Source organism: Shewanella sp. SR44-4 (assembly GCF_014163715.1).
In the GTDB taxonomy this organism is placed as follows: domain Bacteria; phylum Pseudomonadota; class Gammaproteobacteria; order Enterobacterales; family Shewanellaceae; genus Shewanella.
In genome coordinates this window covers 1-57671 of sequence record NZ_JACJDU010000002.1, presented here as the reverse complement: position 1 = coordinate 57671, position 57671 = coordinate 1, and the positions used below count along the sequence as shown (strand labels likewise).

The following is a 57671-nucleotide window of genomic DNA, read 5'->3' as shown; positions in this document are numbered from 1 at the left end:
AGTATCACCGCCGCGATAGCAGTATTGGTAATATCACAGCTCAGTTATGTTTTGCTAAAAGGTACTGAGTTGTTTGGCATTGTGGCTGCTGTGATTATGATGACAGTATCGGGGCTATTAGTTCAAAGCCAAATGGGCATGATTGAAATGCACTTTCATATCTTTGCTACCATGGGGATATTTCTTATTTACCTGCGCTGGCAGCCGTTAGTGGCGGCTTTGTTGACCGTGGCGATACATCACGTCTTAATGACTTATATCCAATTACAAGGTGTTGAACTATTTGATACGCCAGTGATGATTTTTGCTGGCGAGTGTAGCTGGAGTATCATGCTCGTTCATGCGCTGTTTGCCGTAACTGAAACCGGTATTTTAATTCGTATTGCCTTATTTATGCGTGCAGACTCAGTTGCCAATCAACGTATTGCTGGTGCAATTCAACATATTTCACAGCATAAAGATTTATCGATTCGGTTACCTTCAGCCGATACTCAGGCAGAAATGTCCTTTAATTTGATGCTGGAAGAGTTGTCGCAATTGTTTAACGACTATCGCGATATTGCTGTGAAAATGGCAAGTACTTCCGACAATTTAATGAGCCTGAGCGATCAAGCTCAACATGCGGTACAACAGCAAAATAACCAAGCGCGATTGATTGCCGAATCGACTCAACATGTTATTGACAGTTTTCAGCAAATGGCTCATGACAGCCAAATTTCAGCTGATCAAGCAAGAGAGGGGGCAACCTCAAGTCTTGGCGATCGCCAGAACGCATTAAGCATTATGAAAGACATGCAGGCGCTAGAAACTAATATGACTGAAGTAACTGAATCAATGACTGATTTAACCACTGATGTTAGTGCTATTACCACACAGTTGCAGGCCATTCGCAGTATTTCAGATCAAACTAACTTACTTGCGTTGAATGCGGCGATTGAAGCGGCTAGAGCGGGTGAGAGTGGCCGTGGTTTTGCCGTTGTGGCAGATGAAGTTCGCACTTTAGCAAAGCGTACCAGTCAGTCTACCGATGGTATTGAAAAAGTACTGAGTCGTTTAAATGTCAGCATGCTAAAAACCGTTGAGTCGATGGATCAAGGCAAGCAACGTACGACGCAAAATGTAGTCCACACCAGTAGCATTGCTCAAGGACTTGAGCAACGTTCTGCTCAAATAGGTCAAGTGGCTACCTTGAGCCACAATGTGGCAAATGGTACACAACAACAAGCAGATAGATTGACTCAAATAGGTGCGGAGATTTTGGATAACGCCCAAGCCGTTGTACTTTTATCGGCGCAAGTTCAAAAGCTGGCTGGTGGCGCGGTAGAAATGAAACGGATTACTCAAGACTATCAAGCCAAAGCTGCGGCTTACAAGGTGTAAAAACACAGGCGAAAGCATCGCTTTCGCCTGCATTATATGGCTGCAAAGGAGCTATACCCTTATATGATTAACGCCAACGTTTAAAAATCAATGAAGTATTAATGCCACCAAAAGCAAAGTTATTACTCATAATATAGTCGGTGTCGATATGACGAATATCGTCTTTAATGTAATCGAGCGCGGCGCATTCTGGGTCGACATGATTAAGATTGAGTGTTGGTGCAAACCAGCCTTCATTCATCATGTTAATACTAGTCCATGCTTCCAATGAACCACAGGCTCCTAGGGTATGACCGGTATAACTCTTTAATGACGATATTGGCGTTTCTGCGCCAAATACTGCATGAGTCGCGGCAGTCTCAGCTATATCACCGCGATCAGTAGCGGTGCCATGAGCACTGATATAACCGATGTCTTGTGCCGATAGTTGGGCATCTTTTAAGGCTAAACGAATCGCTACTTCCATGGTATTAGCATTGGGTTGAGTGACGTGTTGGCCATCTGAGTTGGTGCCAAAACCAACCAACTCAGCATAAATATTTGCACCACGGGCTTGAGCATGTTCAAGCTCTTCTAATATCAAAGTACAAGCTCCTTCACCGATAACCAAACCATCGCGGCTCTGGTCAAATGGGCGTGGCGTTAGCTCTGGAGTTTCATTTTGGGTGCTGGTGGCATACAAAGTATCAAATACCACCGCCTCAGTAGGACAAAGCTCTTCACCGCCGCCCGCGAGCATAATGGTTTGCATGCCATATTTAATCGCTTCATAAGCATAGCCAATGCCTTGACTGGCAGAGGTACAGGCACTGCTGGTGGTGTGAATACGGCCTTGCAGGCCAAAGAACACCCCAATATTAACCGCGGTAGTGTGGGCCATCATGCGGATATAACTGGTGGCGGTTAACCCCGACATTTCGCCCGTTTTTAACATGTCACCAAAGCCCATAATGGGATCGGTACTGCCTGTAGATGAACCGTAAGCAACGCCAACTTGACCGGAATTAAGGATGGGGTCGTTCAACAAACCTGCATCTTCAAGCGCTAATTCACTGGCTCGTGTCGCCATCATGGATACTCGCCCCATAGAGCGGATCTTTTTACGTGAATAATGGGCAGGTAAAGAAAAATCAGTCACTGGCGCTGCCAGTCGAGTATTTAGACCTGGGTAACGATCCCATTCATCCATACGAATAACGCAGTTGTGTTTGGCTAATAGGCTGGCTTTAATTTGTTGCCAGTCTTGGCCTAATGCGGAAATCCCGCCCATACCGGTAACGACTACACGCTTCATATCATGCCTCCGTTAACGGAGATCACTTGGCGAGTTATGTAGGCGGCATCGTCTGATAATAAAAAGTTAGCTAGCCCGGCTATTTCACTGGGTTTGCCCATGCGTTTCATCGGCACTATTTGGTTGACAATATCAGTTGAAATATCGGTGACCATGTCGGTTTCAATCAACCCTGGTGCGATACAATTGACGGTGATTTTTCGTTTAGCTAACTCAAGCGACAAGGCTTTAGTTGCGCCAATAATTCCCGCTTTTGATGCGCTGTAGTTCACTTGGCCACGATTACCCGCAATGCCTGACACTGAGGCTAGGGTGATAATACGTCCGCCTTTACGTGCTTGCACCATTGGCATCACTGTAGGATGGATAACATTATAAAAACCATCAAGGTTAGTGTGGATCACACTGTCCCATTCATCTTCGGTCATCGCAGGGAAGGCGGTGTCGCGATTAATACCCGCATTAAGAATAACGCCATAATAGGCACCATTTTCGGCAATGTCCGTTTCGATAGCAAGCTTGACCGCTTGGCGGTCGGCAATATCAAATTGCAGTAAACTAACCTGCACACCAAGATCTAATAAGGTTTTTTGTACTTGCGCTGCGGCAGCATGATTGCTGTGAAAGTGCAGCGCAATATCGAAACCATTCTCGGCTAATTTAATTGCGATGGCTTTGCCTATTCCTCGGCTTGAACCGGTAACTAATACTCTATTATTCAAAATGTCTCTCCGTGATTGATTCGAGGAACTCCAATGGGGTGTCAAAAGGTTTGTTGATCATGCTTAGCCGTCAGCTTGGCTTTCATCAATATAGGCTTGGGTGTCTTGTGGTTGGAATACATTGACATTAGCTGCCGCCACTAACGTTTGGTGATGATAAATTTGGCAGTCAAATACCGCTAATCCAGACTCTTCCTGGTACAGCCGAGTCACCTGGGTGCGATAAGACTCACCTAAGGTAAAGGTGTCTATATGCATTTGCAGTTTGCGGGTGCCGAGTAAAAAACCGACTCGGATAGTATCGTCGCACAGTAAGGCTTCAACACCCGCTAATGCAGCAATACTTTGGGCCATATACTCGATGCCAACGTAATTAGGCACGCCATTGAGTTGAGCGTCGAAATAGGCACTATTAGGGCTAATATGGGTTGCGGTGATTAAGCAGTCTGGGCGATGTTCTAAGACATTATCAATCAAGATCATCGGTGATCGATGCGGAATAAAAGTACTTATATCTTGCGCTAACATCGCCGGCGTTGCAGTGACTATTGACATGGAACTAGGCATCCTTTCGACAAAAAATCAGGCTGGCATTACTGCCGCCAAAGGCAAATGAATTGCTCATAATAAAGTTGAGTTGGCTAAGGCCAGTATTGTTGTTGGCACTAACGAGAGCGATATTCGGGTCATTAGTATCTTGCTGCCCATCCCAGATGTGCGGCGGCAAACGCTTATCATGGTTAAGTGGGCTTAATAATAAATAACAAAAGGCAGCTTCAATCGCGCCAGCTGCGCCTAAAGTATGGCCCGTGAGCGGCTTGGTTGAGCTGCAGGCTGGTGATGAATGGCTGAATACTGCAGTGACCGCACGCGATTCCATGGCATCATTTTTGGGAGTAGCGGTACCGTGGAGGTTGAGATAATCGATTTTTTCGGCAGCAATGTTGGCTTCTGCCAGGGCTTGTTGCATAGCGGCAATAGCACCTAATCCTTGCGGGTGTGGCGCTGAAATATGATGAGCATCGGCAGACTCGCCGATCCCCGCCAACATGACGTCACTTTGGCCACGCTCTAAAGTAAATAAAGCAGCCCCTTCACCAATATTAATTCCATCACGATGGCGACTAAACGGATTGCAATGGCCTTTGGATACCGATTCTAATGCGGCAAAGCCATTAACGGTTAACTGACACAAACTGTCTACACCCCCCACAATTACCATATCGCACATATTCGCATTGAGTAACCGCTGAGCACTGGCAAACACTTTTGCACTCGATGAACACGCTGTAGATACGGTATAACAAGGGCCTGACAGTTCAAACAACTGTTTTAAATAATCACTGGGGCTACCCAGTTCCTGCTGCGAGTAATGGTAACTCGGGGGGAAATGGCCATGTTCAAGCTGATACTTTAATGCCGCTTCGCCTTTGGAAATGCCAGAGGTGCTGGTGCCTAAAACCACTCCGATGCGATGGGAACCAAAACGCTGCTTAGCTTGCTCTATTGCGGGCACAAGTTGCTGGGCGGCAGTGTTTAATAAACGATTATTACGGCAAGCAAATAAACTGAGATGATCGGCAATTTCTATTAACCGTTTGTCATCGACGCAACCGACTAATGTAGGCGCATCGAACAATAAATTATCGCGCCATTGCATAGCACTGATATCACCGCTAATGAGACGCGGCAGCACCTCTTCTGGCGAGTTGCCCAGAGGTGTACACAATCCGATGTGAGTTATTGCTATGCGACTGTTCATGTTTAGTTTGATGGCCTATTTATCTCGGTTTATTGGATTATGCTGGAGCGCTTGTTTATCAATCTGTTATTCAATCAGTTAGTTAATTAGTTAGTCAATTGGGTTTATTTGCATATGAATATCGGCGGCATCGATGTTTACATTCACTTGCGCTAACCACGAGTCGATATCGCTATACGTTATCGTGATTAAGGCTCCACTGGCATCAATAAGTTGCTTACATAACGGCATATCACATGCCATAGTGACTAATTCACCGCCGGTTAAATGTTGATTAACTTGCTCCGTTGGCCAGTAAATCAACTGCATTATTGCCATTAAATACTCTGCTTTAAATTGCTCACCTAATAACAGGCTTTGCTGACTTTGCAGGGTTTGGCCATCGTACACTAACGTGAATAATGCTTGCCCAAGTGGCGCTAATCCCACTAACGTCATCTGTAGTGAATTAAGCTCCAGCTGGGTTAATAACTCATGATTTTCTTGCCCATGGGTAAAGCTGACCATTTGGCTTAAGCTGATATCTTGCTGCGGTGACGTTGTTAACAGCGCAGAGGCTGAGCTTAGGCAATATTGTGCTTCACTGGCGAGTGGGACACAAGTTTGCCGCTCGATTTGTTGGCTGCAAGCACTTAATAGGCTTAGCAGTAATAGCGCCACCACGCGAAGCAATATAATCCCCGCAGAACGCCCCAGCAGATTAAGCAACATTGGGCTTTGGCTCCTGACATAATTCAACAATGGTATTGAGGCGTCGTTCGGACTCTTTTACAAACGGGTTGCTCATGTCCCAAGCGTAGCCTGCTAAAATTGAGCAGATCATTTGTTTAATCTTGTTGTCAGCTTGCTGATAGAAAATGACATCTTGAAAGCGCCCGTCATACCAAGCTTGGACATAGGTTCTAAAGGTGTTAACCCCTTGCATTAATGGCGCAGCGTATTCGCTATTCCAATCAACCGTTTGGCCATTAAGTTGTTTATTCAAACTGGCAACCGCCATTGATGCTGACTGCATGGCAATTGTCACCCCAGATGAAAATACCGGGTCAAGGAACTCGCCAGCATTACCCAGTAAAGCAAACTTATTGGTTGCTAAGGTGGTGACATTAGCCGAATAACCTTTGAGCGTGGCACAAGGCTGAACAATATTGGCATTACTCAGCAACTGCTGTAGCTCAGGCTCTTCATTAATCACCGCTAACAATTGTTGTTCAAGGCTACCGGATAAATGCTCGAGTAAATGTGGTTCAGCCACCACGCCAATTGAGCAACGGTTATTGCTAAAAGGGATTAACCAGTACCAGATATCCTTATGTTGAGGATGAACACTGATTAAGATCTTATTACGATCAAAATGGGGATCGCTAATGTTGTCTTCAATATGGGTGAAAATGGCGCTGCGTGGCGGTAAATTTGATGGTTGTTCTAAATTCAGTAATCGCGGTAATACTCGGCCAAAACCACTAGCATCGAGCACAAATTTAGCATTCACTTGATATTGTGCACCTCGGTCATTCGTTACCGTTAAGCGAGGATTATGAGTCAAATCAATCGCATCAACTTGATGACCAAAATGGATCTCAACCCCTTGGCTGATAGCCGTGTCGGCTAGAAGTTTATCAAAATCTGCCCGTTGAACTTGAAACGTAGTCCCAGGGCCTGGGGTAAATTTATCGGTAAAGTCGAAGGTGGTGTAGCGTCCTTGGTGTTGAAATGCTGCGCCATTTTTAAATTGAAATCCAGCCTGATTAACGGCGTCAAGCATGCCTGCTTGTTCGAGAAACTGCATACAACAAGGCAGTAAACTTTCGCCAATCGAAAAACGTGGAAAATGCTGTTTTTCAATAACAACAACCTGATGCCCTTGTTGGCGTAATAGGCTTGCGGCAATGGCGCCAGAAGGGCCTGCACCAATGATGGCAACGTCAACGTCCATGTTGCTGACTGTATGTGAATGACTAGATGGCATTTACAGTTTTCCTAGTAATAAATGAAATAAACGGTGCCAGTAAAAATGAAAAACTGATCCCAAAAAGAAGCGTTAAACCAAAAAAGTGAATAGCATGGGTTTGACTCAGCGCCAGCAACCCAAAAGCCAATAGTGTTGAACAGGCTGACATAAAGATTGCCATCATCACTCCGCGACTGGTGTGCTTGGCTTCGGCAAAAAATAGGCTGTAATCGATACCAATGCCTAAGACTAAAATAAGCGCTAAGGCGTGAAACAAGCTAATGCTCGAGCCGACAAGCCCTAAACAAGCTAGCGTGAGCAGTACTGATAAAGCGGGGACAGCGACGATAGCGAATGCCAACTTAATACCGTATTTAATGCTAAACAGTAGGCTGGCTAAAGCAAATACCCACATCAATAGCTGTAATGTTAGTTGGCGATACTTGCCCATTAAATGGGATATATCACCGACCTTATCGATTAACCGCACTTGCCCTAAAGGCCATTTATGTTCAGTCAGCCGTTGCTCAAGAGAGGCTAACGAATGTATGCCACCGAGTAACACTATGGCGCCAAATTGCTGGGGTTTGTCTGTTGTTGTGATCGCACCAAGCCATAACGTCTGTAAATCATCATTAGCTTTGGCTAGCACCATGGTTGGGGTTAACCATTGTGATTCGGCGTGATTAAGTTGTGCCATCATACTGGTGCTTATGCTGTCATCAAGGCCCATTTCACTGATGATTTCGTCTAAATGTTGCCCATAAAGCTGTTGCTGTAACTGATAGTGTTGTTGTTGTTTGGCAATGCTGGGCATAAAGCGGCTGAGACTGATAGCTTGGTCTAACTCAGCATCAGTTATGGCTTTATCCAGTACTGGTGTCAGTTGCTCTAACGTTTGTAATAAAGCTTGTTCATTGGGACCACTGACTAAAATAAATTGGTTATCGGTGCCGCCGCTGAGCAGTTGCCGTAGTTGGTTCTCTTCGGTGGTGATGGCTTCAGGGCTTTGCTGTAGCTGACGAATATCATCGTTAGAATCCGTTTGTGACAAACCGAAAAACAATATTGTTGCCAAACCAATGAGCAAAGCCGCTATAGCTATTTTTTGCCACAATTTATTCGGTGTGAAAATACGTTGTAATAGCCCCAAATAACCTTGGGCAAGGGTTAATCCTGGCGTTGGTTTAAGCGCATGGTTACCCAGTAATGGAAACACCAATAATAACGTTAGGTATGCACCAATTAACCCAGCAGCACAAAAGACGGCCACTTGTTGCATTCCCGGAAATGGGGTAAAGCCAATGGCGATAAAGGCACTGGCACTGGTAGCAAGTGCGAGAGTGAGCGCCGGAAAAATCTGCTTTAAAGTGTCACTGGCGTTGTTATTAGGGTGAGCTTGTTTTTCACAATAAAAGTGAAAGCTGTAATCAATGGCGACGCCAATTAAGCTGGTGCCAAACACTAATGTGAGTAAGTGCAACTCACCGAAAATACTTAAGGTGGCGACAAACGCAAACACCACCCCAGTGGTTAACGTCAGTAGTGCGGCAAATAACGGCATAATCGACCGAAAGGCCAACCAGACTAATAAGATGATCCCCAACATGGAAATTAAGCCAATTCGGCTGATTTCTTGTTTGGCTGATTCGGTGGCGGCAATCGCATGAAAAAGCGCACCAGCTTTAAGGAAACTGACATCGGGGACATGCAGAGCCACTTGGCTAAATGCAGCATCTAATGCTTGAATTTGCTGTTGCTGAGCGGTCGGGCTAAAAGCACTGTCGCGCCCTTTGGCCATGACAATCGCAGCCACACCATTGGTAGTATCGGTGAGTAAAATGTCTTGTTGGCTACGCAGCGCACTATTAGGTGATAACGCCAGTAAGTTGGCTGGAAACATCAGTAACGGATCATTGCTGAGCAGCTGGCTGTTGGCAAAACCAAATGCGCTATAAAGTTGATTTTGGGCCGCGTTAAGCAGTTGGCGCCAATTATCTGTTTCAATCGCTTTAGCTTGCTCGGCGGTGAGTAGGGTAAAGCGATGTTCGAAATACACTTTAGCTAAGTCTTGCAGATGATCATCCGCGCCGCTACGAATGTGAATAAAGGGCTGTTGTGGCTGTTTATCTAGTGCATCCATCAGTTGCTGTGCGGCACTGATAGCTTGGTTGTCGTCATCGGCTTTTATTGCAATATACACTTGGTTAGCGAGTTGCTGTTCAACTCTGTTTAATGCTGTTTCAGTGAGTTTGTCTTGTTGTAAATGCGGCAACATCGCCAAAATATCAGTTTGAATATGCGCGCCCTGTTGCCATTGTATTAAGCCAGTGACTAACATTGTCAGTAGCAATAATACCCATAAGACAAAACGCCCAATAGGAGATAACAACGCGGTTAGCGATATTGGCTGCATTATTTAGCGGACTCATTGCCAAGACTAAAAAGTGCCAGCTCAGTTTCACTCAGCGGCCCTTGTTGGGGCTGAGTAAATTGAATTTGAGTATAGTCGCTAATATCCGCTTGGTTACTGGTCATGATTAATGAACGTATAAGGGTATCGCCGCTGAGGGTAATGTTACCCATAGACGATTGCACTTGTGGGTCTTTAGCTTGTAAGCCCAGTTGCCATGACCTATTTTCAGGCTTAGTTGCAGGCTGAATTACGGGCTGAATTACTGATTGAGCAGCAGGCATAAATAAGTTGAAATCGGCACTTAAGGCATCAATATCGCCCGCCATAATGGCTTGTAATAAACGCGGTAATTGCTGTGCAATCGGGTTGCCATTAGCCCCAGCACTAAAGTGTTGAATTTTGCCTTGGCTGTTTTGTTGGATCAACTGCTGATCTTTAAGCACCATCAAGGTGTTGAAAGGACGTTGCTGCTGCCATACCAATCCTTGCGTTGGACTAAATATAAACTGTCCTTGGCTGAGTAAGGGCTTTATAAGCACCTGTAAATGGCGTAGTTGAACAAACTGCCCACGAGTATCTAGTTGTAGATTCAGTTGCTGCGCTAGCGCGCTGAGGTCCTCTGTGGTGGCTGGTTGAGTATACAACGCCTGAATGTCAGCCAGTTGTGCTTGAGTAAGAGGTTCATTATTGCTTGCTGGTGGAGGTTCGCTAGCCGAGGTGGCCGCAATACACAGGCAACACAACATAATGATGCTGCTTACTCGCGCCAATACGCTAATAAATAGGCTAGTAAATAGTCTAACAATTACTCTGCTGCGGGCACTCATTACACTTGGCTCGCATCGAGTAATGGGCGAATTTTTTGCTGAAACACTTCAGGAGTAACAAAGCATAATTCTTGGGTAGCAATCTCAACTGCGGCTTGGATGGTATAGCCCTTGGTGATGCGCGAGTTGGTGTCGGCATCAACAATTTGATAGTTAATACGTAAGCGGTTTTCCCATTCAACAATGGTGGCGATAACCTTGATTTTTTGGTCAAAGGTGCTGCTTTTAACGTACTTAATTTGCACATCGACAATGGGCCATGCATAACCGGACTCTTGCATAGTGCGATAGTTATAACCGAGTTTATCCAGTAATTGACAACGCACAACCTCAAAATAGCGTAAGTAATTACCGTGCCAAGTAATGCCCATCGAGTCGACATCGTGAAACGGGATCACCATTTCCATTTCTGTGAGTAATAAACCTTTCATTTAACACACCTCCCATAGACCCAGTTGAATTTTGTCTACTGTTTGGCGTAGTACTGCTTCTAATGGACGGTCTTCGGTAAGCAGTTCAAAATCTTCACTGACTTGAGCCAGTGTGGTGGCAAGTGAAGGTGTTAGCGAATTAGGGTCTAATTCTTTCTGTATCACCCGCAGCTGAATACCTTGGCTCATGGCCAGTAATGCGGCGGCAGCGACTTGTTCAGTAAGTTGTAATATTCGCATGCAGTCGCGAGCGGCAATAGTGCCCATGCTCACTTTGTCTTGATTGTGGCATTCAGTTGAGCGTGAAAACACACTGGCAGGCATGGTATTTTTTAATGCTTCAGCAGTCCAAGCTGAAACACCGATTTGTACCGCTTTAAAACCATGGTTAATGGCGCGACGTTGGCCTTCTGCAGCAGATAAATTAGCCGGTAAGCCATTGTTGAATTTAGGGTCCATAACTAAAGCCATTTGACGATCAATTAAATCGGCGATATTGGCCACTGCATTTTTCATCGCATCCATGGCAAAGGCAATGTGGCCGCCATAAAAGTGACCGCCATGGAGGATATGTTCACCCTCGGCATCGACAATTGGGTTGTCGTTAGCGCTATTGAGTTCGGTTTCAATAAACTGACGCATAAAGGGCAAAGCATCTTGCAGTACGCCAATGATGTGCGGTGCACAGCGTATAGAATAGCGGTCTTGTAAGCGGTCAGAATTACGTGGATGCGCATGATGATTTAAGTCTTCGCGGATCCAACTGGCAATTTTGTTTTGTCCTGGGTGAGGTTTGGCGGCAAACAAAATTTCATCAAAATGATTTGCGTTGCCTTTAAGCGTTAACGATGCCATGGCAGTAATACGGCTTGATAAACGAGTTAAGTACTGCGATCGATCATAAGCTAAACAGGCCAGTGCGGTCATCACTGCTGTGCCATTCATTAACGCGAGGCCTTCTTTAGGGCGCAGGGTTAATGGCATCATGCCGAATTTCAGATAAACATCTTTGGTCGCTTGGCGTTTACCTTGGTATATCACCTCACGTTCGCCAACTAATACAGCGGCAAGATAAGATAGTGGGGTTAAATCGCCGCTAGCGCCAACCGAACCTTCTTGAGGAATAACCGGGGTGATATCGTTATTTAATAGCCATTCGATGCGCTGTAGCAGCAAATAGCTGACACCCGACTTACCCACCGCCAATGAGTTTAAGCGGCAAGCCATAATCGCGCGGGCTTGCATTGGGCTAAATACATCACCTAAACCACAACCATGAAAACGGGTTAAATGCAGCGGTAATTCATGGACTAAGTCTAAGCTGACATTGACTGTGCAGGAGTCGCCGTAACCTGTGGTGACGCCATATACTACGCCTTCTTCATGCAGCAAACTGTCGATGAAACGGGCGCCTTTTTGAATATATTCAACATAGTCTGCAGCATCCGCTAGTTTGACTGTTGCGCCTTTGGCGACAGCGACCACTTGTTCAAGGCTCAGGTAGCTTTGGCCTAAATGCACCGTGTTTTCGGCAGATGATGACGGTGAAGAAGTGTTGCTCATTGAATTAGTTATCCTGACTAGGTGAAGTGGTGCTGTTAGCGGGTGCAGTATTTGTATTTGACGCAGCACTTATATTAAGTGCACTTCCGGTATTAAGTGCACTACCAGTATTAGGTGCTGTACCCGTATTGACAGCAGTAGCGGGGCGCGAAAACGGACGATCAATCAATTCGTCTTTATGCCAAAAATCGTAAAAGTTAAACCACTGCAATGGTGCTTGTTTGGCAAAATACTCTAAGCGTTGACTATACAATTTCATTGCATCAGTTAAGCGTGCAATGCGCCCTGCCCGCGGGCCTTTTAAGCTATCGCTTAAGTGTTCAATATGTACTTTATAGCGGCCTTGTTGGCGAATGCAGAACATGGTGTAAACCGGACAATTTAACAAGCTTGCAAGAATAAATGGTCCTTGGGGAAACGGCGCTTCATGACCGAGAAAGGGTAGGTAAACCACCCGACCTTGGCTGTTTGATGAGGTGCGGTCGGCTGCAATAACCACTATTTCGCCCATATCAATTTTTTGCTGTAACAGCATAGAAGTACTAGGATCAAGTTCATTAACATGAATAAGGTTCAGACTACTTTGTGGGTTCAGCTGTTGTAATACTTTGTTAAAGTTTTCGGCGTGTTGAGTCAACACCATAACGTTGACTTTCACTTTCTGCTGGTGGATTGAAATCGCACGACATAGCTCTAAATTACCTAAATGCGACACAATCAGTACGGCTCCTCGACCAGAAGCCACTTGGTTTGCCAGAATATGACGATCGTTAAAATCGACTTGATTGAGTTTGATGCGGTCGCACCAGGCATCGATCCTATCTAGAGCAGCATTACCAAAAGCAATAAAGTGATTTAAACTGTCGCGCCAATGGGTGGGTTGATGTAAATCTGGATGCTCAGGAACTTGTTGCTGCACTCGGGCTAGAAAATTCATCGACGCTTGACGAGCTGAAGCACCGGTTAGAAAAAAGTAACCAATCACCGGATACATAATCGCTCGGCAAAGCCAGTGGCCGCCTAATCGATAGCTTTCTGCTAGTAACTTTATGCCCCAATAACTGCCACGCTCTCCCATTGATGACCAATGTTGATGCGGACTGTTTTTATTCAGAATTTGTGGTAAACGAGTCAACATACCAAAAAATAATTTAGTGTGCATCCAGCTAATGCGCACATTATCTTGCAAGCCTTGGAAGTGACTAATACCGTCATCAGGGTAGATTACTTTGGTCGGCACATGAACCACTGGAGTACCTTGCCAGTGCAGTTTGACCATGATTTCAATATCAAAGTCCATCCGCTCACCCAGTGCTTGCTGGCTTAATAACTGTTCGGTAGCCTCTAATGGATACACCCGAAAACCACACATAGAATCTTGAATGTCGAGACTTAAGGTTTCAACCCATACCCAAAAATGGGTGATGTAACGTCCGTATAAACGTCCTTTAGGCACCGAGTCATCATAAATGGGTTGGCCAGAGATCAATGCCTGTGGCTGTTGTTCTGCAGTCGATATCATTAACGGAATATCGTCTAAATTATGTTGTCCATCAGCATCAACCTGTAATACATGGCTAAAACCATCGCGGTATGCTTGGCGTAGGCCGCTGGTTACTGCCGCGCCTTTACCGCGATTAAACGGATGGTTAATGAGCGTTAGCCAGCTAAATTTATCTGCCATGGCTTGTAAAATATAACGGGTTTCATCCTGGCTACCATCATCAACCAAATAACAAGGCAGATTGAATTTTGCCAAGTCAGTTAAGGTTTGTTCAATGGCAATATGATGATTGTAATTGGGAATAACCAAGGCTAGCTTCATGAGGCAATCTCATTGGCAATCGGCGCAGGAGTGACTACTGCAGGCTTAAGCGCAATACGGCCAGAGGCAAACCGTTTATCTTGATCTCGATAACTAAAGATCAGTTTTGCTTTTTGAGGTTGATGTTCAATGATCAAATCAACATAGGTATCGGGCAAAATGAGTTGCTGAAATTTAAGCACTTCTAATGTGGCCACTTGGGCTGAATAACCAAATGCCTCACAGCCAAGTTTAACCGCCCAATCCAATTGGGTGACACCTGGTAATACGGCTTGCTGAGGAAAATGGCCATCGAAAAAGGCTAAATCTGCACTGACAAATAAACGCCATTGATAGAGATTATTATCGCCTTCATGGCTAACAATATGCGGTAATTCTGACTTAATCATGACTAAATAAGGCTATAATTTCTAATTGAGTACGCTTGCCTTGGCTATTGAGTGGCAAGTGTGCAGGATAACGCCAGCGTCGTGGTAGGGTGATACGTTCAAACTGGCTCAATAAATGGTTTTTTAAGGCATTATTAACGGCTAATTTTCCTTCCGCTTTGAGTGTTTTCTGGCCTAATTCACTTAAACAGACTGCAGCACCTAGCATGGTGCGCGGTTGCTCTAAAACTGTGACGGCCGCTTCGCTGACAAAAGGATGAGTTTGCAGTAAATGTTCCACTTGCGCTAACGACAAGCGTTTTTCTTCAATTTTGACAATGCGATCAAGGCGATGTAATAAACGGAACTGGCCATCATCTAACAGCTCAATTTTGTCATCACATTTTAACCATTGAGTTGGATTTTCTAAATAAACAGACTGCAACATCAGCGCACCATCTTTCGGGTCCATATCGACATTCACTTGGGTAAATGCTTGCCATGATTGCATGGGTTGCTGTTGGCGTCGATATCCAATACCGCCGGTTTCAGTGCTGCCAAATATTTCAATGGGCAATTGATTAAAGCATTGTTTAACTGCTTGGGCAGCATCAAAATTTAACGGACCACCAGAGCTGAAAATTAAGCTTGGGATACGTTGTTGTTTTTGATTTTCTAGAGCATCAGGCAAGCGGGTCAATTGAGCTGGACTACTGATTAAACACAAATTTGGCATGATGGCCAAGTAGTAACTTAAGGTTTCAGGAAAGTCGATTTGTTCACTTAAGAATGCTCGGCTCGCGGCTAAAGGCCACAAGATTTTAAACAATAAACCATAAATATGCTGATGTGAAACTGTCGATACCACGGAACAATGAGGCAAATGTTCGGCAAATGTTTGCTCAAGAATACTGACTTCGGCATCTAATTGTTGCAGTGTTTTTTTGATAGCTTTAGGCTGACCGCTACTGCCGGAGGTGAATAGTACTAATTCACCTAATAGCTTGGTTTTAGGCCAAGTTGCAGCGGGCAAACTAAGTTCTTTTTTGAGCGCGATATACTCACGCACTTCACATAATGGCGTGTCGGCAATAATGGCATCAAATTCATGGTTGAGCTCGCTCAAGGTGCCTCGTTGGGTGTTGGCAGGCAATATCACTTGTTTACCGGCTAGCAAGGCTGCACATAAACCAGCGGCAAATAAATCACTGTGCTTAGCTGCAAGCAGCCAACGCTGAGCATCACTTTGAATCAGCTGAGCATGTAAGTGGGCCACTTGCGCGCAAAACAACGATCCCGTCATGATGTCATGATGGTCAAAGCTGATTAGCTGCTGCGAGGCAGGCCCTGTAGATAACCAATTGAGTAAAAGCTTATTCATGTTTTTTCAACCAAAAGCGACGATAAATCCATTCACCACTGAGCAGTAACCCCATAAGCAGGTAGGCGATCAGTCCGTTGTAAAGCGTCCATATTTCAATACTTGTTGCTATGGCGGTATAGGTCGCCACAGCACCATTTACAATAAATAACCCACACCAAAGTTTAGTGACGGTTTGTAAGTAAGGTATAGCTGAGTCTGGTAAATCAGGCTCTTTTAAGCGTGCTAAGCGCTCAATCATGCTTGGACCATTAATCAGTGAATAACTGAATAACCCCAACATGCTCAGGTTTATCACCACCGGATAAAACAGTAACCAGTCGTTACGTTGAGTAATGAAACTGGCCGCGGTCAATCCTATGCCCACCAGTATTGGCAATGTCATGGATTTTACTTGCTGCTTAGTGACCATAAACCGTAGCAATAATAACAAACACAACAGCAAAGCGATGGAGCCTGGTGGTAAATACTGCAGACCAAAGTACACCGCAATAGGGTAAGCAATAATCATCAAGGTCGTAATAATCTGCAGGATTAACCGCATTAGCTTTTTATTAAGCCTTCTATGGCATCAACGACATCATTGACCGTGCGCACGGTTTTAAATGCTTCTGGCTGAATTTTTTTACCCGTCAGCTGTTGCAATTTAATCACTAAATCTACCGCATCAATGCTGTCTAAATCTAGATCTTCATACAAAGAAGCTTCAAGCGTGATATCTGCTGCCTCTATTTCAAATTCATCAATTAAAATGCCACTTAGCATCTCAAGGATTTGTTCACGATTTTGCATGCTGACTCCTAAACACGTTGAGATTCAATAAAGCTAGCTAAGCTAGCAACACTGAAAAAGTGTGCTTTAGTCGCATCAGAGTTGGCTTCAATTTTGACATCAAACTCTTTCTTAATTGCTAAGCCTAATTCAAGTGCGTCGATCGAGTCTAAGCCCAGACCTTCGCCAAATAAGGCCGCATCGGTTTCTATATCATCGACAGTGACATCTTCGAGATCTAAGCAATCAATGATCAGTTGTTTTATTTGATTGTGTAAGTTCATTTTTTGTCTTTCTTATAAGTATGGCTATCAATATGATTTGATAGGCTGTTTAAGTGTATCAAGGTAAAACTGCTGTAAGTCGCGCGTTAGCTGTCGAGCCATTTTGGCTTCATTACCTCGTTTAGCATCATACAGCAGGTATGACATGCTTGTGCCAATTTCTACTGACATATTGATGGTTTGCCGTGGAATTTGGTACCAAGATTGTTGCTTAGTTAAGCCTGCAACATCAGTACGTAACACCACGGGTAAAATATCTGTTTGGGTGCGCAAGGCAATATTGGCCGCGCCACGCGCAAAGGGGTTAACAATATTACCTGTTAATGTTCGGGTACCCTCGGGGAAAATAATCAAATTAGTATCGGTACGCAGCACTTGCTGGCAGTCATGTAAAAGCCAGTCTGCGCCGCGATTAGGGATATAACCAGCACTTGCGAGTACGCCGCGAATAAACGGATTACGCCATAAACCTTGTTTTACAATACAACCCGCATTAGGCATAAGGCTAATTAATACCACAACATCCACCAGGGTTGGGTGATTGGCGATGACAATGTGCCCCTTAGTTTGCCGTAGTGCTTCAATATTTTTGGTGCTGACAGTAATTACTCCAGCAAAACTGAGCATGGCAACGAATGCTTTAAACATCCAACTGACGGCTTTTTGGGCTCGAGCTACGCGCACTGTTTTCTCGCCAGGCCAAAATCGTAATAGCGGTAAAATAGTCAATGAACTCAACAAGCCGCCTAAACCAAAAGCAATATAACAACACACACCACCGATCCAGCGTGGAACATAACGTAAACCGCTGAGTTTTTGGGGGATGGCATTTTTTTGCTTAATAGCGTCAGCATGCAGAGTTGTATGAGGTTGCTTAGGCATGATGTTCAAGCGACCAGTACCAATGACACAATTTACCTTGAATATTTTTGGCAGTAGAAATATGGTGAATTAACTCGCTTAAACTGATGTTGTTTTTATTGTGGTGGTCAAGCGGATGATCGGACACGCTAAGGAGCATTCGTTGAGCAGAGCCGTATTGTAAAGCGGTGTCTTCGACCAGATTTTTGGCTTGTAGGGCACTACTATTGAATGGTGCTAGGTACAAACCTAACGCCAAAGGTAGTTCGACTTCGTGAGTAAACTCACTGTATACCGGTGGAACCGGGTCATCACCAAATACGACCAATAAAGGTTGTGGCGATTGTACTAATTGCGCGTACGCTTCAATAAGTGCCTGCGTGAGAGTTTGTTCACCAGCGGCAATTGATGTCGACGAAGCGGTATTGTTATTAACAATACCGAAAATGCCACTGGCCGTATTGTGCACTGATTGACTAAAAGCCATTGGCGATAACGCTTGTTTTTGGGTGATATCTTTGAGCAAGCCTAAGGTGCGCGTGAGCTCTCCATGGCGAGATGAAAAAATACTGCGGCAATTATTCTCTGGTTGGCATTGGTGTGCGGCAGTGAGCATCATTTTAGTTAAGCGACTAAAGCGACGACGTTGCATGGCAGGAATGTGCTTTAAAGCTGGCGAATCAGGCTTAGGCGACAGATTGCTATTAGGCTGCTGCCATTGCTGCCAACTCTCCGCTGTTTGAAAGTCAGGTGACCATGCGCCCCATGATAGAAGATCAAATACTAAATGCACTACATTCCCTCTATAACTGCCTCGCTATCCTTATCTAAGAGTTAACAATCATTATGCTAATGATTAAAATTCGTTAACCTTGCTAATTGTACACCTAAGTTAATACCGATAAGAAGTCGTGTCGACGAAAAAGGCTCATAGTTGGGGGTAAAATGAACAAAAAGGGATATTGAATAAAAAGCGCGACGATAATCGTCGCGCTGATTGCCTAATAAAATAGCTTTACCGTTTAATGTAAAGTTTATTTGTTAGGAAAGCTTTGCTGCAACTTTTTGACAGCTTCTTTAATTTTTCGAGTGTTGTCTGGCCCCATACGGATCAACAACTTTTGGGCATTAGGTAATGCTTCAAGGTTAGGATCGACATATTTATAGTTAACACTGATTGACGATAACTCAATAGGGTCTTCAATAATGGGCGCGCTAGCAATCATACTAAAAGCCTGTTGCATACGCTTATCAAAATCAATATCACTGTAACCGAGTTCAGTAAAGGCTTCGGCAAATAGTGGTTTTAACTCAGTGTAAGTCGCGACTAAATCTTTATCGCTCAAACCTGCTATAAAATTGGCATACAAATCATATCGATGATAACCATCTGGATTAAGATATGTTTTGTTGGTTATTTCACTCACGGTAAATTGCGTGTCAGGGCCTTTTAACGGGCTAGCTTTACGCACAATATCGCCTTGGGCTAGGTTATCGACAAACACCACAAATTGGCGGGCAATATCTTTTTTCAAGATCATCGGCGCTATTTTCATACCGTTGGCTATAGCTAATGTTTTTGCTTCAACAAAATCATCAGACTCAGCTAATGCAGGAAGTGGTTCTGCAACTACAGCTTCCGTAGATGTTTCAGAGTCTCCTGTGGGTACTACATCATCTGTGGTGGTAATGTTTTGCGGTTCTTCAATAGGCGTTTGTTCTATTGGTGTCTCTGGAACTGACTCTGGCAGCTCAACTGGAGTGATAACAACCGGTTCAAATTCTTCAGTGTCATCACTGGTAAAATAGAAATAACTGCTCGCGCCTAACAGGGCGATTACCGCGATAGCGATTAATAGCATGTTAGACCCTGGTTTCTCAGCGGCTTGTGGGGTAATTCGGTCTTCTTCATTAACTTGCATTTCAATTCCTTGGGGTTATTGCTAATCGATATAAATATCTTGGTGGAGTCGAAAAATACTGCATAATATCAATCACATCAGTTATCTTAACCGTTCAGAGCGTCTCAAGCTTTTCAATTCAAGGCGTATTAATATAGGAATGGTTGTTCCCTTTTAAGTTAATGCAACGCAGTACTTGAATGCTTGAAACGCTTCCGAAGGACGGGTTTCTAATTACTTAACTCTGCGTTGCAGCCTTTCAACGTAAAATGGCTATGCTTTCAAACCTTCGCCCTGATTACAGCCATTTGAATTCCCGCTGCACGACCAGATAACGAATACGATTAGTATACCATTCTGCAATATTCAGCAGACTTGTCTAGTGATAACTGATGATAATGAACAATATATTAAGATCTATTTAAGCTTGGACATATTGCTGTCTATCACCTATCCAGCGTTGAATGATAGCATCTACGTTTTGAGGCACTTGCTGGTAAACGTGTGATGCCAATTTTTGGGTTGGGGCAATTAAATGTTGATCACGTATTAGATCAGCTATTTTAAGATCTGCCAAACCGGTTTGTTTGGTGCCAAGCACTTCACCTGGCCCTCGGATTTCTAAGTCTTTTTGAGCAATTACAAAGCCATCATTACTGCTGCGCAGCACACCTAAACGTTTAGTGGCGGTTTGTGACAGTGGCGCTTTATAAAGTAATACACAATGGCTAGCAACAGCACCTCGGCCTACTCGGCCTCTTAACTGGTGCAACTGTGCTAGGCCTAATCGTTCAGGGTTTTCGATAATCATTAAACTGGCATTGGCTACATCTACACCGACTTCTATGACGGTAGTCGCGACTAATAAGTTCAACTCACCCGCTTTAAATTGCGCCATAATCGCCTGCTTTTCAGCACTTTTCATTCGGCCATGGATTAAGCCAATTTTGAGCTCAGGTAGTGCAATGGTGAGTTCAGCTGCGGTGTCTTCTGCAGCTTGGCATTCAAGCACCTCAGATTCTTCAATTAACGTACATACCCAATAAGCTTGGCGATTATCGTGTAATGCAGCTTGTTTGACTCGCTCAATCACTTGCTCACGGCGGCTATCGGCAATCGCAACGGTTGTCACTGGGGTGCGTCCTAGAGGAAGCTCGTCAATTACTGAGGTGTCTAAATCTGCATAAGCTGTCATGGCTAAAGTTCGTGGGATCGGAGTGGCCGTCATGATTAGCTGGTGTGGATGAAAACCTTGGCTGACGCCTTTTTCTCGTAATCCTAAGCGTTGATGAACCCCAAAACGATGTTGTTCGTCAATAATGATCAATGCCAGCTTGTTAAACACCACCGCTTGTTGAAATATCGCATGAGTACCGATGACCATTTGTGCCGCACCAGAGGCAATATCTTCAAGGGATTGGGTTCTGGCTTTACCTTTGAGTTTACCCGCCAGCCAGCCGATTTTTAGCCCAAGTGGTTCAAACCAAGTTGCAAAATTAGCTGCGTGCTGTTCAGCCAATAACTCAGTAGGTGCCATCATGGCCACTTGGTAACCGTTTTCTATTGCTTGTAATGCCGCCAGTGCTGCCACTAAAGTTTTACCTGAACCCACGTCGCCTTGAACTAAACGCATCATGGGTGTTGGATGTTGAAGATCTTGGTTTATTTCGGCGACAACTCTTTGTTGTGCTCCCGTTGGCTTAAAGGGCAGTTGCGCTAAAAAAGGGCTTAACAATTGCCCGGTAGCAGGCATTGGCACCGCGGCATCTTGATTACTGCGCTGGCGTATTTGCAACATGCTCAGATTATGCGCCAGCAGTTCTTCTTGGATTAATCTTTGTTGTGCCGGATGTTGACCTTGTTCTAATTCAAAAGGGGACACAGAGCTATGGGGACGGTGCAAAATATGCAGTGCATCACGCAGGCTAATATTGTTTGGTTGTAATCCACTGGGAAGTAATTCGGGTAATCCACCCTGGTCTAACATCGCCAAGGCTTGCTCTGTTAGCTTTATCCAACTGGCTTGTTTTACCCCTTCAGTTGTCGGGTAAATAGGCGTCAGCGTGTCGCTTAATGTGACCGATTCACCAGGATGAATAATTTGATATTCTGGGTGAACAATTTCTTTATGATGATTGCCGCGGCGTATTTCACCGTAAGCCCGAATGCTGGCACCATTTTCCATGGCGTTACGTTGCGCCATCGAGAAATTAAAAAACCGCAGGCTCATCATTCCGCTGTGATCACGGACATTACACACTAACATGCGCCGCCGACCTTGCATGATTTGAGTCGACTGAATTTCTGCTTCGATGGTGCCATAACTGCCAGGAGGTAATGCGGCAATAGGATGGATTTGCGTACGGTCTTCATAACGCAGCGGTAAATGAAACAGTACATCTTGTACTGTTTTAATACCTAACTTAGCCAGTTTTTCCGCAACCTTTTTAGCAACGCCTTTAAGGTCGGTGATCGGAACAAGATCCAGTCGTAGCAAATTGTGCTTACCTAAATTGATTATCAAAGATGTAAAAACCATAGCGATTTCAAGCTATCAATCTCGAATCACTGTAATTATATACAGATGTTTAAGGTATCTTAGCAGACTTTGAATACAAGGCAATATTAAGCCGTTAATTACAACCAACCCTTTTGCTTGGCGATTCTGGCAGCATCAATTCGGTTACTGGCATTGAGTTTGCTGATGGCTTCCGATAAATAGTTTCGTACTGTGCCTTCTGCAATAAACAACTGACTGGCAATATCGCTGGTTGATAAGCCTTCGCTTGCCAGGCGCAATGCACGTCTTTCTTTGTCGTTGAGAGGGTCTATTTCACCTATGGCGGTAAAAGCTAATTCTGGATCGATAACCCGTTTACCCGCCATCACTTGTTTAATCGCATTAATTAAGTCATCAGACGGAGCGTCTTTTAATAAAAAACCACCGACACCGTATTCTAATGCGCGTTTAATATAACCTGCTCGGCCAAAGGTGGTCAAAATAATCACTTTGGTCTGGCTGCGCTGTTGTTGTAACCATTGGCTCAGCTCTAAACCTGATTTTCCAGGCATTTCAATGTCGGTGAGTAACAGGTCAAATGAATCTGTTTTAAGTTGTTGCATCGCTTTATCGCCGTCTTCGACTTCGACAATCTCTATTTCATTTAAGCTATCACACGCTAATGTGAGCAACGCGGCGAGGGCGCCTCTTACCATCGCTTGATCTTCGGCTAATAGAATTTTCATCTAACGGGCTCACTTAGTGGCAATTGGATACTCACTTTATAATGGGGAATTAATTGATAGTCGATTGTGCCATGTAGCAAGCTTACTCGCTCTTGAATGCCTGTTAATCCGTTGCCTTTGGTGATGATTTTAACCGGCACATTCTCGATAAAGTTGAGTTTGAGCCAGTCTTGGCTTGTTTCAATACACAAGGTGCAATGTGTCGCTTGGCTGTGTTTTATGGTGTTATTAATCAACTCAGTTAGTAGCAAGCTGATTTGCGATTCCATGAGTTCACTGAGTTTAGGGAATGTGCCTTCTATGCTGACAGCAATAGCGTTATCTCTTAACGTGCTGGCTAAGGTGTTTAACGTTTGGGTTAACCCTTGATGTTTATAACCCGATACCGTGTGGCGAATTTGGCTTAAACAGTCTCGAGTTATCACGCTAACTTGATGAATTTGCAGTTGCGCTTGGTCGATTTTACCTGAGGTAATGAGCTTGTCTGCCAGTTCTGCTTTTAAGGCGATGGCGGCTAAGTGATGTCCCATAACATCATGTAAATCGCGGCCAATACGTTCGCGCTCTAATGCGGTGGCTAAATTGGCGACTTCATCTTTTGATTGTTGTTGCTGGCGTTTTATTCGTTGGCGATTTTGTTCAATCACACCAAACACTCCGACACCTAAGCAAATTCCCATACCATAAAAAGTAAAAAAGTAGCCTGAGTAACCCATGCTGATATCGATGACTAAAAGCAAAATACTCAGTCCGATAAAACTCAATATAGCAGTGCGAAGTGAGTAGAAAAAACCAACAAAGAAGCAGCAAAAACTGAATAGTGATATGGCGCCACTACTAACAAATGACGACGCTATTGCTGTGAAAAACATTAACCCAATGGGTTTGAGGGCTTGCTCTTTGCTACTGTTATAAGCCCAGAAATAACCAATAATAAAGGGCACTAATAATCCGATCGCAATCGTAATCTTTAACCATTGACCGTCCATGAAATACAAGGGAATAAAGTAAAAACCTAAGTTTATGAGGTAAACCCAAGCGGTTTTTTGCTCGTAACTTTTTTCATTATTAGATGATAAACATGATGTCATTGTGCCTCCTAGCGCAGTTAATCATAGAGTAACTGCGCGCTAACTAAAACCTATGCGAGTAATAATTAACTGGTCGATTACTGCTTTACTGTTTGTTGGTTTAACAGATATGTTGCCCATCCATACTGAGGGTCAACCTCAGTGGCGGTTTGCCAATCTTGTAAAGCACCTTTTAAGTCGCCTTGTTCCTGTTTCGCTAGTCCGCGCCAAGTATAGGCTTCTGCATGTCCCCAACAGATTTCGTTACAAGGCTGCTCAAATTGACTAATTGCTTGGGTTGCTAATGTTTGTGACTTATCGAGGCCGCCACCAAATACGCTTGGGGTATAAAATGCATTAATTGCTCGCACTAGGCTGACTCGCGGATTGTTAGGTTCGAGATCGTTTGCTTGTTGTAATAATTGCGCTGTTTTCATTCCTAATACGGCACCTTTGCTATTATCAAACGAGATTTGCATTCCGTATACCGCAGCAAGTAGAGCTTGTTGGTCTGCAGATGGATCTTGGACTAAAAGGGATTCTAATGTGTGCTGGGCATTGTTTAATGAATCTGTAGCGAGTTGACGTTGGCCGATGATGTTGGCTGTAATGGCTAGGCGATAATCAGCATAGGCTTTTTCATAATCAATAGCTTGTTCACTGTATTGACTCAGTTCAGTGATATTCATGGTGTTAGCTGCAGCATCAATATCGCTAATATTAGCAAAGCTAGTGTGGCTGACTAAGGTTAAGCTGGTGATCAGTAGTAAGGTTTTCATGGCTATCTCCATTTACGTTTCCCCAATCAAGATGTTGTTGGGATAGGTGTAGTATGGCGATAGACGAAGGATATTCTTAGACACAAAGGTCATCAATTGAAGATGACAAATGTCATTTATTTTCAGTAGAGCTTGTTAAATATGAGTGAATATTTAGCATTTGTTATGAAAAGACCGAATCAATATTCGGTCTTTATTGTGAGTAATATTTCCGCTAACTTAAACCACTTGCATCACTAAATAACTGGTGTAGCCAAGGTAACCTGCTAACAGAACACTACCTTCACGACGACCAATACGTAAGCCACTCCAAGCAAACGGTAATACCATGAACGCGAAGATCAACATGGCGATAAAATCGATTTCGTTAAATCCGGCCGCGGAAACTGGGTGGATTAATGCTGTTGCGCCTAAAATACCGAGTACGTTGAAAATATTTGATCCAACAACATTACCGATGGCAATGTCACTTTGACCTTTAAGAGCTGCCATCACCGAGGTGACAAGCTCTGGCATACTGGTACCAATAGCCACAATGGTTAAGCCAATGATGACTTCGCTAATGCCAAACTGTTTGGCTAAATCGACGGCACCATCAACAAATAATATGCCACCACCAACTAACATCGCGATACCAACAATGATTAATGCGATAGATAAGCCAGGGTGTTGCGGGCTGGCATCAACATCCAGATCTTCTGGGTTATTTTTTGCACTAACATAACTAAAAACTAAATAGCCAACAAGCGCGCTGAATAAAATGGCACCGTCGATAAAGCTCACTTCACCATCAAGCAGCAAAAACCACATTAATACTGAAGCGGCAATCATGATAGGGATGTCGCGCTTCACCATTTGAGATTGCACTGTAATAGGGCGAATAAGAGCGGTGATAGCTAGAATTAAACCAATGTTGACAATGTTGGAGCCGACGACATTACCTAAGGCTATACCTGGATTACCTGCTAATGCTGATTTAACACTAACGGCTAATTCAGGGGCGCTGGTACCAAATGCCACAATGGTTAAGCCAATAATAAGTGGGGCAATGCCCAAACGCAGCGCTACGGCACTGGCTCCGCGCACAAGTGCTTCAGCGCCAATGGTTAAAATAATAAAACCGCCGATAATGGATAACGCAATGAACATTCGAGTTTCTGCCTAATAAATGGTGTACAACGATATTGTTAACGCTGCATAGTTAATGGCGGGTATATTGACAGAATATGTCAAAAAAATACACGCATATTGCGTGTATTTTTTGAAGATAGATAATCGTTAGCTGATTATTACAACTCGTCTTCCCAACGTACTTTGGCGCCGCGAACACCGTCTACTTTGGCGGTAAACGCTTTTTCAAGTACGTGACGTTTAATTTTTAACGTCGGGGTTAACACGTCATTCTCAATGGTCCACTCATCATTAACAACGATAATGGCATCAACATGTTCGTGTGACTCTAAATGTGGATTAACACCATCGAGAGTCTCTTTTAACGATGTTCTTACTTCTTCGCGAGGCTGAAGTTTTGAACCTTCTGAAAGCTGCACTAACGCGACCGGATGTGGTAAGCCTGAACCGATAACACAAATTAAATCTACATGAGTGTCCTGAGCTAATTTACGTTCAATCGGCACTGGAGCAACATACTTACCTTTTGAGGTTTTGAAATTGTCTTTAACGCGGCCGGTAATGTCGATGTAACCGTCTGCGTCAATTTCGCACAAATCGCCAGTGTGGAAAAAGCCATCTTCAGTAAATGCTGCGGCGGTGGCTTCTTCTTGTAAGTAATAGCCGTTCATCAAGCCTGGGCTTTTAACTAATAACTCACCTTCTTCAGTTTGACGTACTAAGCAGCCTTCAACTGGCCGGCCAACCGTGCCGATCTTCTTGGCGTTGAATGGGAAGTTAATTATCGAGTAAGCACAGTTTTCGGTCATTCCCCACGCTTCACAAATATCGATGCCAATGCTGTAATACCATTGAATCAATGATGGTGGGATGGGTGCTGAGCCTGAGCCGTTCAAGCGAGATTGGTCGAGTCCCAAACCTTTCTTAATTTTACGCTTAACAATACTGCTAATGATGGGCAGTTTGAGTAAGGTTTTGAGTTTTTTCTCACCAATCTTGTTGATGATATTTAATTGGAATACTGTCCATAAACGCGGTACCGAGAAAAACACCGTTGGGCGACAGCGTTGAATGTCATCAACAAATGAGTCGAGGCTTTCTACAAAAGAAACCGTTGCCCCTGAATAAAATGACGAGCCTTCAATAGCCACACGTTCGGTAATGTGTGCTAGCGGTAAGTACGATAATAGTCGGTCAGTAGTATTGGTTTGTAAATCACGAATCACCGCTTCGCACGCCCAGCCATAACTGGTAAAGCTTTGAATCGCGCCTTTGGGTTTGCCGGTTGAACCTGAGGTGTAAATCAGTGTCATGACTTGATCTGCAGTTGGGAACGGCTCGTCAACGAGCGGCTGACCCAGCTTTAACAAGTGATCCCAATGATATTGTGCTGGCATGGTGTCATATGGCATGGCTAAACGGAGAATTTCACCGCCAACAGCAGCTTCTTGTTCAGCCCAATGATCGAGTTTACCGGTAAAAATGGCTTTAGCGCCGCTATGTTCAAGTACATAGCGAATAGTTTCTGCATTAGCGGTTGGATAAACAGGCACACTAATGTAACCACCGTACATTAATGCTAAATCGACAATAAACCACTCGGCACAGTTTTTCGACAATACAGCAATTTTATCGCCACGTTCTAAACCTAAATGACGCAGTGAACCTGCAATTTGTTGCATCTTTTGCTGAACTTCACGCCATGTGAAATCAACATATTTACCGTCAATCGGCTGGCGAAGGTAAACTTTGTCACCTTGCGTATCTACCCAATGAGACAACATCTCAACAGGAGTTTTAATTAAATTTTCCATCGACGCTTCCATGTTCTTTATTGTTATTGTGGGTCTCTATAAATTTAGTATGGCCATTTTTGTGCGCTGGCGCAAACAATTGCACAGTATGTGTGCAAGATAACACTATAAACACGTTAGCAGAATCTACTGAATAAACAATAGATATTGAGCAAATACTCTACTTTGAAAAAGTCATAGGTAATAAAAAAGGCGCCCTAGGCGCCTTAAGAAAATATCATACAGTTGTACTTATATTTCCATTATTCCATCCATTTCTACCAATGATCCCTTTGGTAACTCTTTGACGCCAATAGCGGCACGAGCTGGATAAGGTTGTTGGAAGTAACGACTCATAATTTCGTTTACAGTGGAAAAATGAGATAAATCGGTTAAGAAGATATTGAGCTTAACGATGTCACTCATTCTTCCACCTGCTGCTTCACATACAGCGGTCAAATTTTCGAACACTTGTACGACTTGTTCTGCAAAATCATCGCTTACCATGGTCATGGTTTTTGGATCTAACGGAATTTGACCTGAAAGATAAACGGTACTGCCGACTTTAACTGCTTGTGAGTAAGTGCCAATAGCTTGTGGAGCTTTGTCGGTTGCGATGATAATTTTTTCGGCCATGTTGTGCGTGCTCTCTTTAATGGTTATCAGTGACTAGCGGTTACGCGAGGTGCGTAATACTTCAGGTAAAACACGTATTCTGCGCATAACGTTTGCAAGGTGAACACGATCTTTAACTGAAATACGTAAATTAATCAAATACACTCGGCCATCACGTTCTTCGGTACTGAGATTATGAATATTAGATCCAGCAGATGCGATGATAGAAGTAATTTTTGCTAATGCACCTTGATGGTTAACAATTTCAACGCGTAGATTTGCTTGGTATTCTGCGCCTTCTACGTTATCCCAATGTACTGAAATATACTTATCAGGTTCGCCTTGATAGCCGCGAATATTGGCACAACTTTCCATGTGCACTACCAGACCTTTGCCTGGGCTTACATGGGCGATGACGGCATCACCAGGAATTGGGCGACAACAATTGGCGTAAGTGACCAACATACCTTCAGCACCACGAATTGGCATTTGTGGTTTTTCTTTATTGCTATCTTGCGAATCAAACTGCTCACCTACCAAGCGCTGGGCAATCACAATGCTCATGGCATTGCCTAAGCCAATATCTGCTAGCAGCGAGTCTAAAGATGTGTGTTTGGTTTCTTTGATCACTTTCTCAAGTAATTCGGCAGGAATGGTTTCAAGCTTTGTATCACCTAAGGCATGGTTTAATAAACGCTTACCTAATGCGATAGCGTTATCGCCTTTAAGACTCTTTAATACCTGACGAATTTTACCACGAGCTTTACCCGTTACGACAAAGTTTAACCATGCTGCATTAGGACGAGCACCTTTGGCGGTAATAATTTCAACTGTTTGCCCAGAAATTAATGGTTGGCTCAACGGGTATGCTTGACGATTAACGCGTGCGCCAACACAGGTATTGCCCACATCAGTATGTACTTCGTAGGCAAAATCGACGGCAGTTGCATTGACCGGTAATTCTAAGATGCGACCTTCTGGCGTAAATACGTAGATTTCTTCAGGGAATAATTCAGTTTTAACGTTTTCAACAAATTCAAATGAGCTGCTTGCACTTTGCTGTAACTCAAGCAAACTTTGCATCCATTTATGAGCACGAACTTGAGAAGTGCTTTGTTGAGCCGTATCGGTATTGTTTTTATACATCCAATGCGCAGCAACACCTTTGTCGGCCATTTGATCCATTTCTTCAGTGCGAATTTGCACTTCAACAGGAACCGCATGAGGGCCAAATAATGATGTGTGTAATGATTGATAACCGTTGGCTTTGGGAATAGCGATATAATCTTTAAAACGTCCTGGTCGCGGCTTGTATAATCCGTGCATAGCGCCGAGCACGCGATAGCAGGTATCAATAGAGTCAACGATAACTCGGAACGCATAGATATCCATGACCTCTTGAAATTGCAGTTCTTTACTGCGCATTTTTCGATAAATCGAATAGAGGTTTTTTTCACGACCTTTGACTTTAGTGGGGATCCCAGCTTCTTCAAGGCGTGTTTCAATGGCCACTTCAATACTGTTAATTAATTCTTTACGATTCCCACGAGCTGCTTTGACAACATCACGTATCACTCTATGTCGCATAGGGTAATAGGCTTGAAAACCTAAGTCTTCAAGTTCGATTTTGATATTGTGAATACCTAATCGGTTAGCTATTGGGGCGTAGATTTCTAGGGTTTCGCGAGCAATACGACGACGTTTATCAGGGCGAAGTGAGCCCAGTGTGCGCATATTGTGAGTTCGGTCAGCCAACTTGATGAGGATAACTCGAATATCTTGAGTCATTGCCATCATCATTTTACGGAAATTTTCCGCTTGGGCTTCTTTTCTATCACGAAACTTGATTTTATCAAGTTTTGAAACACCTTCCACCAGTTCTGCAACCGCCACACCAAATAACTCTGTGAGTTCTTCTTTGGTGACAGGAGTATCTTCGATGGTGTCATGAAGCAAGGCAGCCATAAGCGACTCGTGATCGAGACGCATGTCTGCCAAGATGCGGCTAACCGCAACAGGATGGGTAATGTAAGGCTCGCCACTTGTGCGCATTTGCCCTTCGTGGGCATCACGCGCAACCAAATAGGCCTGCTTGAGTAATTCTACTTGATCCGGCTCTAAATAGCTGGATGCTGACTCTTTTAGACCTTCAAACAGATACAAGTGGCGCTACTCCTTATAAAACGCGGCCTTCTGCAATGGCTGCGACAGCGGCAATTTCAGCTGCTTCACGTTCACGAACAGTTTGGCGCTCATCAGCATCTAAAGTGTTTGAGGTGACTAAACCTAATTCGATTTCACGTAAAGCGACAACCGTTGGTTTATCATTCATCTCATCAACCATAGGTTCTTTACCTTGGACGGCGATTTGGCGTGCACGACGCGCTGCAACCAGGATCATATCAAAACGGTTGCCGATTTTATTTACGGCGTCTTCTACAGTTACGCGAGCCATGTGTTGAAACTCCAGTGTTATCTATGGGAAAAAATGACGCAAAATTGTACACTATGACAATTAATCTGCCAAGAGATCAACAATCATATCATTTTGCGCATGCTGCTGACTAGCACAGGTTAGCCTTTGACTGCGAATAATGGCGCTTAAATCGGCTAGCGCGTTATCGAAATCGTCATTTACAATTATAAATTCGTATTGCGCATAATGTGACATTTCCGAAACGGCTTGTGCCATGCGCGAATCAATCACTTGCTGACTATCCTGACCTCGGCCAGTTAAACGACGTTCAAGCTCAGCTTTAGACGGCGGTAAAATAAACACTCCAATCGCCGTTGTCATTAATTTTTTTACTTGTTCTGCGCCCTGCCAATCAATATCAAGAAATACATCGATGCCTTTATCTAATGTTTGTTCGATGACGAGCTTGGAAGTGCCATAAAAATTGCCAAAAACTTCGGCCCATTCAATAAAGGCATTTTGGGTAATTAGTGCTTTAAATTGTTCCACAGTAATAAAATGATAATGTTGGCCATCGACTTCGCCTGGACGAGGTTTGCGGGTCGTATGTGACACTGAAACCTGTTTATCGCTGGGTTTATCTTTTAATAGTGCTGATATAAGTGATGATTTACCTGCGCCACTAGGGGCTGACACAATAAAAAGATTTCCACGAGTGCTCATAAAAAGGGTTTCTCATCCGATTATTCATTAAGAAAGCTTAATATTATACTCGTTAACTGTAGGGTTATGCTAGCGCAATGATAGATATTGGTATTGTGTCTAAAATGCTCAAATAGCTATTAGATTAATGAAATCAACTCTTGGATTGCTTAAAAGTGACTTACGCGATAGTGAATAAAAAAGTAACGCAAAATCTAGGTTGGGTATGGCTTTATAAGATAAATTCTGTAGGCTTTGCGCTATTAATAGCGGGTGTCGATTTTGATGATGAGAACAATCCATTTGTGTTGTAATAACGCACGATAATCACCGACTCATTCTGTTATGTAGCCAGCTGTTTTTTGATTTTTTTGTAAATGAATAGGAATGATTGATGTCTGTAAAAACCCTACTGTGCCGAGATGGTCGTGACACAGGCTTAAGGTTAATGGGAGTTATTTTAGCTGCATTTTTGTTGCTAATAATCTCTGCTGTTGTATTTCCGGCAAGTGTAATTAATTGGATTGTGACGCTAGCAGTAATGCCTATTGTTGGTTTATCGGCTGTTCGTCGCTTAAATGATGCCAATAAGTCGATTAAATTGGCAATGGTATGTGTTGTTCCGGTATTGGTTTTTGGCATATTAACCTACTTAATGGCGCCTTTAGGCGCACTAGCAGGAGTGTTTTTGTTTGGCCTGGCTTGTGGTGGCTACCTAGCATTCTTACCGGCTAAAAATTCAATTAACTATGTGCAAGGATATTATGGACCAAGCATGGTATCAGTATCCATTTCGGGCTCGGTTTTTCATCGACAAGAACCGGTAATGAAAGGGCAGGTTATGCCTGTTCATGAGCAGCCTGATAACACTTTTTCATCAAGAGAGCCAGCTGATGAAGTAGCGTTTACGGGTGTAACTCATCCAGATTCTGCCGATAGAGACAAACATCCATTTAATGATGATGCTGTGCCGCAAACAAGTTTCGAGCAAGCTGGCACACACATGGATCAACATTTCGATACAGCAACAGAAGATGATCCGGTCAATTCGTTTTCGACGTCGCCAGAACGTAGTCATCAGCCGCTTTATGTTGATCAAGATGCGTTGCAGTCAGGGTCGATTACTGAACTTGCAAAATCTTGGTTGAATGTGGCTAAGTTACACCAGACAAAGTTGATTTTAATCGGTAAAATTGCTGTGGCTATTATTGCTGTTAGTGTGGTTGTGTATTTGGTTTTCACTTTAATCAGTGTATTTTCTGGCGACGGCACAGAGCAAACTGAGCATGTTGATGATATGAGTAATCAACAACAAGCCAGCATTCGACAAATGATCAAACTGCCTGATGGGTTTTGGCTCGCTTTAGAGGGCGAAATCCTTATCGTACGTTGGTTAGGTGAAAGTGGTGATAAACAAAATTTATGGCGTTTAGCGACTGCAATAGGTGATAAAACCTGTACCAACCTTGAATTTAATGACGGTAGCCGTTACCGACCAATAACGGTTGATCTACTAGATGATGGTGCCAGTGAAGCTCGATTTACGCCACTGGATAAAGATGCCATTGTTAATCATGTTGCGCTTAGAGGTAGCTTTAAGTTGTGTGGTTATGAATTTAGTTTAAAGGGCAGCCAAGCAACATTAATGCAAAACCCTCAATTTGAAATGATACTAAGCCAGTAACCATTATTAAGGTAACCAAACAGAAGAAATGTGTTGGTTATCTTTGGCTTTGATGAACATGATTTGGAGTTTTTGATTGGTCAATTTTATCCGTAAAAATGTATTGCCTCAGTTTGGTTTTAGTAGTGAGCATAGTACGCTTTATCCATTGGGTAATGGCCATATTAATCAAACCTTCTTGGTGAGTGATAAATCAAAATCGTTGGTGTTGCAGCGCATTAATACCCAAGTATTTATTGAACCTAAGGTGGTCATTCAAAATGCTGCCAATATCAGCCAGCACTTACTGATTAAACGCCAACAGCAGCATTATCCATTACAAGTGGTTAGTCCAATAGCCACTATAGCAGGTGCACTATATTTGGATTTAGGCGAACAAGGTTTTTGGCGAGCAATAGATTACTTACCTCATAGCAACACGATTGAAGTGGTTGATACACCAGCTCAAGCTAAGTTGGCAGCTGAGGCTTTTGGGCATTTTGCCGCAGCATTAAGTGATTTGAACCCTAGTTACATTGTCGATGTTATCCCTGATTTTTTGAATTTACCTCAGCGTATTGCTCAATTGCGTGATGCAAAGGCAGCTGACACTCACAATCGATTAAGTCATTGTAAAGATTGGGTCGTTTTGTGTTTGTCACAGACAAATTTACTGGCAACATTGGTACAATACGAAGCCGAATTACCGGTTCGAATATGTCATAATGATACTAAAATCAATAATATGCTGTTTGATGGGCGAGATATGTCCAGCATGGCCATTATTGATTTAGATACCTGCATGAAAGGATATTTGATGTATGACTTTGGTGATATGGTGCGCGCTTTTTGCTCTCCAGAGCCAGAAGACTCAACTAATTTAACCAATGTATATGCCCGACCTGAGATTATTATTGCAGCCACAAAATCGTACATGGAATCTCTAGCTGACATTATTACTCCGCTCGAAAAACGTAGTTTATGGCTCGGCACTAAAGTGATGCCATTAATGCTTGGAGTACGGTTTTTAACGGATTATTTAAATGGCGATACATATTTTGGGATCAAGTATCAAACTCACAATCTTGATCGCGCTATAAATCAGTTAACTATTTATCAAAGTCTACTGCAGCAAGAAGCGCAGTTAATGTCATTATTTAACTCGTAGTCACCATCGTTAACTCACTTCAGCTTGAGATCATACCTATTACCATAAGTAGCAGCACAAAAAGTTTTATAATAATGGGCATTATTTTGATCTGAGGTTAGTTATTCATTTAAACAAAAGAAGGACTTCGTAGATGTCGAATTTGCTCAATAAATATAAATGGATTTTATTTGATGCCGATGAAACGCTATTTCATTTCGATGCTTTTGCTGGATTGAAATTAATGTTTTCGCGCTTTGAAGTTGATTTTAATATTGATGACTTTGCTGTTTATCAGCAAGTAAATAAACCATTGTGGGTCGAGTATCAAAACGGTTTAATTAGTGCTACGCATTTACAACATACCCGATTCCATCACTGGGCGAACAAACTATCTGTTACTCCACAGCATCTAAACAGTCAGTTTCTTGCGGCTATGGCCGATATTTGTCAGCCATTGCCTGGTGCCCGGGAACTGATTGATTCCCTAAGCGGTAAAGTTAACCTTGGTATAATTACTAATGGTTTTACCGAGCTACAAAATATCCGCTTGAGCCGTACTGGCTTTGAAGATGCTTTTAATCCGGTGGTTATTTCTGAACAACTAGGTATAGCAAAGCCAGATGTTGCTATTTTCCATCATGCTTTTAGCTTAATGGGAAAGCCGGAGAAGCATCAAGTGCTTATGGTTGGCGATAACTTACATTCTGACATCTTAGGCGGTATCAATGCAGGTATCGACACTTGTTGGTTAAATCATCATGACGAACCTATAAGTGATGATATCTCTCCAAGTTATCAGGTTCGTAATTTAACTGAACTGCATCAATTACTGATACCCAACACCATTGTCTAAGATTAAATACGCTATAAAATCAGTAATAAAAAAGCCATTCGACTGAATGGCTTTTTTAATCAATTTATTTTAAACCCTATTATTGAAATAAATCTTCAGCAACATTGTCGATAAAAATATCGCCACTTTGCTGTGTTTCAGTAACATATTCTTTGGGTTCTGTACCTTCAACAAAATACTCAAACTCGGTAGTGTGGTCTGTCTTGCGAGTCAATTTGCCAGTCGCTAAATCAATACGTGCAGATACAATTCCTTTTGGCGGGATAACAGAAGGTTCAGGCGTACCAGACAGGGCCTTATTCATATAGTCATTCCAACCAGGACCAGCGGTTTTAGCACCCGCTTCCGCACCTGATATCTGATCTGGTTCGCCGGTAGCCATCCAGCTTGAGCGCCCTAGCTGACGTCCATGGTCATCAAAACCAACCCAGAATGTTGCTGTAAGTGTAGGGTTAAAACCACTGAACCAAGTGTCTCGAGATTCGTTAGTTGTACCTGTTTTACCCGCAATGTCATGACGCTTAATTAATTTAGATGCACGCCAAGCTGTACCATTCCAACCAGTACCTTTGCTCCAATCGCCGCCGCCCCAAATTACGCTCTTTAGCGCTTCAGTGATCAAAAATGCAGTTTGTTCTGAAACGACTCGCTTAGCAAAGCGAGCTTGTGGATTACTGCAAATGTTTTGTTCAGCGGTAATGGACGTTGCTTCAACTTCTCCATCTAATGTATCTACTGATGCTTCTGGAGCTTGCTGAGAGAATTCTTCAGCCATCGCAGCAAATGGATCTTCAATAACCACATCATCTTCAACAGAGGGGACTGGTTTGCTACATGCAATAGCGGGAATGGTTTGTTCAATCGTGTTGTCGTATGAGTCGGTCACGCGATCGATAAAGTAAGGTTCAACTAAATAACCACCATTTGCAAAGCTATTAAATGCAGTGGCGACCTGTAACGGTGTCACTGAAGGTGAACCCAATGCTAACGATTCATTTCGGGGTAAATCACTCGGATCAAAACCAAACTGTACTAGTTTTTTGATAGTGTCATCTAAGCCTGTGTGGCGCATTGCTCTGACTGACATAACGTTAATAGACTGAGCTAAACCGACACGTAAACGTGTTGGACCACCGTAAATGTCTGGTGAGTTTTTAGGACGCCACGCAGTGCCCTGACGGGTATCTGGTTTGTTAATCGGAGCGTTATTGATGAGCGTAGCCAGTGTGTAACCTTTTTCTAACGCAGCAGCATAAATAAAAGGTTTAATATTGGAACCTAATTGGCGTTTAGCTTGAGTCACTCGGTTGAATTGACTTTGACTAAAGCTAAATCCACCGACGAGGGTTTTAATCGCACCGTCATGAGGTTCAAGTGACACTGTCGCACTAGAGACTTGTGGTATTTGAGACAATTGCCAATACTTACCATTATGACGGATCCACACTTGTTGACCAGCGGTCAAAATATCACTGGCTTGTTTTGGTGGTAAGCTTTGGCGTTTATCGCTTATAAACTTACGCGCCCATTTTAGGCCTTTCCATTCAAGTGTAATCAGTTCGCCCTTGCCATCCATTACCTGTGCTTGTTGATCTTGAACGCTTATAACTGCAGCGGGCATAATGCCCTGCATTGAGTCGGTGCGTTTTAACGTAGCGACAATCTCATCATGGTCGAGCGGAGTATCAGTCCATAATTCAGTCACAGGACCACGGAATCCATGGCGTTGATCATAAGCAAAAACGTTATCTCTTAATGATTCCTGCGCCATCAATTGGAGTTCGGATGATATCGTGGTGTAGACATTGTAGCCGTTAGTATAGGCTGCTTCTTCACCGTATTTCTGGATCATGTAATCACGCGCCATTTCTGAAACATACGGAGCGTATAAATCAATTTCAGCACCATGGTATTTCGCGGTCGATGGGCTACTGATCGCCTCTTGATATTCTGCTTGAGTAATATTGCGTTTCTCTAGCATACGACTCAATACCCAATTACGACGAGATATCGCACGTGATTGGTTTCTAATTGGATTAGCTGCAGATGGAGCTTGTGGTAGGCCTGCTATCATTGCCATTTCTGGTAGTGTCAATTGGCTCAGTTCTTTACCATAATAGACTTGAGCAGCAGCACCAACACCATAAGCGCGGTTACCTAGGAATGAACGATTTAAATAAAGAGCTAAAATTTCTTTTTTCGATAACGCCTTTTCAATTTTCAATGCAAGGAAGATTTCTTTTACTTTACGAATGTATGTTTTTTCGTTAGATAAGAAAAATCCTCGGGCAACCTGTTGTGTAATCGTACTTGCACCTTGGCTTTTCTTACCTGTTGTTATTAATATGATTGCCGCGCGGATAATACCAATCGGATCAATACCATTATGTTCAAAAAAGCGCGCATCTTCAGTGTCGAGTACGGCATTAATTAACTGAAAGGGCACTTCTTCATACTCGACAGGTATGCGACGTTTCTCACCAAATTGAGAAATCAGTTTGCCATCGCGGCTGTAAATACGCAGCGGAGTTTGTAATTGGACCGTCTTTAGCGAATTAACATCGGGTAAGTCAGGTAGCACATAAAAGTAAGCGGCAGCTATAGCAGCAATGCCAAGTAGTGATAGGCTAAAAAATGCAATTAATAAACGTTTAAACCACTTCACTCAATAATTCCAGATAAATCAAAAATAGTAGCGGTAGTATATAAGCGGGAGAGTTTTTGGTGAAGTAAAACATGAAATAACTAAATATAATTTGTAAAATGCTGAAACATTTTATACAAATACTTATAACGAGTTGATTATGTGCTAATCTCTTAGAAAATAAAAATAGAATTGTGATGACGGACTATGCTTTCTAAATTGTGGAAGCGTCAAGCACCTCAGATGGTTGGGATTGATATTGGGTCTCATGAAATAAAAGCCATTTTGTTGAGCAAGACTGCGGATGGATATAAAATTCAAAATCATGCGTCAGTTCCTGTTAGAAAGGGAGCTGTGGTCGATCATGATATTCGTGATACTGAAGCGGTAATTGAGTCGCTAAGACAGATTCGACGGGGTTTACCTAAATCCCTAAAGTTTGCAGCTGTCGCGGTTTCTGGCTCTGCCGTTATGACTAAAGTCATTTATATGGATGCAGCGTTAAATGAAGAGGAGATGGAAGCTCAAATTGAAATTGAAGCTGACAATCTTATTCCTTATTCACTTGATGAAGTCAGCATCGATTTTGAAAGGCTTAACCCGAATATTACCGACCCAACCAAAGTTAACGTATTACTGAGCGCATGCCGCACAGAAAATATTGATTCACGTGTAGACTCTTTGGATGCCATTGAACTAGACGTTAAAGTTGTTGATGTGGAAGCTTATGCACTTGGACGCTCTGCAGAATTAATTTATGGTCAGTTACCTGATGGCGCTAAAGATAAATCAATCGCCATGGTTGATATCGGCGCCAATATGACCACATTTTCTGTGGTTGAAAATGGTGACACGACGTTTATACGTGAGCAAGCTTTTGGCGGTGAGTTATTCACTCAGTCAATTGTGTCATTTTATGGGATGCCCCATGATGAGGCTGAACGCGCTAAGATTACTGGACAATTACCGCGTAATTATATGTTCGAAGTTTTATCTCCGTTTCAAATGCAATTGTTACAACAAATTAAACGAACTTTACAAATATATTGTACTGCCAGTGGACGTGAAAAAGTTGACTATATCGTTTTGTGTGGTGGTACAGCTAAGCTAGAAGGAATGGTTGAATTACTAACTAACGAGTTAGGCACTCATACCATAGTTGCAGATCCTTTTCAGGGGTGTTTGCATGCAGATGATGTTATGAAAAGTCAACTTCAACCTAATATGAGTAAATATATGGTGGCATGTGGTCTTGCGCTAAGGAGTTATGCTCAATGGCGAACATAAACTTATTACCTTGGCGTGAAGAAGCTAGAGAGAAGCAAAAACGCGATTTTATCGGTATTTTAGCGTTAGTTTTTTTAGTGACATCACTTGTAGTATATTTATTTCTGGGTTTTCTAGAGGTTGTCACTGAAGATCAGCGTCAGCGTAATGCATATTTAGTATCAGAAATTACCTTACTTGATACCCAAATAGCAGAAATTAGAAAAATTACCGAACGTAAAAAAGATATTGAACGTCGAACTGAAATTATTCTCAACTTACAGCAGTCGCGTAATTTACCTACTCATGTTTTAGATGAATTAGTCCGAATAGTGCCACCGGGTATTTATCTTTCAAGTATAGAGAAAAAAGGTAGCGTGTTATTAATCGAAGGACGAAGCGAATCAAATAATAACGTCGCGAATATGATGAGAAAAGTTAAAACATCTTCTTATCTTAACGATCCGAGTATGCAATCGATTGTGACGCAAAATGAAGAATTAAGACAGTTACAGCGGTTTAAATTACGTGTCACTATCCGTGATGATTCACAAGTCACTAATGTTGATCCGAACCAAGGAGCGAGAAAATGAATCTCGACCTAGATCAATTTAACGATATCGATTTTGAAAATATTGGTGGTTGGCCCAAGCTGGTAAAAATTGTCTTTGCTGCATTTTTATCTGTGTGTGTTATCGGTGCTAGTTATTATTTGTTTATTTCAGATTCGATCGATCAAATGGAAGCTGAACAGCAAAAAGAAATTCAACTTCGTGAAGATTTTGAAACTAAATATCGTTTAGCAGCTAATCTTAAGCTATACCGTGAACAATTAGACGTGATGGAGGTGCAGTTTGCCGAATTGCTTAAAATGCTACCATCCGAAAATGAAATGCCAGGTTTATTAGATGATTTAACATTTGTTGCAACTGATGCTGGCCTCAGAATTAATAGCCTAGATTGGGATGATGAAATTGAACGTGATTTCTATATTGAATTTCCGATAAAGATGTCAGTAGTAGGTGATTATCATCAAATGGGTAATATGGTCAGTGGTGTTGCCAAATTACCTCGAATTGTCAGTTTGCATGATTTTACTATCAAGCAGAACGATGCCGGTGGATTATCAATGGATATTCTCGCCAAAACGTATCGTTTTAAAGAAGGGGCTGAATTAACGAAACAGGCCGATAAGGGGCAGAAATAATGAAATTTTTGCCTTTATTGTTATCAATGGTGTTTTTATTGAGTGGTTGTATTGGCGAACGCAGCGATTTAGAGCTATTTGTTACTACTACAAAGGCGCAACACGTTGCCCGTATACCACCATTAAAGCAAACACCGAAGTTTGAACATTTTGCTTATCAAGCTGAATTAATGCGCAGTCCTTTTGTTCCACCATCAAGGGAATTGACAGAAGAGGTGATTGATACATCTAGAGATTGTTTACAACCAGACTTGAAACGTCGCAAAGGTCGCTTAGAAACTTATGCATTAGACAATTTAAGAATGCGCGGAACATTGAGTGAAGAGAGTACTATTTGGGCTTTAGTCGAATCTAGTGATGCCAATGTTTATCGCATGGGTGTAGGTGAGTATTTAGGGCTTTATCATGGCCGAATTGCTAAAGTAACGCCGCAATTTATCGAAATTATAGAATTAATCCCTGATGGTTCAGGTTGTTGGGCAGAAAGATCCAGCAATTTAGAATTATCAGGAAAATAACGTGCGAAGGATGAGAGAATAATGGAATCTTCTGCCGCGATAAAAAAAGCAATAACAAAGTTATTATTTTTTAGAGCGTTTTTAGGCGCAGTATTATTAATGGGTTTAATACCTAGTGCGATAGCTGCTAATCGTCTTATGGACGTCAAATATCATTCAATGGTTGATCACCAATTAGAATTAGAGTTAATTTTTGAATCATCAATAGTGTCACCGTCTGTGGATTTATCTGCAGACCCAGCAGAAATTATGTTGAATTTCTCAGACACTATTTCTAATTTAAATAAAAGTAAAATTCCGATAAACGCTGTTGGTGTAATAGAGTTAACTACACAACAACAAGGTGGCGATTTACAAATCATTGTTGCAATGTCTAACGTAAAACCATATCAAGGTAAAATTGTTGGTAATAGTTATAGATTAACTATTAATGATGATGTGTCTGGTCCGGTAGAAGCAAACAATCCATTTGTTAATGGTATTAGTAGTATTGATTTTCGCCGCAATAAAACCGGCGGTGGAGAAATATTATTCAATCTTAGCAATCGTTCTGTCGCGGCGAATGTAGAACAAGTTGGTTCAAAGCTTGAAATAAAACTTTATAACACCGATATTGGCAATGACTTACTTTACGTTATGGATGTACAAGACTTTGCTACACCGGTAAATAGTTTTGAAACATTTAAAGATGATTTAACTGCCCGTATTTTGGTGGATGTTGATGGCAACTATGATTATAACTACCGCCAAGATGGCAATGTGTTTAAAGTTAGCGTCGATAAAGTTGAGCGTGTCTCTGTCGCTAAAGAGGCAAAGAAATATAATGGTCGTTCATTATCACTAAACTTCCAAAATATTTCAGTGCGTACTGTGTTGCAAATTATTGCTGATTATAACAACTTTAACCTAGTGACCAGCGATACCGTTGAAGGTGAGATTACCTTACGTTTAGATGATGTGCCTTGGGATCAAGCTTTAGATCTTATATTGCAAACTAAAGGTCTCGACAAGCGTATTGAAGGCAATATTTTAATGGTGGCACCGAGTGAAGAGCTTGCCATTCGCGAAAGTAATGACCTGAAGAATCGCCAAGAAGTAAAAGAGTTAGCACCACTATATTCTGAATACTTACAAATAAACTATGCTAAAGCGATCGATATTGCCGAGTTACTTAAAACTACGGATTCAACGTTATTATCATCTCGTGGTAGTGTTGCTGTTGATGAACGTACAAATACGTTACTGGTAAAAGATACGGCTGAGATTTTAGAAAACGTACACCGCTTAATAGAAGTATTAGACATTCCTATTAAACAAGTGCTAATCGAAGCGCGTATGGTGACAGTGAAAGACGACGTATCTGAAGATCTCGGGATTCGTTGGGGCATAACCGATCAACAAGGTTCTAAGGGCACATCTGGCACCATTGGAGGAGCAACGAGTATTGCTAACGGTACTATTCCAAGCATTGACGATCGCCTCAATGTTAATTTACCGGCAGCAGCAAGCTCGGCGACCAGTATCGCTTTCCATGTGGCTAAATTGGCAGACGGTACAGTACTCGATTTAGAATTAAGTGCATTAGAGCAAGAAAACAAAGGTGAGATCATTGCCAGCCCACGTATTACCACATCTAACCAGAAGTCGGCATACATTGAGCAAGGTGTTGAAATCCCATACGTTGAGTCAGCATCAAGCGGCGCAACAACAGTGACCTTTAAGAAGGCGGTGTTATCGCTACGTGTGACTCCACAAATAACTCCAGATGACCGGGTTATCCTAGATCTTGAAATTACCCAAGATTCTCAAGGAACAACGGTTGCTACAGCAACGGGTGAAGCGGTTGCGATTGATACTCAGCGTATTGGTACTCAGGTACTCGTAGATAATGGCGAAACGATTGTGTTAGGTGGTATTTACCAGCAAAACCTCATTAGCCGAGTAAGCAAAGTTCCGGTTCTGGGTGATATTCCTTTAGTTGGCTTCTTATTTAGAAATTCAACCGACACAAATGAGCGCCAAGAGCTATTAATTTTTGTAACCCCTAAGATTGTTGCTGACAAACGTTAATTTTTTTACACGCTATAGCAATAATAAAAAGCCAGCTACTTAATTGCTGGCTTTTTTATGACAGTGATTTATGGGGGAGTAATGGCTAAATGCGTTAAATAGCGCATCACTAAACGTTACTCCAATCGAACAAATTATCGTTTTAGTGGTAATCATGGCAACTTCCTTAAAGTTTTAAGGTATTAACTTTAATTAGATAGTGCAGTGCTAATCGGCCTATAGTCTTTGTATTAACAAAGACTTAATCGAAAACATTACCTTTTATTTGAGGTTTTAAACATCAGTAACATAATAAAATCATGATAAATAGCTGTGATGACTTGCAAGCGGTAGCCCTTAACTGAGATAATCCTCCGTCAAGTCTCATTAGAGCAAGGTTAAATTATAGGTCGGCTTGAGTTTAAGTCGATAAGGCATTCTTTCATATAAGATTCAGACGTATACGAAATGGCTGAAAAACGCAATATTTTTCTGGTAGGCCCTATGGGCGCAGGTAAAAGCACAATTGGTCGCCATCTGGCGCAAATGCTGCATTTAGATTTCCACGATTCAGATCATGAGATTGAACAACGTACCGGTGCAGATATTGCCTGGGTGTTTGACGTCGAAGGTGAGGAAGGCTTCCGTAGACGTGAAGCTCAAGTCATCGGTGATCTTTCAGAAAGGCAAGGTATCGTTCTCGCGACAGGTGGTGGTTCTGTTCAGAGTAAAGATATCCGCAACTATCTTTCTGCTCGAGGTATAGTGGTTTACTTAGAAACAACTATCGACAAACAAGTCGCGCGCACGCAGCGTGATAAGCGTCGCCCGTTGTTACAAGTAGATGATCCACGTGAAGTGCTTGAAAGCTTAGCGGAAATTCGCAACCCTCTATATGAGGAAATTGCGGATGTTATCGTTAAGACTGATGAGCAAAGCGCGAAAATCGTCGCAAACCAAATTATCGAGCAACTTGGCTTTTAGGTAACAACATGCAACAGATTCAGGTTCAATTAGGTGATAGAAGTTACCCCATTTATATTGGCCAGGATTTGATGAATGATAGCGGGCTATTTGCTCGCTACCTAACAAACAAAAAAGCCTTAATTGTTTCAAATGACACCATTGCTCCGTTGTATCTTCAACAGATACAACAAGCGATGAGCGCTTGCGCGCGCATTGAAACGGTTATTTTGCCGGATGGCGAAAAATTTAAAGATTTACAACATCTAGATTATATTTTTACCGAATTACTTGAGCATAACTTTGCCCGAGACTCGGTATTAGTCGCACTAGGTGGTGGTGTTGTTGGTGATATGACTGGTTTCGCGGCTGCGTGTTATCAGCGTGGAATTGAGTTTATTCAAGTGCCAACTACATTACTGTCCCAAGTTGATTCTTCAGTTGGTGGTAAAACGGCTGTTAATCATCCTCTTGGGAAAAATATGATTGGTGCATTTTATCAGCCTAAATCAGTGATTATCGATACGCTTTGCTTACAGACATTACCCGCAAATGAGTTTGCTGCAGGTATGGCTGAAGTGATTAAGTACGGTATTATTTGGGATGCTGACTTTTTCCAGTGGCTTGAAGCAAATGTAGATGCGTTAAAATCGCTTCAAACTGACGCGTTAAATTATGCCATTGCTAAATGTTGTCAGATTAAAGCAGATGTTGTCGCACAAGATGAAACTGAACAAGGTGTAAGAGCGTTATTAAACCTTGGGCATACCTTCGGGCACGCTATCGAAGCTGAAATGGGCTACGGTGTTTGGTTACATGGCGAAGCTGTCTCTGCTGGTACCGTTTTAGCGGCTCAAACAGCATGTAAGCTCAATCTATTAGATGAGCAAAGTGTCGAGCGTATTTGCCGATTGATGCAAGCGTTTGATTTACCTATAACGGCTCCAGAGTCGATGGGTTTTGAACAGTTTATCAAGCATATGCGTCGAGATAAAAAAGTGTTAGGTGGTAAAATCCGCTTAGTATTACCTACAGAAATAGGCAAAGCTGATGTCTTTAGTGATGTGAGTGAAGACTTATTGAAACAGGTTATTAGCTGCGTATAAATTATTCCGCATATAACTATGCTAGCTATAAATTATAGTGTGGTGAATCATTGACGACTCCAGGACTATTGCTACTCCCTACCCAAGAAGCGCTCATTCAGCGTTTACAGCATATTGCTAGTTATAGCGAACAGTTGTTGGTTATTTGTGGTGATAACGGTTCAGGTAAGTCGACACTGACGGCTGCATTAGCCAGTGAGCTAGATGACTACAATTCAGCATTGATCATTTGTCCTCAACACGCTGATAGCGCTGAAATTCGTCGAAAAATTCTGGTTCAATTAATCTCCGCGCCAATTTTTGATGATGAACGTCCTTTGATGGACACCGTACTGAGAATCCAATCTAGTTTAAAAAAACCATTACATATCATCATCGATGATGCCGATTTATTGCCTAAAGATATTTGGGCTGAGTGTATTCTGCTGAGCCAAATTCATTGTGCAGGTAAACCTGTTGCAGTTACAGTGACCGTTACCCCCAGTTTTTGGCATACCTTAGTAGCTGAATTAACTGATGATATTCGTGCTAGATTACTGCCTGTGACTATTGAACCTTTATCGGTACCCGAGCGCGATGGCCTCTATCAAAGTTTATTATTGCGGAGTCGGCAAACACCGTTTATTCCACGTGAAATTATCCATAAGCAATTAGAGAAGCAGCAGGGGACGCCAGCTGAAGTGGTTCAATTATTAGCGTTAGCATTAGAAGAGCCACAAACAGAGCAATCATCTTGGTCTCTGTCAGTTAAAATGATGATAGCTTTTATCACAATATTGGCTGGTGTGTCGCTTTGGTGGGGCATAAGTACACAATTACCTCCTCCGATTTCGGCATCATTGTCGCCAGTATTAACAGCAGAACAATCCGCTGCGCGTGTAAAAGCAGCTCAATATGTCATTGGTTATGCCGACAGTTCATTAAGCGCTTATTTTGCCCATAGGCAATTGGCCTTAACTAAGTCGAGTGCCAATGAACAAGCGCACTTAATCATAGAGCAGCAAATCATTGCTGACAGTTCGCTAGTAGAGCAAGGTGAGACTAACCTCATAGAAAATATTCCTGCAGATAATCATACTGACATAGTGGTTAATTCATCATTAAAAGGCTTATCTTTCCAAGGTAAGTTACCCAAAGCGCAAGTTAATACGGTAAGTAAGCCGAATGATATTGTTGAGCGAGATAATACCCCGAATTTAAAAGTGAAAGGTTTTACGCTGCAACTTGCCAGTGTGAATGACAAAGATTCACTTACACCGATTTTAGTTAAACTGGCAAAAGAGCCGCAAGTTTACATAATGAGTTACAAACAACGCCACGTTATATTGCTGGGTGATTTTGAAACCGCATCGGCAGCCTCCGCAAAAGCTAAAAGCCTTCAGAAACAATATGGATTAGCGGCTCCCTGGGTAAGAAAGTGGGCTGACTTAAGTGATTATAAGCGACAAGATTAACAATCTTCATATTCTGCAGCATCCAAGTCAATAGGATGAAAAATCAACGAATAAATCTGCTTTATCCGATGATAATTGTCGTTAAACAGAGTACAATCATCAGCTTTAATTTTGCTGGCATAATTCCTATTCATGATAAAAAAGCATAGAGCCTTTCTAAAGTGGGCAGGCGGTAAATATAAGCTCGTTGATGAGCTAGCAAAACACCTTCCAGCTGGAAATAGACTGATTGAGCCTTTCGTTGGGGCAGGTTCGGTATTCCTCAATACACAGTTTGATGATTATTTATTGTGTGACATCAACCAAGACCTAATCAATTTATACCAAATTGTTCAGCAACAGCCAGATAAATATATTAAAGCGGCAAAGGCCATGTTTGTCGATCATATGAATGACAAAGATGCTTATTACCGTATTCGTGCTGAATTTAATCTCTGTAGCGATCCTTTCATTCGTTCGGTATATTTTCTGTACATGAATCGCCATGGTTTTAATGGCTTATGTCGATATAATCGCAAAGGTGGTTTTAACGTGCCGTTTGGTTCGTACAAAAAGCCTTATTTTCCAGAAACTGAAATTCGTTATTTTTCATTAAAAGCGCAAAAAGCGACCTTTAAATGTATCAGTTACGAACAAGCCTTTGATATGGCGAACAGCGGTGACGTTATTTATTGTGATCCGCCTTATGCGCCGTTATCAACTACAGCCAGTTTCACCACTTATGCAGGTCCGGGTTTTAGCTTAGATGATCAAGCATTACTTGCTCGTCATTCACGGCTTATTGCCCATGAGAGAAATATTCCGGTATTGATCAGTAATCATGATATTCCGTTAACGCGAGAATTATATCGTGGTGCATCTTGTTCAACGATTTCGGTACAGCGTAATATTAGCCCTAAAGGCGGTTCACGCAATAAAGTGGATGAAATTATGGCGCTATATGATCATCATTATCGTGAAGAAGAGTAATGCTGCAAAGAGCGGATAACGAAAGCTATCCGTTAACTTAATACTTGGTTTACGATGAGTATTAGGGAAATGACTAAGGCAATGGCTAAGATAATGCCCATAATGATAAACGGTAATGGGGATTGATTTTGAAAATCTTTTTGGCGATTTTTTTCTGTCTGCACGCCAAAAAAGGCCGCTAAAGTGCTGCTAAATACCCGCCAAATAGACATTAACGCGATATCTGAGTTGGGTTGCCTGAGGTTGGCATGTCATTCAAAGGTTTGTCTTTGTGACCGTGGATTAACTCAAGTAAATCAATAAAGTGAAACTGGCTTGAACGGCTATTACCCGTAATCCAATTACCCCAACTGACATCATTCGACTGCTCTGCACAACGATTTGTAGGGTGACTACTGGGTAAACTTGCATTGTAGTTGGTGGTGCTGTTGCAGACGCAGGCCTTACTATTGGCCGAATTACTTTCGTTGGCCATCAATACTTGGCTTAACAATAACGCCAATGCAGACGTAGCAAATACAGCAAAAACCGGTGCTGACAATAATTTGCCATCACGACCAGAAAACTTGCGTAATAATTGCTTTACCATAAAGGGTGCCCTATCCATGGTGTAAACTCGATTGATGCTACAACAGGTATTAAATATTCAGTTGGACCACTAAGATAACAACTTTTTACATTATAGCAAAATAGCTTAGTTATTGAACACTGGTTTCTGTATAAAAAATAGCAAATCCGACTTATGGTCTAGTTTTTAACTAAATTCTATTGAGGATAGTGGTTATTTCCCTTGTTAGACTAGAGGCTTGCGGCTGCAAAGGGTAAAATGTCGTCACTTTGATCTGCCAATAGAGAAGATTATGCGCCCATTTTTAATTGCACCATCGATTTTGTCTGCTGATTTCGCCCGTTTAGGTGAAGATGTTAAAGCCGTATTAGATGCGGGTTCAGATGTTGTTCATTTCGACGTTATGGACAATCACTATGTACCAAATTTAACAATAGGCCCAATGGTATGCACTGCGTTGCGTAATTACGGGATCACCGCTGATATTGATGTACATTTAATGGTTAAACCCGTTGATCGCATTATTCCTGATTTTGCCAAAGCCGGTGCTTCAATTATCACTTTTCATCCAGAAGCATCAGAACATATCGATCGTACACTGCAGTTGATTAAAGAATCTGGCTGTAAGGCCGGATTAGTCTTTAATCCTGGCACACCACTGCATTATTTAGATCATGTAATGGACAAGCTCGATGTTATTTTATTGATGTCAGTTAATCCTGGTTTTGGTGGTCAGTCATTTATTCCACATACGCTAGAAAAGCTTCGCCAAGTTCGCGCGCTTATTGATGCCAGTGGTTTTGATATTCGCTTACAAGTGGATGGTGGCGTTAAGGTCGATAATATTGCTGAAATAGCGGCCGCGGGTGCAGATATGTTTGTAGCTGGTTCGGCAATTTTCAATCAACCTGATTATAAAGTGGTGATTGATCAAATGCGTGCCGAACTCGCTTCGATATCATAATTTCTTTATCCATATCCAGTGGGACTTTACATGATGCAATGGTCAAATATTCGCGCAATCGCTTTTGATTTAGATGGTACGTTAATCGACAGTGTGCCTGATTTGGCAGCGGCCACAAACGCCACATTAGCACAGAACCAATACCAACCAGTGACTGAAGCATTGGTTCGTAGCTGGGTAGGTAATGGTGCTCAAGTATTAATGCAACGTGCGTTAAGTTATGTGTCTGCTATGCCAGAAGATGCTCCTGATCTGCAGGTAATACTTGAGCAAATTATGCCGCAATTTATGCATCATTATGGTGAACACTTACAAAAACATAGTCGTTTATATCCGGGAGTTGTCGACACGTTACAGCAGTTAAAACAAGCAGATTTTAAACTGGCTATCGTTACCAATAAACCATATCGTTTTACAGTGCCGTTACTAACAGCTTTTGGTCTTGATGACCTATTTTCTGAAGTTCTCGGTGGTGATTCATTGGCCAAAATGAAGCCAGACCCAATGCCATTACAACATTTGCTTAAACAATGGCAGTTGGATGAATCGCAATTACTGATGATAGGTGATTCAAAGAATGATATTTTAGCGGCTAAAGCTGCGAATGTTATGTCTATTGGCTTGACCTACGGATACAACTACGGCGAAGATATCGGTCTTAGTAGCCCGCATGCAATATGCGAAAACTTTGCTGATATAGAGCAATACTTACTTTCATAATAATTTGAATTTTATATAGATAATCTGGAGCAATAAACACATGACCAAACCCATAGTTCTTAGCGGTGCGCAGCCATCAGGCGAATTAACCATAGGTAATTATATGGGCGCACTTCGTCAATGGGTTGCCATGCAAGATAGCCATGATTGCCTATATTGTGTTGTTGATTTACATGCCATTACCGTGCGTCAAGATCCTAAAGCACTGCGTGAAGCGTGTTTAGATACGTTAGCGTTATACCTTGCTTGCGGTGTTGACCCTAAAAAAAGTACCGTGTTTATTCAGTCGCAAGTACCGCAGCATACTCAACTCGGATGGGTATTAAACTGTTACACCCAAATGGGTGAGTTAAACCGCATGACCCAGTTTAAAGATAAATCGTTAAAGCATGCCAATAACATTAACGTTGGCTTATACGGTTATCCTGTTCTAATGGCTGCAGATATTTTGCTTTATCAAGCCAATGAGATCCCTGTTGGGCAAGACCAAAAGCAACATTTAGAACTCACCCGCGATATCGCAACTCGTTTTAACAATGCTTACGGCGACACGTTTACTATCCCAGAACCGTTTATTCCTGAACACGGCGCTAAGGTCATGTCATTGCAGGACCCGCTTAAGAAAATGTCTAAGTCTGACGATAATCGTAATAACGTCATTGGTTTACTTGAAGATCCTAAAGCGATTTTAAAGAAAGTGAAAAAAGCCATGACCGACAGCGAAGAGCCACCAGTAGTGCGTTTTGATATGGAACAAAAGCCAGGTGTGTCGAATCTACTCAGCTTAATGTCAGGTTGTACTGGTCAGTCGATTGCGTCTTTAGAAGCAGAGTTTGAAGGCAAAATGTACGGTCATTTAAAAGTGGCTACTGGTGAAGCTGTCGTAGGAATGCTTGAGCCATTACAAGCTCGCTTTAAAGAGTACCGCGCCGATAATGCATATCTAAGCCAAGTGATGGCGGAAGGTGCTGAAAAAGCTCAAGCTCGTGCAGAAGTCACCATTAAAAAAGTGTACGAAAAAATTGGTCTTATTGTGTAAGTATTATTTCAGCTAATGTTATCTATAAGCCAGCAACGTGCTGGCTTATTTTTTGGTTAACCATTGCACGAATGCAGCGATAGCGGGCTCCTTTAAACGTCGCTGTTTACAACTAAAATTGAATTCAAATCCAGTCAACATAGCGGGTAAATCAAGTGCGACTAATGCTCCCTTACTAATATCCCGTTCTACCATAAAATCTGATGCCAGCGCGATCCCCTGACCTGCAATTGCCGCTTCAATAGCTAACAACACATGGCTAAATACATGCTGTTGTTGCGTAGCCGCTATGCTGATGCTGTTAACCTTTAACCAACGCTCCCAATCAAAGCCAATTGGCCCTTCATCTACAGTGAGTAATGCATGTTGCCGTAATACACTCAGCGCCGAGTGGTCGGTATTTAATAGCCCCGGGCAGATCACTGGGATCAGTCTCTCTTGGTGTAACATGCGATGCACATAACCCGGTTGTCCACTTTGACCAGTAATAAACATATCAGCAACACTATCACTCATCAGCGGGTCATCGGTGATCATATCCAGGCGAATTTTAATCTGTGGATGTAAGCGATGGAAATCGCTTAAGCGAGGAATCAGCCACTTAATGGCAAATGAACTGTATACCGCTAAGCGGAGCTGATCATTACAATCGCCAGTGATTTGCATGCTTAAATCATTCAACTCATTAAATATTCGCTCCAGTTCATGGTAAAGCACATTGCCTTTACTGGTTAAGCAGAGCTGCCTACCTTCGCGGATAAATAATCGTTCGCCAAAATGCGCTTCAAGCAGTCTTACTTGGTGCGATACCGCACTTTGAGTAATGCACAGTTCAGTTGCCGCCCGAGAAAAGTGAGCATGCCTTGCGGCCGCTTCAAAAATTTGTAGTGCCCGCAATGGCGGCAGTTTGCGCATATACACCTCAAATATGAATTTATTTTATTGAAATTTATGAGGTATGAATTTAACTCATGAATGGATTAAAAACATCATTATTCGTTATTAATTGATAACTATATGATGCAGCCAATTATTGGTCCTAAGGTTGTAAGTGTAATGAAATCCACAATAGCGATTGGCATGATGTTATTAGTTGTCGGTAACCTTTTTAGTGCTATGTATGATGTGTCTATAAAATGGCTTCCAGAGGGCAGTAGCGCTGCAACATTTCTGTTAATCAGGCAGTTAACATCAGTATTAATGTTACTGCCATTGTGGTTTGCAGCTAAAAAACCAATCAGTCGCCATATAAAGGTGCACTTAGTGCGAGCTAATACTGGCGCTATTGGAGCTGTATGCTTAATTATGGGGTTAATTGCGCTACCTATCGCCACTGTAAGCTCGTTGTTTTATTCGGCGCCATTAATGATTGTATTAATGGGATTTCTATTTTTAAAAGAGAGCGTCACCGCTGCACATTGGCTGGCAGCTATTTTGGGATTTCTGGGCATCATTATTTTGCTACGACCAAGTGAAATTAACTGGTTTGGAATTGCAGTACTCATCTCTGCATTTATGTTTGCGATAAACCAGTTGGCATTGCGCAAACTCCCCAGTACAGAAAGCCCAGTTGTAACGTTAATGCTATATAACTTACTCAGTATTCCTTTGGTGTTGGTCATGGCATTGGTGCAAGGCATAGAGGCAATCAGTGGGTCTTTAGTGGCTATTGCGGTGTCGAGTAATGTGTTTTTATTGGCGTATCAGTGGTTTTGCGCGTTGGCTTATCGCCAAGCACAAGCCAGTCAAATTGTGGTGGCTGAATACACAGGACTATTATTTTGTGTCTTTTTTGGTTGGTTGTTTTTTGATGAATGGCTTGATGGTTTAAGTTGGGTTGGGGCTGGGTTTATTGTGTTGCCGTCGCTGATTATCCCGTGGATACAAGCCAAAAGATCCCAAAAAAAATTCATCGAGCAAAATGCAGGATGAATTTCTAAATCGCGATAATAAAAATGTACTGCAGGATTAAGATTCAGTGTATTCAAAAACCTTAATCACTTTGCGAACGCCTGCAGTATTTCGCGCGATATCAACGGCCAAATCAGCTTGCTTGCGGTCAATTAACCCAAGTAAGAAGACTTCGCCGTTTTCGGTAATCACTTTCACTCGAGTAATATCGAGCGATTTTTCATTTAACATGCGGCCTTTGACTTTGGTTGTTACCCAAGTGTCGTTGCTGCGAGTGGTAAATGACGTTGGCGTGCCAATACGAATTTGATTATGTATTTTGCCGCCAATTTGTAAATCTTGCACCACTTTAATCGCTTTATCACGCAGCATTGAGTTAGGTGCTTGACCTATCATCAATACATTGTTGTTCATCACAACCGCGGCGATATTGGTTTGATTATTAAGGTCATCATGTTTTGATAGCGCGCTAGCAATAACAAAGTCTGCATTAGTATCGCTGATTTGAGTGCCCATGCTGCGCTCATCATTAACCATCTTGGCACCGCTAACGGCACCAACCATGACTGCACCAGCACACCCCTGCAGCATCGCCAGGACTGAGATGATGAGTAACCTTTTTATCATGCTTGTTCATCCTGTGGGAACAAGGTGCGGTCGATGTTATCGCATAAACAGTGAATAACCAGTAAGTGAACTTCTTGAATACGTGCAGTAACATTTGACGGTACGCGGATTTCGACATCTCCTGCGCTCATCAAGCCCGCCATTGCGCCGCCATCTTTACCGGTTAGTGCAACAATAGTCATGTCGCGGCTTAACGCTGCTTCCATGGCTTTAATAATGTTGCCAGAGTTACCACTGGTTGAAATAGCCAATAAAATGTCGCCTGGTTGACCCAGTGCAAAAATCTGCTTCGAGAAGATTTCATCGTAGCTATAATCGTTGGCGATAGCAGTAATCGTTGAAGTGTCACAGCTTAATGCAATAGCAGGCAGCGGTGGACGTTCAATTTCATAACGGTTTAATAATTCAGCAGAGAAGTGTTGAGCATCGCCAGCACTGCCGCCATTACCACATGACAGAATTTTATTACCGCCAAGTAGACATTGCACCATCATCTCTGCAGCTTTTTCAATAGACTCAGGTAATGCTTCAGCAGCATCAATTTTAGTCTGAATCGATTCGGTGAAACTATCTCTAATACGTTCTAACATGCAACAATCCTTACGCTAAATTATGTCTACGTATGTCTCTGATCAGCTTTTTTATCGTCGCTCATCAGTCAGACTCGGTAATTTGACTATATGATGCCATAAATCAAGGTTATGGTAATCAATTGCCGCTTAAAAACAGCCTTGTAGCCAGTTTATTTCATCAATATTCATCGCAATGACATCAAAGCGACAAGGTGGATTTAATTTTTGTCGTTGTAAATAATGCTCAGCGGCTAATCTTATCCGGGTGATTTGCTTACTTGTTAACGCATTTAAGGCGCCACCAAACTGATTTGACGACCTAAATTTTACTTCAACAAACACCCAGACATCTTGCTGGCGCATAATTAAATCTATTTCACCAAATGGGTATCGAACATTAGCATCTACAAACGTTAGACCTTGTTGTTCAAGGTAAGTTCGCGCACGTTGCTCAGCTAATTGTCCACTGTTCATAGTGGTGTTAATTGTCCTTGGCTATATTTTCCCCAAGAAAGTTGACGATCTATCACTCCGTTAGGTTTCACTGATAATGCACCACTGCGGCCAATAAATTGGTATCCCGGGAAAGCGCGCATTTGCGCTAAACGATTAACCAATTCAAGGGCATCAAAACCCATTGCATATAGGCGTTTTTGGCTGTTATTCCAACCACTCCAAAGCTCAGAAACCAGCTGTGTTTCGCTGCTAGGTTGCATTAGCCAAGGTACATCGCTAATGATCAAGTTATTTAACTCTTGTGCCGACTGCGCTGACTCGCTTTCAAGACGGCTACGGCTAGTGGTATATAAGGTTACGGGTTCAGAGAACACACTAAAGTTAACGTCTAAAAAGGGTTTTAGCAGGGCTAAATCTTGTGAACCCGAAATCATGTAAATCGCATCAATATCTTGGCGAGAACGAAAATCTGATTCTAAGCGGCTACCCAATAAATCACGCATTCTGCTAATACGCGCTTGACTATCTTTTACACCTAATGCTTCTTGAACTGTTACCTTCATTTGGTCGCCAGCATCATAGAAATACACTTCGGCATCATTGCTGGTTAAGGTTTGCCACGTTTGCTTAAAGCTGTCTGCCATACGTTTGCCAATCGGATCGTTACTGGCCAATAATAGTGGCAACTTTACCCCATCGCTATACAGCTTATGTGCAGCGTCACTGGCTTCTTGTGCTGGAGACAACGAAAAGTAAAACAGGTTTGGTTGTGGCGTAAACGTATCTGTTTGGTTCAAATACAGCTGTGGCACTGTGGTCTTTTGTTTATCGTTAATTTTCTGTAGTTCTTCAACTTCATTGGGTAACAATGGCCCAATGACAAATTCTGCGCCTTTGGCTACAGCTTGTTGATAAGCGGCCGCAACCCCTTGCTGAGTATCATAAAAGTTAAGTGAGACATTGCTATCAAAATCAGATAAATAGCTCGATAAAAGACCTTGACGAATAGGTTCAGCAACCACAGCGCGTGGTCCACTTAACGGTAATAATACCGCTATATTTTGCGGTCTAAACGGTTTGGCATTAAGCGCTTTTTCTAAATCAGCAGGTAACTTCACCGCGCCTGGATGATAAGGATTATTACGCTGCCACTCACCTAAATAACGCACCAATTGCGTCGGCTCAACCGCGTAATGTTTAGCGATAAAGGTTAATTGTAACCAACCAGCAAAAATCGGATTCGATTGATCGCGCATAAACGACTGCACAGTTTCTTCGGATAAAGGTTGTAGTAACTTCCAAATAACATTATTGATCGCTGTGGTTTCAGATTTTGGTAAGTAGTTGCTTAATAGACTTAACTGCTTAACCTGATCAATTGGCTGTTGAGTATTTTTGTACAGCTTGGCTTTAAATTGGTGATAACTTGCCATTTGCCAGCGTGGTAGTTGCCAATGTGGTGGATACTGTAAAATATCTAATGCGGCTTGGCTGCTATTGGTTTTTTCGACAATGCGAGCGCGCAAGTAAATATGCTCCGCTTGAAGCGAGGGAACGTTTACCATCGACTTCTGCATTGACGTTAATACATTAGCGGCAGAATTAAAGTTACCATCATTGATATAAGCATGAGCGGCGAGTAATAAATAACGATCACGCTTTTCTGGTAAACTGCTATTCGTTGCCTCAGCCAAATAAATTTTAGCTGGATGTTCAGCGGCAACGAGCGATGCGCTAGCGTCAACATTATCCTGCTGTTTTTTGGTGGCACAACCGACCACCAATACAGAGAAAATCAACGCGCACACGAATTTTGTAGTATTCAGTCTTTTTAACACTTGGCTTCACTCTGGTAAGATGCTGTCACTAGTTTAACCTGCTCTTACGCTTGGCGAAAGTATCAGGTAGATTCATTATCGAGGTAATTATGGACCAAATGGTCGCGCTGTATATTGTTCCCACCCCAATTGGTAATTTTGGCGACATCAGCGCTCGGGCAATAGAGGTGCTGCAACAGGTTGATTTAATCGCCTGTGAAGACACTCGCCACAGCGGAAGGCTGCTAAGTCACTTTGGTATTGAAACCCGTAAAACGGCATTACATGATCACAATGAACGTGACCGAGCACAATGGATAGTTGAACAATTAAATGAAGGTAAATCAATCGCGCTCATTTCTGACGCTGGGACGCCGTTAATTTCTGACCCCGGCTACCATTTAGTTAACCATGTTCGTCAAGCTGGCCATCGAGTTGTACCTTTGCCTGGGGCATGCGCAGCGATTACGGCCTTAAGTGCATCAGGCTTACCGTCTGATCGCTTTAGTTTTGAAGGTTTTTTACCGTCAAAAGAAAAAGCCCGTATCGATAAACTTGAATTTCTTAAAGAAGATCCTCGTACTTTGATATTTTACGAATCTCCTCACCGTATTCTTTATAGCCTCGCCGCTATTGTTGACGTTTTAGGCGCCGATAGGCAAGTGGTAATGGCACGTGAAGTCACTAAAACCTTCGAAACCTTCTTATCTGGCACCGCTGCAGAGGTATTAGCGCTGGTTGAAGCTGATGATAATCAGCAAAAAGGCGAAATGGTCATTATGTGCCATGGCTTTACATTATCTGATGAAGAAGGTATTCCAGCGGTTGCCGTTGCTACCCTAAAGTTACTTTGTGAAGAATTGCCGCTTAAAAAAGCCGCCGCTATAGCAGGGCAAATCCATGGTTTAAAGAAAAATGCCCTATATAAATACGGTTTAGAACTGGATTTATAAAAAGCCGCTCGCTTTGGCATTGGTTTGTTGCGCTGCTTAGGCTATAATCCGCGCCGAGTTGGCCAGACAGTTGCCGCGTACGCAAGTACGGGGAGGAAAGTCCGGGCTTCAAAGAGCGGGGTACCAGGTAACGCCTGGGCGGTGTGAACCGACGACAAGTGCAACAGAGAGGAAACCGCCATTTTGGCTTAGGCTAAAATGGTAAGGGTGAAAGGGTGCGGTAAGAGCGCACCGTGCGGCTAGCAATAGTCCGTAGCAAGGTAAACTCTACCCGAAGCAAGACCAAATAGGGTTCCGCATGGCGCTGCTCGCGTTGGAACCGGGTAGGTTGCTTGAGCCTGTGAGCGATTGCAGGCCTAGATGAATAACTGTCCACGACAGGACCCGGCTTATCGGCCAACTCACCTCTTTATAAAAAAGGCCTCGCAGCAATGCGAGGCCTTTTTTTATCGTTAGTACGAAAATATTGGTGTCGTACCCTATAATAGTCAACCCGAGTTGATGTTGGTTATTGTTTCTTTATGTTTTAGCTTCAGTACTATCCAGTACTTGCGACAGACGATCTCCTGTTGGAGTTGACTACATCCGTATTGTGGCTTAATGAAACTGTACACCGATTGAGGTAAAATCCCCTTAAGATAAAACGGTGTAAAAAGTAATGAAGACTCAACCAACTTACTCAACAGAATTTAGAATAGATACCGCTAACCTTG

The 57671-nt window shown here is 42.5% G+C and carries 55 protein-coding genes and 1 other RNA gene (1 of these 56 running past the window's edge); 19 read left to right on the top strand and 37 right to left on the bottom strand.

Going from position 1 to position 57671, the window contains the following annotated elements; all coding sequences use genetic code 11:
- Nucleotides 1–1380, top strand: the 3' portion of a protein-coding gene (locus H5125_RS01500) for a methyl-accepting chemotaxis protein (protein WP_182743299.1). 123 nt of this gene lie to the left of the window's left edge; the window shows 1380 of its 1503 coding nt (coding positions 124–1503); its start codon lies beyond the left edge, outside the window; its stop codon occupies nucleotides 1378–1380.
- A gap of 67 nt (nucleotides 1381–1447) precedes the next feature.
- Here the strand turns inward: H5125_RS01500 and H5125_RS01495 are convergent, their stop codons facing one another.
- From H5125_RS01495 to gmk, 29 genes are all read right to left on the bottom strand, one after another.
- The gene (locus H5125_RS01495) at nucleotides 1448–2674 is read right to left on the bottom strand and encodes a beta-ketoacyl-ACP synthase (protein WP_182743297.1); all 1227 of its coding nucleotides are present in this window, start codon (nucleotides 2672–2674) and stop codon (nucleotides 1448–1450) included.
- Nucleotides 2671–3396 carry a 3-ketoacyl-ACP reductase FabG2 gene (locus tag H5125_RS01490; protein ID WP_011635828.1) on the bottom strand — a complete coding sequence of 242 codons (726 nt, stop codon included), beginning with the start codon at nucleotides 3394–3396 and terminating at the stop codon, nucleotides 2671–2673. The genes H5125_RS01495 and H5125_RS01490 overlap by 4 nt, the downstream gene beginning before the upstream one ends.
- A 63-nt stretch (nucleotides 3397–3459) precedes the next feature.
- Nucleotides 3460–3951, bottom strand: coding sequence for a hotdog family protein (locus H5125_RS01485; RefSeq protein WP_182743295.1), 492 nt, complete (start codon nucleotides 3949–3951; stop codon nucleotides 3460–3462).
- A 4-nt stretch (nucleotides 3952–3955) separates the two neighbouring features.
- Nucleotides 3956–5158, bottom strand: coding sequence for a beta-ketoacyl-[acyl-carrier-protein] synthase family protein (locus H5125_RS01480; protein ID WP_182743293.1), 1203 nt, complete (start codon nucleotides 5156–5158; stop codon nucleotides 3956–3958).
- 90 nt (nucleotides 5159–5248) lie between these two features.
- Nucleotides 5249–5869, bottom strand: a complete 621-nt coding sequence (locus H5125_RS01475) for a DUF3261 domain-containing protein (RefSeq protein ID WP_182743291.1) — start codon at nucleotides 5867–5869, stop codon at nucleotides 5249–5251.
- Complete coding sequence (locus H5125_RS01470) at nucleotides 5859–7127, bottom strand: NAD(P)/FAD-dependent oxidoreductase (protein ID WP_182743289.1); 1269 nt, start codon at nucleotides 7125–7127, stop codon at nucleotides 5859–5861. Before H5125_RS01470 ends, H5125_RS01475 begins: the two co-directional genes overlap by 11 nt.
- Nucleotides 7117–9525, bottom strand: coding sequence for an MMPL family transporter (locus tag H5125_RS01465; protein ID WP_182743288.1), 2409 nt, complete (start codon nucleotides 9523–9525; stop codon nucleotides 7117–7119). Before H5125_RS01465 ends, H5125_RS01470 begins: the two co-directional genes overlap by 11 nt.
- Nucleotides 9525–10352 (bottom strand): outer membrane lipoprotein carrier protein LolA, encoded by an 828-nt coding sequence (locus H5125_RS01460; protein ID WP_182743286.1) that lies wholly within the window; start codon nucleotides 10350–10352, stop codon nucleotides 9525–9527. The genes H5125_RS01465 and H5125_RS01460 overlap by 1 nt, the downstream gene beginning before the upstream one ends.
- On the bottom strand, nucleotides 10352–10783 hold the full coding sequence (locus H5125_RS01455; protein ID WP_101084958.1) for a thioesterase family protein: 432 nt from the start codon (nucleotides 10781–10783) through the stop codon (nucleotides 10352–10354). Before H5125_RS01455 ends, H5125_RS01460 begins: the two co-directional genes overlap by 1 nt.
- Complete coding sequence (gene hutH, locus H5125_RS01450; RefSeq protein WP_182743284.1) at nucleotides 10784–12346, bottom strand: histidine ammonia-lyase; 1563 nt, start codon at nucleotides 12344–12346, stop codon at nucleotides 10784–10786.
- A 4-nt stretch (nucleotides 12347–12350) separates the two neighbouring features.
- Nucleotides 12351–14171, bottom strand: coding sequence for a glycosyltransferase (locus H5125_RS01445; RefSeq protein WP_182743282.1), 1821 nt, complete (start codon nucleotides 14169–14171; stop codon nucleotides 12351–12353).
- The gene (locus H5125_RS01440; RefSeq protein WP_059745812.1) at nucleotides 14168–14560 is read right to left on the bottom strand and encodes a thioester dehydrase; all 393 of its coding nucleotides are present in this window, start codon (nucleotides 14558–14560) and stop codon (nucleotides 14168–14170) included. Before H5125_RS01440 ends, H5125_RS01445 begins: the two co-directional genes overlap by 4 nt.
- Nucleotides 14553–15920, bottom strand: a complete 1368-nt coding sequence (locus tag H5125_RS01435; RefSeq protein WP_182743281.1) for an AMP-binding protein — start codon at nucleotides 15918–15920, stop codon at nucleotides 14553–14555. Before H5125_RS01435 ends, H5125_RS01440 begins: the two co-directional genes overlap by 8 nt.
- Nucleotides 15913–16464 (bottom strand): hypothetical protein, encoded by a 552-nt coding sequence (locus tag H5125_RS01430; RefSeq protein WP_182743279.1) that lies wholly within the window; start codon nucleotides 16462–16464, stop codon nucleotides 15913–15915. The genes H5125_RS01435 and H5125_RS01430 overlap by 8 nt, the downstream gene beginning before the upstream one ends.
- Complete coding sequence (locus H5125_RS01425; RefSeq protein ID WP_101084964.1) at nucleotides 16464–16712, bottom strand: acyl carrier protein; 249 nt, start codon at nucleotides 16710–16712, stop codon at nucleotides 16464–16466. The genes H5125_RS01430 and H5125_RS01425 overlap by 1 nt, the downstream gene beginning before the upstream one ends.
- 8 nt (nucleotides 16713–16720) lie before the next feature.
- Nucleotides 16721–16975: a phosphopantetheine-binding protein gene (locus H5125_RS01420; RefSeq protein WP_101084965.1), complete on the bottom strand. Its 255-nt coding sequence runs from the start codon at nucleotides 16973–16975 to the stop codon at nucleotides 16721–16723.
- A 27-nt stretch (nucleotides 16976–17002) separates the two neighbouring features.
- Nucleotides 17003–17857: a 1-acyl-sn-glycerol-3-phosphate acyltransferase gene (locus tag H5125_RS01415; RefSeq protein ID WP_182743278.1), complete on the bottom strand. Its 855-nt coding sequence runs from the start codon at nucleotides 17855–17857 to the stop codon at nucleotides 17003–17005.
- Nucleotides 17850–18629, bottom strand: a complete 780-nt coding sequence (locus H5125_RS01410) for a beta-ketoacyl synthase chain length factor (RefSeq protein ID WP_059745807.1) — start codon at nucleotides 18627–18629, stop codon at nucleotides 17850–17852. Before H5125_RS01410 ends, H5125_RS01415 begins: the two co-directional genes overlap by 8 nt.
- Before the next feature lie 241 nt (nucleotides 18630–18870).
- Nucleotides 18871–19758: a DUF3014 domain-containing protein gene (locus H5125_RS01405; RefSeq protein WP_182743276.1), complete on the bottom strand. Its 888-nt coding sequence runs from the start codon at nucleotides 19756–19758 to the stop codon at nucleotides 18871–18873.
- A gap of 400 nt (nucleotides 19759–20158) precedes the next feature.
- On the bottom strand, nucleotides 20159–22234 hold the full coding sequence (recG, locus tag H5125_RS01400; protein ID WP_182743274.1) for an ATP-dependent DNA helicase RecG: 2076 nt from the start codon (nucleotides 22232–22234) through the stop codon (nucleotides 20159–20161).
- 140 nt (nucleotides 22235–22374) lie between these two features.
- Nucleotides 22375–22983, bottom strand: a complete 609-nt coding sequence (locus H5125_RS01395; protein WP_162022132.1) for a DNA-binding response regulator — start codon at nucleotides 22981–22983, stop codon at nucleotides 22375–22377.
- Nucleotides 22980–24074, bottom strand: coding sequence for a sensor histidine kinase (locus tag H5125_RS01390; RefSeq protein ID WP_182743272.1), 1095 nt, complete (start codon nucleotides 24072–24074; stop codon nucleotides 22980–22982). Before H5125_RS01390 ends, H5125_RS01395 begins: the two co-directional genes overlap by 4 nt.
- A gap of 77 nt (nucleotides 24075–24151) precedes the next feature.
- A complete protein-coding gene (locus H5125_RS01385; RefSeq protein ID WP_182743270.1) occupies nucleotides 24152–24832 on the bottom strand; it encodes a tetratricopeptide repeat protein in 681 nt (226 codons plus the stop codon).
- 219 nt (nucleotides 24833–25051) lie between these two features.
- Nucleotides 25052–25981 (bottom strand): calcium/sodium antiporter, encoded by a 930-nt coding sequence (locus H5125_RS01380; RefSeq protein ID WP_101084972.1) that lies wholly within the window; start codon nucleotides 25979–25981, stop codon nucleotides 25052–25054.
- Between the two features lie 140 nt (nucleotides 25982–26121).
- Complete coding sequence (locus H5125_RS01375; protein ID WP_101084973.1) at nucleotides 26122–27777, bottom strand: AMP-binding protein; 1656 nt, start codon at nucleotides 27775–27777, stop codon at nucleotides 26122–26124.
- Between the two features lie 231 nt (nucleotides 27778–28008).
- Nucleotides 28009–28392: a RidA family protein gene (locus tag H5125_RS01370; protein ID WP_182743268.1), complete on the bottom strand. Its 384-nt coding sequence runs from the start codon at nucleotides 28390–28392 to the stop codon at nucleotides 28009–28011.
- A 33-nt stretch (nucleotides 28393–28425) separates the two neighbouring features.
- The gene (gene spoT / locus H5125_RS01365) at nucleotides 28426–30534 is read right to left on the bottom strand and encodes a bifunctional GTP diphosphokinase/guanosine-3',5'-bis pyrophosphate 3'-pyrophosphohydrolase (protein ID WP_011635853.1); all 2109 of its coding nucleotides are present in this window, start codon (nucleotides 30532–30534) and stop codon (nucleotides 28426–28428) included.
- Between the two features lie 13 nt (nucleotides 30535–30547).
- Complete coding sequence (gene rpoZ / locus H5125_RS01360; protein ID WP_011635854.1) at nucleotides 30548–30826, bottom strand: DNA-directed RNA polymerase subunit omega; 279 nt, start codon at nucleotides 30824–30826, stop codon at nucleotides 30548–30550.
- 60 nt (nucleotides 30827–30886) lie between these two features.
- On the bottom strand, nucleotides 30887–31510 hold the full coding sequence (gene gmk, locus H5125_RS01355; RefSeq protein WP_101087663.1) for a guanylate kinase: 624 nt from the start codon (nucleotides 31508–31510) through the stop codon (nucleotides 30887–30889).
- A gap of 373 nt (nucleotides 31511–31883) precedes the next feature.
- Here gmk and H5125_RS01350 point away from each other — a divergent pair, with 373 nt between their 5' ends.
- The 3 genes from H5125_RS01350 (at nucleotide 31884) to yjjG (ending at nucleotide 35155) form a co-directional block, all read left to right on the top strand.
- Complete coding sequence (locus H5125_RS01350) at nucleotides 31884–33173, top strand: DUF805 domain-containing protein (protein ID WP_182743266.1); 1290 nt, start codon at nucleotides 31884–31886, stop codon at nucleotides 33171–33173.
- 76 nt (nucleotides 33174–33249) lie between these two features.
- On the top strand, nucleotides 33250–34320 hold the full coding sequence (locus tag H5125_RS01345) for an aminoglycoside phosphotransferase family protein (RefSeq protein WP_182743264.1): 1071 nt from the start codon (nucleotides 33250–33252) through the stop codon (nucleotides 34318–34320).
- A gap of 133 nt (nucleotides 34321–34453) precedes the next feature.
- Nucleotides 34454–35155 carry a pyrimidine 5'-nucleotidase gene (gene yjjG / locus H5125_RS01340; RefSeq protein ID WP_162022138.1) on the top strand — a complete coding sequence of 234 codons (702 nt, stop codon included), beginning with the start codon at nucleotides 34454–34456 and terminating at the stop codon, nucleotides 35153–35155.
- 79 nt (nucleotides 35156–35234) lie between these two features.
- Here the strand turns inward: yjjG and H5125_RS01335 are convergent, their stop codons facing one another.
- A complete protein-coding gene (locus tag H5125_RS01335) occupies nucleotides 35235–37820 on the bottom strand; it encodes a penicillin-binding protein 1A (RefSeq protein ID WP_182743262.1) in 2586 nt (861 codons plus the stop codon).
- 186 nt (nucleotides 37821–38006) lie between these two features.
- Here H5125_RS01335 and H5125_RS01330 point away from each other — a divergent pair, with 186 nt between their 5' ends.
- The 9 genes from H5125_RS01330 to H5125_RS01290 all read left to right on the top strand — a co-directional run bounded on the left by H5125_RS01330 (nucleotide 38007) and on the right by H5125_RS01290 (nucleotide 47331).
- Nucleotides 38007–39086 carry a pilus assembly protein PilM gene (locus H5125_RS01330; protein ID WP_101087312.1) on the top strand — a complete coding sequence of 360 codons (1080 nt, stop codon included), beginning with the start codon at nucleotides 38007–38009 and terminating at the stop codon, nucleotides 39084–39086.
- Entirely contained in the window at nucleotides 39074–39658 is a 585-nt protein-coding gene (locus tag H5125_RS01325; RefSeq protein ID WP_101087311.1) for a PilN domain-containing protein, read from the top strand. The genes H5125_RS01330 and H5125_RS01325 overlap by 13 nt, the downstream gene beginning before the upstream one ends.
- Entirely contained in the window at nucleotides 39655–40272 is a 618-nt protein-coding gene (locus H5125_RS01320) for a type 4a pilus biogenesis protein PilO (RefSeq protein WP_101087310.1), read from the top strand. Before H5125_RS01325 ends, H5125_RS01320 begins: the two co-directional genes overlap by 4 nt.
- The gene (locus tag H5125_RS01315) at nucleotides 40272–40790 is read left to right on the top strand and encodes a pilus assembly protein PilP (RefSeq protein WP_101087309.1); all 519 of its coding nucleotides are present in this window, start codon (nucleotides 40272–40274) and stop codon (nucleotides 40788–40790) included. The genes H5125_RS01320 and H5125_RS01315 overlap by 1 nt, the downstream gene beginning before the upstream one ends.
- Nucleotides 40791–40811: 21 nt before the next feature.
- On the top strand, nucleotides 40812–42860 hold the full coding sequence (locus H5125_RS01310; protein WP_162022141.1) for a type IV pilus secretin PilQ: 2049 nt from the start codon (nucleotides 40812–40814) through the stop codon (nucleotides 42858–42860).
- 447 nt (nucleotides 42861–43307) lie between these two features.
- Nucleotides 43308–43823, top strand: coding sequence for a shikimate kinase AroK (gene aroK / locus H5125_RS01305; RefSeq protein WP_011635865.1), 516 nt, complete (start codon nucleotides 43308–43310; stop codon nucleotides 43821–43823).
- An 8-nt stretch (nucleotides 43824–43831) separates the two neighbouring features.
- The gene (aroB, locus tag H5125_RS01300) at nucleotides 43832–44908 is read left to right on the top strand and encodes a 3-dehydroquinate synthase (protein WP_101087307.1); all 1077 of its coding nucleotides are present in this window, start codon (nucleotides 43832–43834) and stop codon (nucleotides 44906–44908) included.
- Nucleotides 44909–44958: 50 nt separating this feature from the next.
- Nucleotides 44959–46362 carry an ATP-binding protein gene (locus H5125_RS01295; RefSeq protein WP_182743260.1) on the top strand — a complete coding sequence of 468 codons (1404 nt, stop codon included), beginning with the start codon at nucleotides 44959–44961 and terminating at the stop codon, nucleotides 46360–46362.
- Between the two features lie 132 nt (nucleotides 46363–46494).
- Nucleotides 46495–47331: a Dam family site-specific DNA-(adenine-N6)-methyltransferase gene (locus H5125_RS01290; RefSeq protein ID WP_182743258.1), complete on the top strand. Its 837-nt coding sequence runs from the start codon at nucleotides 46495–46497 to the stop codon at nucleotides 47329–47331.
- A gap of 32 nt (nucleotides 47332–47363) precedes the next feature.
- On the opposite strand, the gene H5125_RS01285 is transcribed toward H5125_RS01290, so the two are convergent.
- A complete protein-coding gene (locus H5125_RS01285) occupies nucleotides 47364–47543 on the bottom strand; it encodes a DUF2970 domain-containing protein (RefSeq protein WP_182743256.1) in 180 nt (59 codons plus the stop codon).
- Entirely contained in the window at nucleotides 47543–47920 is a 378-nt protein-coding gene (locus H5125_RS01280) for a hypothetical protein (protein ID WP_242445156.1), read from the bottom strand. Before H5125_RS01280 ends, H5125_RS01285 begins: the two co-directional genes overlap by 1 nt.
- Before the next feature lie 271 nt (nucleotides 47921–48191).
- On the opposite strand from H5125_RS01280, the gene rpe reads away from it, so the two are divergent.
- From rpe to trpS, 3 genes are read left to right on the top strand one after another with little or no spacing between them, the layout of a single operon-like run.
- The gene (rpe, locus tag H5125_RS01275) at nucleotides 48192–48863 is read left to right on the top strand and encodes a ribulose-phosphate 3-epimerase (RefSeq protein ID WP_182743254.1); all 672 of its coding nucleotides are present in this window, start codon (nucleotides 48192–48194) and stop codon (nucleotides 48861–48863) included.
- A 30-nt stretch (nucleotides 48864–48893) separates the two neighbouring features.
- Nucleotides 48894–49583, top strand: coding sequence for a phosphoglycolate phosphatase (locus H5125_RS01270; protein ID WP_182743252.1), 690 nt, complete (start codon nucleotides 48894–48896; stop codon nucleotides 49581–49583).
- A 40-nt stretch (nucleotides 49584–49623) separates the two neighbouring features.
- The gene (gene trpS, locus H5125_RS01265; RefSeq protein WP_101087300.1) at nucleotides 49624–50622 is read left to right on the top strand and encodes a tryptophan--tRNA ligase; all 999 of its coding nucleotides are present in this window, start codon (nucleotides 49624–49626) and stop codon (nucleotides 50620–50622) included.
- Between the two features lie 45 nt (nucleotides 50623–50667).
- Here trpS and H5125_RS01260 read toward each other — a convergent pair whose 3' ends face one another.
- Nucleotides 50668–51537: a LysR substrate-binding domain-containing protein gene (locus H5125_RS01260; protein ID WP_101087299.1), complete on the bottom strand. Its 870-nt coding sequence runs from the start codon at nucleotides 51535–51537 to the stop codon at nucleotides 50668–50670.
- Between the two features lie 141 nt (nucleotides 51538–51678).
- Here H5125_RS01260 and H5125_RS01255 point away from each other — a divergent pair, with 141 nt between their 5' ends.
- Nucleotides 51679–52554 carry a DMT family transporter gene (locus H5125_RS01255; protein WP_101087316.1) on the top strand — a complete coding sequence of 292 codons (876 nt, stop codon included), beginning with the start codon at nucleotides 51679–51681 and terminating at the stop codon, nucleotides 52552–52554.
- A gap of 36 nt (nucleotides 52555–52590) precedes the next feature.
- Here the strand turns inward: H5125_RS01255 and H5125_RS01250 are convergent, their stop codons facing one another.
- From H5125_RS01250 to H5125_RS01235, 4 genes are all read right to left on the bottom strand, one after another.
- On the bottom strand, nucleotides 52591–53160 hold the full coding sequence (locus H5125_RS01250) for a BON domain-containing protein (protein WP_101087298.1): 570 nt from the start codon (nucleotides 53158–53160) through the stop codon (nucleotides 52591–52593).
- Entirely contained in the window at nucleotides 53157–53750 is a 594-nt protein-coding gene (locus tag H5125_RS01245; protein WP_011635877.1) for a phosphoheptose isomerase, read from the bottom strand. Before H5125_RS01245 ends, H5125_RS01250 begins: the two co-directional genes overlap by 4 nt.
- Before the next feature lie 129 nt (nucleotides 53751–53879).
- Nucleotides 53880–54206, bottom strand: coding sequence for a YraN family protein (locus H5125_RS01240; RefSeq protein WP_162022148.1), 327 nt, complete (start codon nucleotides 54204–54206; stop codon nucleotides 53880–53882).
- Nucleotides 54203–56026 (bottom strand): penicillin-binding protein activator, encoded by a 1824-nt coding sequence (locus H5125_RS01235; protein WP_162022149.1) that lies wholly within the window; start codon nucleotides 56024–56026, stop codon nucleotides 54203–54205. The genes H5125_RS01240 and H5125_RS01235 overlap by 4 nt, the downstream gene beginning before the upstream one ends.
- Before the next feature lie 89 nt (nucleotides 56027–56115).
- Here H5125_RS01235 and rsmI point away from each other — a divergent pair, with 89 nt between their 5' ends.
- Nucleotides 56116–56958 carry a 16S rRNA (cytidine(1402)-2'-O)-methyltransferase gene (rsmI, locus tag H5125_RS01230; RefSeq protein ID WP_011635880.1) on the top strand — a complete coding sequence of 281 codons (843 nt, stop codon included), beginning with the start codon at nucleotides 56116–56118 and terminating at the stop codon, nucleotides 56956–56958.
- A 54-nt stretch (nucleotides 56959–57012) separates the two neighbouring features.
- An RNA gene (gene rnpB, locus H5125_RS01225) (RNase P RNA component class A) lies at nucleotides 57013–57366 on the top strand.
- The last annotated feature ends 305 nt before the right edge of the window (nucleotides 57367–57671 follow it).

Bases quoted from the DNA above. Each gene is read 5' to 3' on its own strand.
- H5125_RS01495 (WP_182743297.1), bottom strand. From the start codon at position 2,674: ATGAAGCGTGTAGTCGTTACCGGTATGGGCGGGATTTCCGCATTAGGC.
- H5125_RS01485 (WP_182743295.1), bottom strand. From the start codon at position 3,951: ATGTCAATAGTCACTGCAACGCCGGCGATGTTAGCGCAAGATATAAGT.
- H5125_RS01480 (WP_182743293.1), bottom strand. From the start codon at position 5,158: ATGAACAGTCGCATAGCAATAACTCACATCGGATTGTGTACACCTCTG.
- H5125_RS01475 (WP_182743291.1), bottom strand. From the start codon at position 5,869: ATGTTGCTTAATCTGCTGGGGCGTTCTGCGGGGATTATATTGCTTCGC.
- H5125_RS01470 (WP_182743289.1), bottom strand. From the start codon at position 7,127: ATGCCATCTAGTCATTCACATACAGTCAGCAACATGGACGTTGACGTT.
- H5125_RS01465 (WP_182743288.1), bottom strand. From the start codon at position 9,525: ATGCAGCCAATATCGCTAACCGCGTTGTTATCTCCTATTGGGCGTTTT.
- H5125_RS01460 (WP_182743286.1), bottom strand. From the start codon at position 10,352: ATGAGTGCCCGCAGCAGAGTAATTGTTAGACTATTTACTAGCCTATTT.
- H5125_RS01455 (WP_101084958.1), bottom strand. From the start codon at position 10,783: ATGAAAGGTTTATTACTCACAGAAATGGAAATGGTGATCCCGTTTCAC.
- hutH (WP_182743284.1), bottom strand. From the start codon at position 12,346: ATGAGCAACACTTCTTCACCGTCATCATCTGCCGAAAACACGGTGCAT.
- H5125_RS01445 (WP_182743282.1), bottom strand. From the start codon at position 14,171: ATGAAGCTAGCCTTGGTTATTCCCAATTACAATCATCATATTGCCATT.
- H5125_RS01440 (WP_059745812.1), bottom strand. From the start codon at position 14,560: ATGATTAAGTCAGAATTACCGCATATTGTTAGCCATGAAGGCGATAAT.
- H5125_RS01435 (WP_182743281.1), bottom strand. From the start codon at position 15,920: ATGAATAAGCTTTTACTCAATTGGTTATCTACAGGGCCTGCCTCGCAG.
- H5125_RS01430 (WP_182743279.1), bottom strand. From the start codon at position 16,464: ATGCGGTTAATCCTGCAGATTATTACGACCTTGATGATTATTGCTTAC.
- H5125_RS01425 (WP_101084964.1), bottom strand. From the start codon at position 16,712: ATGCAAAATCGTGAACAAATCCTTGAGATGCTAAGTGGCATTTTAATT.
- H5125_RS01420 (WP_101084965.1), bottom strand. From the start codon at position 16,975: ATGAACTTACACAATCAAATAAAACAACTGATCATTGATTGCTTAGAT.
- H5125_RS01415 (WP_182743278.1), bottom strand. From the start codon at position 17,857: ATGCCTAAGCAACCTCATACAACTCTGCATGCTGACGCTATTAAGCAA.
- H5125_RS01405 (WP_182743276.1), bottom strand. From the start codon at position 19,758: ATGCAAGTTAATGAAGAAGACCGAATTACCCCACAAGCCGCTGAGAAA.
- H5125_RS01395 (WP_162022132.1), bottom strand. From the start codon at position 22,983: ATGAAAATTCTATTAGCCGAAGATCAAGCGATGGTAAGAGGCGCCCTC.
- H5125_RS01390 (WP_182743272.1), bottom strand. From the start codon at position 24,074: ATGACATCATGTTTATCATCTAATAATGAAAAAAGTTACGAGCAAAAA.
- H5125_RS01385 (WP_182743270.1), bottom strand. From the start codon at position 24,832: ATGAAAACCTTACTACTGATCACCAGCTTAACCTTAGTCAGCCACACT.
- H5125_RS01380 (WP_101084972.1), bottom strand. From the start codon at position 25,981: ATGTTCATTGCGTTATCCATTATCGGCGGTTTTATTATTTTAACCATT.
- H5125_RS01375 (WP_101084973.1), bottom strand. From the start codon at position 27,777: ATGGAAAATTTAATTAAAACTCCTGTTGAGATGTTGTCTCATTGGGTA.
- H5125_RS01370 (WP_182743268.1), bottom strand. From the start codon at position 28,392: ATGGCCGAAAAAATTATCATCGCAACCGACAAAGCTCCACAAGCTATT.
- rpoZ (WP_011635854.1), bottom strand. From the start codon at position 30,826: ATGGCTCGCGTAACTGTAGAAGACGCCGTAAATAAAATCGGCAACCGT.
- gmk (WP_101087663.1), bottom strand. From the start codon at position 31,510: ATGAGCACTCGTGGAAATCTTTTTATTGTGTCAGCCCCTAGTGGCGCA.
- H5125_RS01350 (WP_182743266.1), top strand. From the start codon at position 31,884: ATGTCTGTAAAAACCCTACTGTGCCGAGATGGTCGTGACACAGGCTTA.
- yjjG (WP_162022138.1), top strand. From the start codon at position 34,454: ATGTCGAATTTGCTCAATAAATATAAATGGATTTTATTTGATGCCGAT.
- H5125_RS01330 (WP_101087312.1), top strand. From the start codon at position 38,007: ATGCTTTCTAAATTGTGGAAGCGTCAAGCACCTCAGATGGTTGGGATT.
- H5125_RS01325 (WP_101087311.1), top strand. From the start codon at position 39,074: ATGGCGAACATAAACTTATTACCTTGGCGTGAAGAAGCTAGAGAGAAG.
- H5125_RS01320 (WP_101087310.1), top strand. From the start codon at position 39,655: ATGAATCTCGACCTAGATCAATTTAACGATATCGATTTTGAAAATATT.
- H5125_RS01315 (WP_101087309.1), top strand. From the start codon at position 40,272: ATGAAATTTTTGCCTTTATTGTTATCAATGGTGTTTTTATTGAGTGGT.
- H5125_RS01310 (WP_162022141.1), top strand. From the start codon at position 40,812: ATGGAATCTTCTGCCGCGATAAAAAAAGCAATAACAAAGTTATTATTT.
- aroK (WP_011635865.1), top strand. From the start codon at position 43,308: ATGGCTGAAAAACGCAATATTTTTCTGGTAGGCCCTATGGGCGCAGGT.
- aroB (WP_101087307.1), top strand. From the start codon at position 43,832: ATGCAACAGATTCAGGTTCAATTAGGTGATAGAAGTTACCCCATTTAT.
- H5125_RS01290 (WP_182743258.1), top strand. From the start codon at position 46,495: ATGATAAAAAAGCATAGAGCCTTTCTAAAGTGGGCAGGCGGTAAATAT.
- H5125_RS01285 (WP_182743256.1), bottom strand. From the start codon at position 47,543: ATGTCTATTTGGCGGGTATTTAGCAGCACTTTAGCGGCCTTTTTTGGC.
- H5125_RS01280 (WP_242445156.1), bottom strand. From the start codon at position 47,920: ATGGTAAAGCAATTATTACGCAAGTTTTCTGGTCGTGATGGCAAATTA.
- rpe (WP_182743254.1), top strand. From the start codon at position 48,192: ATGCGCCCATTTTTAATTGCACCATCGATTTTGTCTGCTGATTTCGCC.
- H5125_RS01270 (WP_182743252.1), top strand. From the start codon at position 48,894: ATGATGCAATGGTCAAATATTCGCGCAATCGCTTTTGATTTAGATGGT.
- trpS (WP_101087300.1), top strand. From the start codon at position 49,624: ATGACCAAACCCATAGTTCTTAGCGGTGCGCAGCCATCAGGCGAATTA.
- H5125_RS01260 (WP_101087299.1), bottom strand. From the start codon at position 51,537: ATGCGCAAACTGCCGCCATTGCGGGCACTACAAATTTTTGAAGCGGCC.
- H5125_RS01255 (WP_101087316.1), top strand. From the start codon at position 51,679: ATGAAATCCACAATAGCGATTGGCATGATGTTATTAGTTGTCGGTAAC.
- H5125_RS01250 (WP_101087298.1), bottom strand. From the start codon at position 53,160: ATGATAAAAAGGTTACTCATCATCTCAGTCCTGGCGATGCTGCAGGGG.
- H5125_RS01245 (WP_011635877.1), bottom strand. From the start codon at position 53,750: ATGTTAGAACGTATTAGAGATAGTTTCACCGAATCGATTCAGACTAAA.
- H5125_RS01240 (WP_162022148.1), bottom strand. From the start codon at position 54,206: ATGAACAGTGGACAATTAGCTGAGCAACGTGCGCGAACTTACCTTGAA.
- rsmI (WP_011635880.1), top strand. From the start codon at position 56,116: ATGGACCAAATGGTCGCGCTGTATATTGTTCCCACCCCAATTGGTAAT.